Genomic DNA, 54,871 nt, shown 5'->3' with positions numbered 1-54,871 from the left:
ATGTCGACCTGATCTGCCTCGACCTGCCCGGGCACTTCTACGGCAAGCGCTACCCGATCGATGCGCTCGAGAAGGTCGCGTCGGGCTCGCTGCTGAAGCTGCCGCAGAACTGCGTGCTGCTCGGCACGCAAGGCGGCCTCTACAAGATCGGCGACTACTGCTTCAACGACGGCGACCCCGACGCGCCGCGCCGCCTGATCCCCGGCACGCTGAAGCCCGTGCGCTGGGAGCGGCAGCCGCTCGCGCAGATGCTGATCAGCTCCGACGGCACCGATGCGCCGATCGAGTTCGAGCCGCGCGAGGTGCTCGCGCGCGTGCTGCGACGCTTCGCGGCGCGCGGCATCCGGCCGGTCGTCGCGTTCGAGCTCGAGTTCTACCTGTTCGCCGCGCAGCTCGCGGAAGGGATGCCGCAGTACCCGCGCGATCGCCTGAGCGACGACCGCGACGATCAGCCGAACATGCATATCGAGCGCCTGTCGCGCTTCTCCGACGTGCTCCACGAGATGGTCGAGGCCGCGTGCGAACAGGGCGTCGATGCGACGGTGATCACCGCCGAGCTCGGGCCCGGCCAGTTCGAGATCAATTTCGGCCATACCGACGACGGGCTGCGCGCGGCCGACTGGTCGGCCCTGTTCTGCCGCAGCACGCGCGGCGTCGCGTTGCAGCACGGCTATCGCGCGAGCTTCATGGGCAAACCCTACCTGCATGCACCGGGCAGCGGGATGCACGTGCACGTGAGCCTGTACGACGACGCGGGGCGCAACCTGCTCGCGGCGGACGGGCAGCGCCCGCTGCGGCACGCGGTGGCCGGATGCCTCGCGCTGCTGCCGCATTGCATGCCCGTTTTTGCGCCGAATCACAACGCGTTCCGGCGCTATGGGTCGATGGTGAACGCGGCGAGCCGCGCAAGCTGGGGTTTCGAGGATCGCGATGCGTGCATCCGGATTCCCGAGTCGGATGCGCGCAACCTGCGGATCGAACACCGGCTCGCGAGCGCGGATGCGAATCCGTACCTGGTGCTCGCGGCGATTCTCGCCGGGATGGAGCACGGGCTCGATGCACGGATCGAACCGATCGCACCGCTCAATGAGGATCGCGGTAGCGGGATCGATTTTCCGAAGGAGATGCTGTCGGCCGTCGCGGCGATGCAGGATCATCCGGCCGTGCGTGAAGGGCTCGGCAGCGAGTTCGTCATGGTGTATTGCGAAAACAAGCGGCAGGAGGAGCTGGATTTCCGTAATGAAGTCAGCGCGCGGGAGTATCGGTGGTTCTTGTGATTGCCGCGCGCGTCGAAGAAGCAAATTAGGGAAGTGCGCGCCAATAGCGCACTTCCTCGATCGGCGTACCGTCGATCTCGAAGGTTTTGATGTCGTGTTCGGCGACGAAGCCTTCGCGTTCGTAGAATGCGCGTGCACGACGGTTTTCGACGAGTACCCAGAGCGATACCCATGCATGGCCCGCGTCGTGCAGCGATCGGCACGCATGGTCGACCAGCGCCGCGCCGATTCCTTGCCCGCAATACGACGGATGCAGATAGATCGCTTCGATTTCTCCCCATGCGCGATCCTTGTCGGTGTCGCGCGTCGGACCATAGGCGATCCAGCCCGCGGCGCCGTTGCCCGTGAATGCGAGCGCGACGCGCGGGCGGCCGGCGTCGAGCGCACATTGCCAGAAGGTCGTGCGTTTTTCGACCGACAAGCCGGCGAGGAATGGGGCCGGCATGATGTCCGTGTAGGTTGCCTGCCACGACGCGACGTGGATGTCGGCGATGGCTGCGGCATCGGCGGACGTGGCAGCGCGGATGTCGATCGTTGTCGTATTCGGTGTCATGCGTGCTCCGCCTGATTGCCGTGCCGTGCCGCGAAGCGCGTCGCGGCACGGCATCTTCAAAGCGCTTACTCGCCGAGCTTCGAGGCCACGCACCCCGTGCTTGTGCATTCACGCTCGCGTTCGCGCAGGAACGAAAGCCGCGACGCCGTCATGTCGGTCGCGCACTGGAGATCCACGAGGTAGCCGTTGTTGCGGGTTTCGCTGCACTGCGCGTCGCGCTGCTTCAGCCACGCGAGCTGGCCGGCCTTCAGCGTCGCCTGCTGATCGCCGCTCAGTTGCTTGCGCAGGCGGCCGTATTCGTCGTTGAGTTCGCGATCGGTCTGCGAGAACTGCGTGCTGCTGCAGTACACCTGGTCGAACGCGCTGTGCGGCTTCGCGCAGCCGGCCGCGTGCGCGGAGAACGGAATGGCAAGCGCGAGCAGCGCGCAGGATGCGAACAGATTCTTCATTTTCATTTTGATGCTCCTGACTGGGTGAAAACCGTTGAGCCCGATGGGCAATGCCGTCACTTCGGCGCCGTGCATGCGTCGATCCCGCCCGCGATCGCGGCGGACAGGCGCTGGATCGTCCCGCGTTGCGCGAGCCGCGCTTCTTCGTCGGGATTGACGATCACGCCGGCCTCGACGAGCACGGCCGGAATCGGCGCGGTGCGCAACACGACGAGATCGTCGAAGCGGTGGATGCCGAGTTGCGGGTCGATCAGCGGGCGATTCTCGCCGCGGATCGGCTGCGCGTGATACAGCGACGGCCGTTCGCCGGCCGCGACCAGCCGCTCGGCGATCGCCTTCGCGCAACGCAGGCTTTCCGCGTAGTGCGGATTGCGCTCCGACACGAACACCGAGAAGCCGCGGAATTCGCGCTGCCGGCCCGCGTCGATGAATTGCTGCTGCATCGAGTCGTGATGGATCGACACGAACAGGTTTGCGTCGGGCGCCTGCGTCGAACGCTGGTCGAGCGCGATCTCGCGGCCGTCGGCCGAGGTGCGCCGCACGCGGTCGCCGTGCGCGGCGAGCCTTTCCGCAACTGCGGCGGACAGATCGAGGTTGTACAGGTATTCGACACGGCCGCTCGCGCCGGTGGAACCAGGGTGAGCCGGCGTATGGCCGGTGTCGACGACGACGTAGCGCGCGGATGCGGGCTCGGTGCCTGCGGCGTCTGCCGCATGCAGCGCCAGCGGCGCGCCGAGCAGCGGGGCGCACGCGAGCACACGCGCGGCGGCACGCACGGACGGGCGAAGGCGTCGGATGGTTCGGTTCGTCATTGTTGTTGTCGAGGAGGGCATACGGCGCGTCGCACGGCGCGGCACCGTCGGCCTGCTCAATGCAGTCGGAATGTCGCGCGATTATAGCGGCTGGCGGCGGCGCCGCAATGACGAATGGCGGCCGTCAGGTGAGCACGCGCCGGGCGGCGAGCATGCCCCAGTACGACGCTTCCTCGAACAGCGACAGCCCGGACAGGTCCGCATGCGCGAACACGACGGGGCCGTCGGCATCGCGCAGCGCGAGCAGCCCCGGCCGGCTCAGGAAGCCGACGTCGGGCGTCGCCATCGCATGGCCGCGCACGGTGATCTCGAGTGCCGTCGCGTGTTTCCACAGCTCGCGCCCGTAGACAGCCTGCAGGTCGATCGCCGCCTGTTCGCGCAACGCGTCGGGCTTCGCCTGCGCGAGCCAGCGGCGCGTATCGTCCGGCGCTTGCGTGCTCAGCGCCTGATACGCGGAGAACACCGAGCGCGTCGGCGGCGACATCCGGATCAACTGGTGGGTGGACACGACATAACCGAGCCCTGCGCCGTCGTAGACGACGTTGTCCCACGCGAGCGGCACGCCCGCTTCTTCGGCCGGCATGCCGTCGAGCAGGAAGTTGGACACGAGCCACGGCGCGCGCGGCGGCAGGTCGCGCGCGGGCTCGAAGCCGTACGCGGAAAGCTGCGGAAACACGCGCGCCGCGACGAACAGCGGCATCGCGCACACGACGCGCCGCGCCTTCAGCGTGAACGTCGACAGCGCGCCGTCGTCGCCGATGCGCGCGCACAGCACGTCGACGCCGCCCGCGCGTTCGGTCGCGCGCACCGCGAAGCCGTCCCGCGACCATGCATTCGAGCCGGTGCGCGCGGTGATCGAATCGGCCAGCTTTGTCACCATCGTGTGCAGCCCGTCGGGCCAGGTCAGCACCGCGCCGTCGCTCGCGTCGCCTGCGTGGCCGCCGCGCGACGAGAAATAGTGCAGCCCCGCCCATGCGGACACGTGCTCGTATCCTGCGCCGTAGTCGTCGCGGCAGCAGTAGTTCAGGTACCAGTGCAGCGCCTTCGCGGTGTAGCCCTCGTCGAGCAGCCACTGGCGGAACGAGCGCCGATCGAGCGCGCGCCAGCGTGGGTCGCGCGACGATTCGGCGATCGGGATGCAGAACACCTTGCGGCCGTCTGCGCCGCGTGCGGCGCGCAGCCCGTCCGTGTATGCGAAGAAGCGTGCCTGCTGCGCGAGTTCGTCGGCGCCGAGGCCGGCCGTCGGCACGATGCCGTCCTGCCACTGCCCGGCGATGAAGAGCCGTTCGTCGGGCGCGTGCACGAGCGCGCGCTCGTCGTACACGGGGCGCGCGGAGAGCGGTGCGGATTCGATCACGCCGAGATCGGCGAGCATGTCGCGCAGATGCGCGGATTCGAGCGACGGCAGTGGCAGGTAGTGCGCGCCTTTCGGATAACCGAGATCGCCGAAGCGGCCGCCGGCCGCATTGCCGCCGAATTCGGGGCCCGCGAGCACCGCGAAGCGCTTGTGGCCCGCTCGTGCGAGCTGCCATGCGCACGACAGCCCCGCCGCGCCCGCGCCGAGGATCGCGACGTCGGTTTCGATCGTGCCGGACGGCGGCGGCAGCGCGCCATGGTCGCGCAGCGCATGGCCTTCGCGCATGCCGGGGTAGCCGATGCGCGGCGTTGTCTCGATCCAGCCGGTGCGGCCGCATGCGGCGAGCGACGCGGCCGCCGACGCGACGAGGAACGTGCGGCGGTCCATCAGCGCAGCACGTGCTTCCAGTCGTCGTCGAAGCGGCGCACGAGCGGCTGGTCGTTGAGTTCGTTCGGCGACATCGACAGCGCCGGCATGTCGGCCGGGAAGTGGAACATCTCGGCGGCCGTCTGCGCGTCGAGCCAGCGCGTCGGCACCGAGTAGTGCGTCGGCACCGTGAAGTCGCGGCGCTTGCCGGCGATCACGAAACCCCAGTCGCCGAACGACGGCACGTAGCAGTGGTACGGCCAGGTATTGAGCCCGGCTTCGTGCAGCGTCGCGATGATGGTCCAGTACGCGTGCGGCGCGAAATACGGCGACGTCGACTGGATCACCGCGTAGCCGTTCTCCGACAGGTGGCGCGCGAGCAGCCGGAACACCGGCACCGAATACAGGCGGCCGAGCCCGAAGTTGGTCGGATCGGGAAAGTCGACGACGATCGCGTCGTACACGTCGGCGTTCGATTCGAGCCAGCGCACCGCGTCGTCGTTGATCACGTGCACGCGCGGATTCTTCAGCGAGCCCTGGTTCAGCTTGACGAGCGGCGCGGACGTCGAGAACAGCTTCGTCATCGCGGGATCGAGATCGACGAGCGTGATCTGCTCGAGGTTGCGGTGCTTGAGCAGTTCGCGCACCGCGAGGCCGTCGCCGCCGCCGAGCACGAGCACGCGTTTCGCCCACGGCAGCGCGTCGATCGTCGGATGGATCAGCGCCTCGTGATAACGGTGCTCGTCGCGCGACGAGAACTGCAGGTTGCCGTTCAGGTACAGCCGCATGTCGTCGTGCCACTGCGTGAGCACGATGCGCTGGTACGGCGTCGTTTCCGAATAGATCGTCTCGTCGCCGTACACGCCGTGTTCGGCCCAGTGCGTGATGCGGTCCGACAGCGCGAAGCCGGCGACGAGCAGCCCGATCACGAGCGCCGCGCGCATCAGCTTGCCGCGCACGTTGCGGATCTCGTCGCGGAACAGGTGGGTCGTCCACAGTGCGACGAATGCGTTCAGGATCCCGAACAGGAAGCTCGTGCGCAGCAGGCCGAGACGCGGCGCGAGCACGAGCGGGAAGATCAGCGACACGGCGAGCGAGCCGAGATAGTCGAAGGTCAGCACTTCGCTGACGGTATGGCGGAACGCCTGGCGCCGCTGCTGGAACGCGCGCATAACGAGCGGGATCTCCATCCCGATCAGCATGCCGAGCGCAAGCACCAGCGCGTAGAGCGCCGCGCGGAACGGCGCGGCGAGCCATGCGAACACCGCGAACAGCAGTGCGGCCGACACGCCGCCGAGCAGGCCGACGAGCAGCTCGATGTCGACGAAGCGGTCGAGCACGTCGTCGTCCTCGACGAACTTCGCGAGCCACGAGCCGATCCCCATCGCGAACAGGTAGCAGCCGATCACCGACGAGAACTGCAGGATCGAATCGCCGAGCAGGTAGCTCGACAGCGCGCTGCTGATCAGTTCGTAGCCGAGCCCGCACGACGCGAGCACGAGGATCGACAGGACGAGCGCACGCTTATGCAGCATGGGATGTCCGTTGTGCAGCGGTCGTCAATGTGGATATACTGGCGCGGATTTTCGTGGGGCGGCCATCCGTCTGCCGGCCCCGCGTGGGCCGGCCGGCGACGGGGCGGTGAACCGAGCACAAAATCCGAGGGAAAGAATGAATAGTGCCTATCTCTATGCGGTTCATTTGCTGTCGGCGTTCGTGCTGCTTCTCGTGTTCGCGGCAGTGTACCTGAAGGTCACCCCGTTCGACGAACTGGCGCTGATCCGCGACGGCAACGCGGCCGCGACGCTGTCGTTCGGCGGCGCGCTGATCGGTTTCTGCCTGACGCTCGCGTCCAGCATCGCGCACAACTCGACGCTCGGCGAAGTCGTGATCTGGGCCGTCGGCGCGATGGTCGTGCAACTGATCACCTATGCGGCGCTGACGCGCCTGATACCCGGCATGAATCATGCAATCGAGGATCGCAATGTCGCGATGGGCGGCCTGATGGGCACCGCATCGCTCGTCGTCGGCATCATCAATGCCGCCTGCCTGACCTGACGCGCCACGCGTCCGAGGAGACCGACATGAGTCTGGGTTCATTCATCCGCAAGCAGTTCATCGACGTCCTGCAATGGACGGAAGACACCGACGGCGTGCTGGCATGGCGCTATCCGATGGAAGACCAGGAAATCCAGTACGGCGGCAAGCTGACCGTGCGCGAAACGCAGGTCGCGATTTTCGTGAACGAAGGCAAGATCGCCGACGTGTTCCAGCCGGGGCTGTATACGCTGGAAACGAACACGCTGCCGGTGCTCACGTACCTGAAGAACTGGGACAAATTCTTTCAGTCGCCTTTCAAGTCGGACGTCTATTTCTTCAGCACGCGGCTGCAGCTCGGCCGGCGCTGGGGCACCGCGCAGCCGGTGACGATCCGCGACCGCGAATTCGGTTTCGTGCAGGTGCGCGCATTCGGCATCTACTCGTACCGGATCGTCGACGCGGCTGCGTTCCACCGCGAGGTCAGCGGCACGCGCGCGCAGTACACGGTCGACGATCTCGAACAGCAACTGCGCAACCTGGTCGTGACCGCGATGAGCACGACGTTCGGCTCGGCCGACGTGCCGTTCGTCGACATGGCCGCGAACCAGTCGCTGCTGTCGCAGCGCATCGCCGACGCGCTGGTGCCGGTGTTTACGCGCTACGGTCTCGCGCTCGACGCGTTCGCGGTCGAGAGCGTGTCGCTGCCGGCCGAGCTGCAGAAGGCGCTCGACCTGCGGATCGGCGCGGGGATGGCCGGCGATCTTGCGCGCGCCACGCAATACCAGACCGCGCAGGCGATTCCGCTGGCCGCGCAGAACCCGGGCGGCATCGCCGGTATCGGCGCGGGGCTCGCCGCGGGCGCGGCGATCGGGCAGGCGATGGCCGGCCAGATCGCGGGCGCCGCGCAACCGGCGCCGGCTGCAGCACCCGCAGCACCAGCGCCCGCAGCGCCGGTGGCCGCGGCTCAGCCGGCCGCGCCGGCCGACGGCACCGATTACGTGCAGCGGCTCGAACAGTTGAAGGCGCTGTTCGACAAGGGCCTCGTGACCGAAGACGAATATTCGCGCGCGAAGGCCGAGATCCTCGCGAAGCTCACGCGGTAAGCGTCGCGCATGTTCAGCACTTCGTGCCCCCAGTGCGGCGCGCCGGTCGAGTTTCGCTCGGCGGCGGCGGTGATGGCCGTCTGCGCGTTCTGCCGCAGCACGCTGCTCAAGCGCGGCACCGACGTCGAACGCATCGGCGAGCTGGCCACGGTGCTCGACGATGCGTCGCCGATCCAGATCGGCACGGCCGGCCGCTACGGCAAGCGCACGTTCACGGTGCTCGGGCGCATCCAGATGACCTACGACGCCGGCGCGTGGAGCGAGTGGTATGTCGTGTTCGACGACGGCGCATTCGGCTGGTTGTCGGACGCGTCGGGCCAGTACGCGGTCACGGTGCGCGAGCCCGACGATGCGTCCGGCGGCGCGTGGCCCGCATTCGGCACGCTCGAATCGGGCATGCGGATCGACCACGGCGGCCGCGCGTATCTCGTGTCCGACGTGCGCACCGCGCACTGCACGGGCGGCGACGGCGAACTGCCGTTCCGCGTCGATGCCGGCTGGGAGGCGCGCGTCGTCGACCTGCGGACCGGCAACGCGTTCGCGACCTACGACTATTCCGACGCCGATTCGAACGGCGGGAGCCCGGCCGTCTATTCGGGCGAGGCGCTGGAATTCGATGCGCTCGCGTTCACGGGGCTGCGCGATATCGAGACCGATACGCGCGAGAAGCGCGGCGCGGAGATGGTGCCGTTCGCGTGCCCGAGCTGCGGTGCACCGTTGTCGTATGCGCCGAACGTGGCCGACTACGTCGTGTGCGGCAGTTGTCACGCGGGCGTGCAGTGCACGGTCGAGCAGCAGACCGTGTTCGCGGCGCAGCGCAAGCTCGAATCGGTGAAGGGCGCGCTGGAGCTCGGCGCGATCGGCACGTTCGACGGCGTGAAGTACACGGTGATCGGCATGATGCGATGCCGCGTGCCGGGCGACGAAGAGACGTGGGACGAATACCTGCTGCTGAATCCGAAGCGCGGCTTCCTGTGGCTCGTGCAAAGCGAAGGGCGCTGGGAGCGCGTGCAGGTGCTCGACCATTGGCCGACGATCGGCAGCGAATCCGACGTGCTCGACGGCGGCAAGACGTACCGGCTGCGTGAGGAATACGAATCGGAAGTCGTCTACGTGGTCGGTGCGTTCAACTGGCGCGTGCAGGTGGGCGATCGCACGTCGATCATCGACTACGGCTGGCAGAAGGACAAGCTGACGCGCGAGCGCAGCGCCGCGGAGATCGTGTGGTCGCGCGCGCGGCCGCTGTCGGGCAGCGCCCTCGCCGAACGCTTCGGCACGCCGGCGCTCGCAACGGCCGCGGCCGCAGCGGGCGCCACCGCGTCGACGGGCCTGTTCGGCGGCAAAAGCCCGCACAGTTTCGCGCCGCTGCCGTGGGTGTTCAGCGCGCTGCTCGTGATCTTCAACATGGGCACGCTGTTCTCGTTCAGCGGCCGTACCGTCTACGTGCTGGTCGGCCTGCTGGTGCTGTGGCTGCCTGAATGGCTGTGGAAGGGCTTCGCATCGGACGGGAGCAACTCGTGATCCGGTACATCCTCTACGGCATCTACGGCCTGATCGTCGTCACGCTGTTCAGTTGCGCATCGATCGGCGGCAGCGGTTCGGGCGGCGGCGGCTGGGGCAGCTCGTCGGCGCGCAGCGGCTACTCGTCGTACGGGTCGCACAAATGACCGCGCGCGACGGGATCGCGCCGCCGCGTGCGACGCTCGGCTCGCACGTGCTGGCCGACCTGGCCGGTATCGATGCGGCGCTGCTGCGCGACGCCGCACGGCTCGAAGCGATCATGACCGACGCGGCGCAACGGGCAGGCGCGCGCGTTATCGGCGCGCATTTCCATCATTTCGGCGGCGAGCATGGCGTGACGGGTGTCGTGCTGCTTGCCGAATCGCACATCACGATCCATACGTGGCCCGAGCATCGCTTCGCGGCCGTCGACGCATTCATGTGCGGCGCGGCGCGTGCGGCCGATGCGGTCGATGCGATTGCCGCCGCGCTCGGCACGCAGGCGCAGGTCCGGCAGCAGGTGGCGCGCGGTGCTGCATTGACATGAGCGAGCATCGCTCACCTGTTACCGACATGCGTAAAAGAACGGGAATCACCGCATTGCTCGGCGTTGCGTTCTTCACCGGCAACGTTGCCGCGGAGTTGCCGTCGAAGCCGCCCGGGCCCGTCGTGATGGTCCACTTCGACTACTACGAGAAGGACCGGGCGCGGCTTCATGCACTCGAACGCCGGCTGGATCGCGCGGCGAGGCAGGCAGGGGCGGGCGAACTTGGCGAGACCGAACTGCACCGCGACGGCAACGACGGTTATCTGTACCTGTATGGCACCAGCGCCGATCGCTTGTACGCAGTGGCGCGCCCGATCCTGAAATCGTCAGGATGGCTGAACGGTATGGAAGTCACGTTGCGCCGCGAATCGGGTGCGGAAACGTTCTCGATGGGCCGGGGCGGAGCACGCTAGCGTTCGAACCGGAACGTCGACACGCTGTGCAGCGTCGCGTCGTCGGTGCCGACGATGCCCTGCGTATTCGCGACGGCCGCGCGCTTGCCGTTGCTCAGCACGGCCCAGTAGCATTCGCCGCCGGCCGCGTGGAAGCCGGTTTCCGGATCGCTGATGCCGCACGTGATCGTCGCTCGCATGCCGCGCCAGCCGGTGCCGGAGAAACGTTCGACTTCCTGCGCGGTGCCGCGGCCGTATGTCGTCATCCACTTGCCGTCGTCCTGCTGCACGAAACCCGCTTCCTTCTCCGCGACCGGCTCCAGCGCGCCGTCGACGATCTCGAACGCGATGAAATAGGTGCTGTAGGTCATGTTGCGGCCGACGATCGCGACGCAGCGATCGCCACCGATTTCCGGGCACGGCTTCTTGACCTGCCGGTTCGCGAGGTACTCGAACGAGATGCCGAGCGCCGGGTCGCGATAGGTTTTCCAGCCCGCGTGCTTGACCTGCTTCAGCGCCGCGGTGCGGTCGCGGTAGGCGGTGGCGATGCAGGCGGCATCGGCGCACGCGTCGCGCTGTGCGAGCCACTCGCGTTGCGAGCGGATCACGGCCTGCTGGTCGGCGGCGATGCCGATCGCTTCGTAGTAGGCGCTCGACAGTGTGTTGTCGGCCGATACGAGTGCCTTGTCGCCGCAAATCAGGCGATCGGTGCGTGTCTTTGCACGCGTGCAGTCGATGCTGTCGGCGTGGGCCGACAGCGAGAGGCCGATGGCGGCCAGGGTGAGACAAAAGCGAATGCCGAACACGGACGTCTCCTCATCGGGTTGGAGCAGTGGCTGCTACGCAGCCGTCACGTAGTGCCGCGGCGCGCGCGATTCGAGAAGCTTCGAGCCCGCGCGCCGCACGATCGCGTCGCAATCAGCGATTGATTTGGTCCGCCGAGATCAGTTCGGCCACCAGCACCTGCGCCGGCCCCTGCAGGTAATACTCGTGTTCGAGCGGTTCCCGCAGCTTCATGAACGTTTCCGAACCGACCTGCATCGTCTCGCCCGCATGCATGCGCGCACCGCTTTCCAGCAGGTAGTGCATCACGTTGTTGAAGATGCCCGAATAGCGTTCGCCTTCGTGATGGCCTTCCGCGAGCGCCGCAAAATCGGGCAGGCCGAACACGTCGGCGCCATAGGTGCGCATCCACACGCCATCGACGCCTTCGACCTCGTATTTCACGAAGCCGCAGAAGAACAGGTTCAACGGAATCTCGCGCAGCACTTCGAGGCTCTCTGCGCCGAGTTCCTTTGCATCGAAGACGACTGCCGGCAGCGACGTGTGCGCGTGTTCGTTCAGCACCGCGAGGCCGTTCTGTTCGGCGAGCGCGCCGGCGACGGCCACCAGCGCGACATACTGGTCGAGCGGGTCCGCTTCATGTCCGGCGTAGTAGAGGATCACGTGGCTGCGGCTCGCGCGCACCCGCTGTTTCAGGTCCTGCCCGTAGTGGGCGGGCGCGACGCATGCTTCCAGCGCTTCGGACGGATAGGGCGCATCGAAGCCGACCAGCCGGACGACGTGGTTGTCCCAGCCGGCGAGCCCGAATACCTGCTCCAGCGTGGGCTCGGTTTCGACGCGCGCCTGCTTCATGCTCGGATGGTATGCACGCAGCGCGGCCGTCAGCGACGCGATATCGACCTGCAGCGGCCCGTCGAAGACGACAGTCACGCTCAGCGGATGCTCGATGTCGGATGCCGCGACCAGCGCGGCGGGGTTTTCGGGTTCTTCCTTGCGGCCAAAGAATCGGGATATCAGGCTCATTGGATTGTGTTTGTGTCGATGCCGTTTCAGGGAGGAGTGCCCTGTTCTCTCGGTCAGGGTTCGCCGTCAGGGTGACGGCCGCCCGTAGTTTCTCCGGGTTCGGCGAATCTGGCAAATGCCCGGCGACGCGGCCATGGCGCGTTCGAACGCATCAGGAGGAAGACGGCGCGGACACGCCGGACCGCGCCGCGGTGCGTATCAGCGCGGCAGCGCTTCCGCTTCGGCCCAGCGCTTGAACGAATCGAGACGCCGACGCGTCTGCACGAGATAGAACGCGCCGATCAGCGGTTCGAGCAGCCAGCGCAGCCAGGACGGCTGAGCGCGGAAGTTGTACGTGAACTTCACTTCGGTCGAACCCGGCGTGTGTTCGGTGAAGTTCCAGCTGCCGCTGAAGCGTTCGAGCACCTTCGGCCCTTCGACCATTTCGACCGCGGCGACCTGCGGCGGACGGTACGAGATATAGCGCGACACCATCGTCGCCCCCGACTGGCTGCGGCAGAACGCGTCGACGCCGACGTCGGCCGTCGTTTCGTCGAGCAGATAGGCGTCGCTGAGGAAGCTGTCCCACACGAGCCGCCGCGCGTAATCCTGCGACCACGTGAAGAGGCGTCTGCGATCGACGCCGACGGTTCGGCTGACTGAGATCCTCATGATGGCGGGCGCAATGGCGCTGATTGGGATGAAATCGAGTGTACCCCGCCAATACCGCGCATTTCTTCAGACTTGGTCAAGTCGAGCGTGTGCTCGATTGACGCACTCCGGGATTTCACCTAGGATTCATTCCAACCCTTCGGGAAAGACCCGAAGCGTTTCAATCTCTTGAGGGAGCCTCATGAGTACGCAACAGAACCGGCGCTTCGACGCGCTTGTTTTCATTGGTCGTTTCCAGCCTCCGCATCGTGGTCACCTGAACGTGCTGAAGTCGGCACTGAGCCGGGCCGAGCGCGTGTGCGTGCTGATCGGTTCGACCGACAAGCCCCGCACCATCAAGGATCCGTTCTCGTTCGACGAGCGCCGCCAGATGCTGGCTTCGCTGCTCGACGCGTCCGAGCGCGACCGCGTGACGATCGCGCCGTTGCAGGATTCGACGTACAACGACGGCGACTGGGTGCGCTGGGTGCAAGACGCCGTCGCGTCCGCGCTCGGCGATGTCGGGCAGCGCAAGGTCGGGCTGATCGGCCACGAGAAGGACGCCACGTCGTACTACCTGCGGATGTTCCCGCAATGGGAGCTCGTCGACGTCGATGCGACCGAAGACATTTCCGCCACCGAGATCCGCGACCAGTATTTCGCCGAACGCACCAACAGCTTCGTGCAGTGGGCCGTGCCGGAACCCGTGTTCGGCTGGCTCGAGCGTTTCCGCACGCAGCCGGAATTCGCGCAACTGAAGTCGGAAGCCGAATTCATCGCCGCGTATCGCAAGGCGTGGGCGGCCGCGCCGTATCCCGTCACGTTCGTGACGGTCGACGCGGTGGTCGTGCACTCGGGTCACATCCTGCTCGTGCGCCGCCGCAGCGAACCGGGCCGCGGCCTGTGGGCGCTGCCGGGCGGATTCGTGAACCAGGACGAGCGGCTCGACGCGGCGTGCATCCGCGAGCTGCGCGAGGAAACCGGCCTGAAGCTGCCGGAGCCCGTGCTGCGCGGCTCGATCAAGGATCGCCAGGTATTCGATCATCCGACCCGCTCGCTGCGCGGCCGCACGATCACGCACGCGTGCCTGTTCAACTTCCCGACCGGCGAGCTGCCGCGCGTGAAGGGCAGCGACGACGCCGACAAGGCGCGCTGGGTGCCGCTCAACGAATTCGCACCGATGCGCAACGTGATGTTCGAGGATCACTTCGACATCGCATATCACTTCCTGGGGAAGCTGTGACCCGCTGATTCCCCGCATTCCGGTCCGCCGCGACAGACGCGGCGGCACTTCAACGGCCTAGAGGAGCTCTAGCCATGCAAAACGATCTCGGCGGCTTTGCCGCGGTTCTCGCCAATCCGATCCTCAATACGGACTCGTACAAGGCTTCCCACTTCCTGCAATATCCGCCCGACGCGTCGGCGATGTTCTCGTACGTCGAATCGCGCGGCGGCCGCTACGACCGCACGCTGTTCTTCGGCCTGCAGATGCTGCTGAAGGAATATCTGTGCAAGCCGGTCACGCACGCGATGATCGACGATGCGCGCGATTTCTTCACGGTGCACGGCGAGCCGTTCAACGAAGCAGGGTGGCGCTACATCGTCGAACGCTACGACGGTTACCTGCCGGTGAAGATCCGCGCGGTGCCGGAGGGTTCGGTCGTGCCGGTGCACAACGTGCTGATGACCGTCGAATGCGACGATCCGCAGGTGTTCTGGCTCGCATCGTATCTCGAGACGATGCTGCTGCGCGTCTGGTATCCGGTCACGGTCGCGACGCGAAGCTGGCACCTGCGGCAGACGATCCGCCGTTTCCTCGAAAAGACCGACGACGACCTCGCGCAACTGCCGTTCAAGCTGCACGACTTCGGCGCGCGCGGCGTGTCGAGCGCGGAGTCGGCCGCGATCGGCGGCGCGGCGCACCTCGTGAACTTCATGGGCTCGGACACGGTGCTCGGCGTGCTGGCCGCGAACCGTTTCTATCGCGAGCCGATGGCGGCGTACTCGGTGCCGGCGGCCGAGCACAGCACGATCACGTCGTGGGGGAGAGAAGGCGAGGCCGATGCGTACCGGAACATGATCCGCCGCTTCGGGCTGCCCGGCGCGATCGTGTCGGTCGTGTCGGACTCCTACGATCTGTTCGCCGCGCTCGATCTGTGGGGCGGTGAACTGAGGCAGGCCGTGATCGATTCGGGCGCGACGCTCGTCGTGCGTCCCGATTCGGGCGACCCCGTCAAGATCGTGATGCAGACCGTGCGCGCGCTCGACGCGTCATTCGGCTCGACGTTGAACGGCAAGGGGCGGCGCGTGCTGAACCGCGTACGCGTGATCCAGGGCGATGGGGTCGACGAGCTGTCGATCGACGCGATTCTTTCCGCACTCGACGACGCGGGTTATGCGGCCGGCAATGTCGTGTTCGGCATGGGTGGCGCGCTGCTGCAGCAGGTGAACCGCGATACGCAGCGCTTTGCGATGAAGTGCTCGGCGATTCGGCGCGGCGGCGTGTGGCACGACGTCTGCAAGGATCCGGCCACCGATCAGGGCAAGCGCTCGAAGAAGGGGCGGCTCACGCTGCTGCGCAATCGCCGCACCGGCGAGTACCGGACGACGACGCTGCCCGTCGCATGGGACGATCGTGCGCTGGAAGGCGAATGGGACGAGGCGCTCGAGACGGTGTTCGATACCGGGCGGCTACTGGTCGATACGTCGTTTGCCGAGGTGCGGGCGAGGGCGCACGCGGGGGAGGTTTGAGGTAGGGGGCGGGGCATCCCGCCGCGCTGCGGCAGGCTTTCATCGTTCACCGGCCAGCACGCGTCCGCCGGCATCCGCCGGCAACCCGCCACGCTCCGCCGCCCGCACCGCCTCCATCGCCCGCGCCAGCGCGTCGAACACCGCCGGTCCCTTGCAGCGCGACACGTTGAAGCGCAGGTACGACGTCGCGCTGCGCGACACGCTGAACACGTTGCCGGGCGCCAGCACGACGTCGTGGTCCAGCGCGTGGCGCGCGACGCGCGCGGCGTCGAGCCCGTCGGGCAGTTGCGCCCACACGAACAGGCCGCCGCGCGGCTCCGTCCAGATTCCGAGCCCGGCGCGCGAGAGGCGCCGGATCGTTTCGCCCATCGCGTCCGCGAGGCGCGCGCGCAGGCTGTCGAGGTGACGCCGGTACGTGCCGTCGATAAGCAGCCGGTGCACGACGTTCGCGCCGATTTGCGCGTTGCCGAACGACGTCGCGAGCTTCAGGTCGACGAGCGCCTCGATCCATTCCGGGCGCGCGGCGACGTAGCCGCAGCGGATCGCGGCCGACAGCGTTTTCGAGAAGCTGCCGATCGACACGACGCGCGACAATCCGTCGAACGCCGCGAGGCGCGGCGCGGGCGTGCTTTCGAAATCCGCGAAGATGTCGTCCTCGACGATCAGCAGGCCGTGCTCGGCCGCGAGCGTCAGCAGCCGGTGTGCGACAGGCGGCGCGAGCGTCGCGCCGGTCGGGTTGTGCAGCGCCGCGTTGGTGATGTACAGGCGCGGCCGGTGCTCGGCGAGCACCTGCTCGAAGCGCGCGAGATCGGGCCCGTTCGGCGTGTACGGGACGCTGACGATCCGCGCGCGATGCGCGCGCAGCAGCGCCTGGAAGTTGAAGTAGCACGGATCGTCGAGCACGACGGTATCGCCCGGCTCCAGCAGCAGGCGGCACACGAGGTCGAGCGCATGCGTGCCGCCGTCGGTCAGCATGATCTGCGCGGGTTCCGCGTGGACGCCATGCTGCGCGAGCCGCCATGCGAGCTGCTGACGCAGCGCGGACAGGCCGAGCGGTGTCGCGTAGTCGGTCAGCGCGTCGGATTCGTCGCGCGACACGGCGCGCAGCGCGCGGCGCAAGCTCTCGTCCGGCAGCCACGACGACGGCAGCCAGCCGCAGCCAGGCTTCACCGTCGTCGGCGCCGCCTCGAGCGATTGGCGCGACAGCCACAGCGGATCGAGTTCGCGGTCGAGGCGCGGGCCGAGATCGGCGAGCGCGAGCGGCGGCGCGTGGCCCGACACGTAGAAGCCCGAGCCGCGCCGCGCGACGAGCACACCTTCGCTCGCGAGCCGCTCGTATGCATCGACGACCGTCGATTTCGACACGCCGAGCGCGTCGGCCATCAACCGGATCGACGGCACGCGCGCGCCGGGCATCAGCGCGCGGCTCGCGATCCGTGCGCGCAACGTATCCATCACGGTTTCGACGCGCGTGCGCGACGGCGCGGGCGGAACGGGAATCGGGGCGGAATGGCTCATGGCGAAATGAACTGTACGGTCGGTTGTCCAGTACAGTTTGTCCGGATTGTATTGGGGTGTAGCTTACGCGCTTTTCGCGGGCGGCGGATCATCGGTCATCCACCTTTCCCCGTTCAGGATTCCCCGTGCAAAAGACGACCGACGGATGGCTCAGCGGCCTGCTGGGCGTGATCATCTTCAGTGGCTCGCTGCCTGCGACGCGTGTCGCGGTGCAGGGGCTCGACCCGCTGTTCCTCACGTTCGCGCGCGCGACGATCGCCGGCGCGCTCGGCCTGCTGCTGCTCGTCGTGCTGAAGCAGAAGCGGCCGTCGCGGGCCGAGGCCGTGTCGCTGGCGATCGTCGCGCTCGGGGTCGTGGTTGGTTTCCCGTTGCTGACGGCGCTCGCGCTGAAGCATGTGACGTCCGCGCATGCGATCGTGTTCGTCGGGCTGCTGCCGCTCGCGACCGCGCTGTTCGGCGTGTGGCGCGGCGGCGAACGGCCGCGGTTGCCGTTCTGGATCTTCTCGATCGTCGGCAGCGGCGCGGTGGCCGCGTTTGCGCTGCGCAACGGCGGCCAGGCGTCGGTGGTCGGCGATGCGCTGATGCTGGCCGCGATCGTCGCGTGCGGGCTCGGCTACGCGGAAGGCGCGCGCCTGTCGCGCGATCTCGGCGGCTGGCAGGTGATCTCGTGGGCGCTCGTGCTGTCGCTGCCGCTGATGTTGCCGCTCACGTGGCTTACGTGGCCTGCGTCGTTCGACGGCGTCGATGCCGCCGCGCTGTGGGGGCTCGCGTACGTGTCGCTGTTCAGCATGCTGATCGGCTTCGTGTTCTGGTATCGCGGGCTCGCGCTCGGCGGGATCGCGGGCGTCGGTCAGTTGCAGCTGCTGCAGCCGTTCTTCGGCTTCCTGCTGGCCGCCGGGCTGCTGCACGAGACGGTGCCGCCGGCGATGGTCGTCGTGACGGTCGTCGTGGTCGGCTGCGTGGCCGGCGCGAAGTACTTCTCGAAAATGGCGCCGGTGCAGCGCGCGGGGTGACGCGCGTTCCGTTCCGTTCCGCTCCGTGCCGTCGAGCGACGGCACGGAGCGGCGTGCTTACGCGACGTGCGCTACGCCATACTGCGAAGACAGGTACCGGCGGATATCGGCCGGCGAATCGATGAAGCGCCGGCCGTTGTGCTCGCGAATCGCGAGTGCGCCGTCCTTCGGCGCGTGTCCGTCGCCGAGCACGAGCACGGGCGCCGACTGGTTGTCCGCGCCGATCAGCGCGACGATCGGCTGGCGCGGCCGCGGCGCGTCGATGTATTCGACGTCGACGGCGTCGCGAAGCTGCGGGTAGAAGCTCAGCAACCCTTCGACGGAAACGGAATCGCCACAGTAGAACGGACCTTCGGAGTCCTTGAAAAAACCGGGGCGAAGAATGAACAGCGTGTCTTTCATGGTTGTCTCGCTATGTGAGAGGGACGAACGTTGAAGAAAACGTGATGCGGGGCAGCGTGTACTACGTCGCCGGATTTCAGGCTTCCGCGAGCGCGACGGCGCGCATTCTCGCGAAACCGGCAGCGAGGTCGGCGATCATGTCGTCGGGGTGCTCGAGCCCCGCGTGAATCCGCAGCAGCGGGCCGGCCGCCGCCCATTGCGTGGCGGTGCGATGGCGCGACGGATTGGACGGGACGATCAGGCTTTCGAAGCCGCCCCAGCTATACCCCATGCCGAAGCACGTCATTCCGTCGAGCAGCGCGCGCACCGCATCGTCGGGCTGCGGATGCAGCACGATGCCGAACAGCCCGCACGCGCCGGTGAAGTCGCGCTGCCACAGCGCATGGCCGGGGTCGCCGGGCCGCGCCGGATACAGGATTTGCGCGACCTCCGGCTGTTTCGCGAGCCATTCGGTCAGCGCATGCGCGTTGCGCTGGTGCCGCTCGAGCCGGACCGACAGCGTTCGCAAGCCGCGCAGCGCGAGGTACGCGTCGTCGCCGCTGACGGTCATCCCGAGTTGCCGGTAGAAGCGCGTGACCTTCGGCGCGAGCGCCTCGGTCGTCAGGATCGCCCCCATCAGCACGTCGGAGTGTCCGGCAATGTATTTCGTGGCGGCATGAATCGACACGTCGACGCCATGCGAAAACGACCGGAAATTCAGTGGCGTGCCCCACGTGTTGTCGAGCAGTACGACCGCGCCGTGCCGGTGTGCGACGCGGCTGATTGCCGGGATGTCCTGCACTTCGAAGGTCAGCGAACCCGGCGATTCGGCAAATACCGCGCGCGTGTTCGGCCGCATCAGCGACGCGATGTCGGCGCCGATGGCCGGATCGTAGTACGTCGTCTCGATGCCGAGGCGCGCGAGCGTCTCGTCGCAGAACGAGCGGGTCGGGTCGTACACGGAATCGGCCATCAGCAGATGGTCGCCGGGGTTCAACACCGCGAGCAGCGCGGTCGTGATCGCGCTGAGGCCGCTCGGCGTCAGCAGCGCGGCGTGCGCGCCTTCGAGGCGCGCGAGCGCTTTCTCGAGCGCGCGCGTGGTCGGGCTGCCGTGGCGTCCGTAGGCGAGCGGCGTGCCGCGCACCGCGTCGAGCGCGTCGGTGTCGTGAAAGAGCAGCGTCGACTGGCGGTACACGGGCGGGTTCACGGGCGAACCGGGCTGGCCGTGCGAGCGGCCTTCGTGGGCGAGTACGGTGTCGGTCGAATGCAGGTGGTTCAAGATATCGTCCTTTGAGGGGCAATCAATCAGTCGATCGAAGCGATGCGAGGCAGTCGCCGCGCGGTCAATGCAGGATCTTGTCGAGGAAGTCGCGCGCGCGTTCGGAGCGCGGCGCGGCGAAGAACCTGTCGCTGGCCGCGTCCTCGACCACCGCGCCCTGGTCCATGAAGATCACGCGATGCGCGACCTTCCGCGCGAAGCCCATTTCATGCGTGACGCATACCATCGTCATCCCGTCGCGCGCGAGCTCGACCATCACGTCGAGCACTTCGTTGATCATCTCGGGGTCGAGCGCCGAGGTCGGTTCGTCGAACAGCATCGCGACCGGGTTCATCGACAGCGCGCGCGCGATCGCGACGCGCTGCTGCTGCCCGCCGGACAACTGCCCCGGATACTTGTGCGCGTGCGCCTTCAGGCCGACGCGATCGAGCAGCTTCATGCCGTTCTCGACGGCCTCGTCCTTGCGGCGGCCGAGCACCTTGATCTGCGCGAGCGTGAGGTTCTCGGTGATCGACAGGTGCGGAAACAGCTCGAAGTGCTGGAACACCATGCCGACGCGGGCGCGCAATTGCGCGAGTTTCGCGCCGGGATCGCCGAGCCGCGTGCCGTCGACGGTGATGCTGCCTTTCTGGAACGGCTCGAGACCGTTGATCGTCTTGATCAGTGTCGACTTGCCGGAGCCCGACGGCCCGCACACGACGACCACTTCGCCTTTCGAGACCGCCGCGCTGCATGCCGAGAGGACCTGATGCTTGCCATACCATTTCGATACGTTGTCGAGCGTAATCATGTTCTGTCCGTCGTTGATGTTCGGGATGAAGGTCCGGCACGCGCTCAATGCGTGGACGGCAGCGCAAGGCGGGTCTCGACGCGGCCCTGAAGCCGCGTGAGCAGCGTGCTCAGCACCCAGTAGATCGCGGCGGCGGCGAGATAGAGCGGCAGCGGCTGGAACGTCGCGGCAATCACTTCCTGCGTCGAGCGCAGCAATTCGGTGACGGTGATCACCGAGACCAGCGACGTGTCCTTGATCAGGCTGATCAGCGTATTGCCGAGGCTCGGCACCGCGAGGCGCAGTGCTTGCGGGCAGACGATGTAGCGCAGCGTCTGCACGTGCGTAAGGCCGAGGCTGTGCGCGGCCGCCCATTGCCCGCGGCCGATGCCGAGGATCGCGCCGCGCATGCTCTCCGACAGATAGGCGCCCGCGTTGAGCGTCAGCGTGAAGATGCCGGCCGTCGTCGGATCGAGCGTGATGCCGAGATCGGGCAGCCCGTAGTAGACGACGAACATCTGCACGAGCAGCGGCGTGCCGCGCATCAGGCTCACATAACCCTGCGCAAGCGCTGCCGCGAGCCGGTTGCTGCCGATGCGCATGATCGCGATCACGAGCCCGACGACGAGGCCGAGCGCCATCGACGCCACCGCGAACTTCAGCGTGAGCGCGGCGCCCTTGACCATCACGGGCAGCGTATGAACGACCAGATCGAGTGCTTCCATCACGTGTCTCCTGATTGTGTGCCGGACGGCCCGCGCGTTCGTGCGCACGGGCTCGGGGCGGGCTGCGTTATTGCGTCACCGGCTTGGTCGTGTCCGTGCCGAACCACTGCATCGAGATCTTCTTCAGCGTGCCGTCCTGCTGCAGCGACGCGACCGCATCGTCGATCGCCTTCGCGAACTTCGGATTGCCCTTGCGGAACGGGATGCCCATCCGGTCCTCGCCACCCGCGAGCACGGAGCCGGGGCGCAGCGGCAGGTGCGAGTTCTTGATCAGGTAGCTCAGCATCAGGCGATCGTTGACCGCCGCGTCGATACGGCCCGCCGCGAGGTCGCGCAGGTTTTCCGGCGTACCCGGATACACCTGCAGGTCGATCGCGGGCACGGTCTTGACGAGGTCGACGTAGTTGCTGCCCATCGTCACGCCGACCTTCTTGCCCTTCAGTTCGTCGAGCGACTTGAACGCGCGCATGTCGTTCTGCCGTTGCAGCAGTTGCGCGGACGAATACACGTACGGTGCGCTGAAGTCGAGCGCCTGCTGGCGTGACGGCGTGATCGCGACCTGGTTGACGATCACGTCGAACTTGCCGGCCTGCAGGCCGGCGAGAATCCCGCTCCATTCGGTCGTGACGAATTGCGGCTTCACGCCGAGGCGTGCGGCGACGGCCTTCGCGACGTCGACGTCGAAGCCTTCGAGCTGGCCGTCGGCGTTGCGGTAGTCGAACGGCGGGTAGGTGCCTTCCAGCGCGATCTTCAGGACTCCGGCCTGCTTGACGGTGTCGAGCAGGTCCGCCGCGTGCGACGTCGTGGCCGCGATGCAGAGGAGGGCGGCGGCGATGCCTTGCTTGAGCGTCGGGGTGAAGTGCTTCATGGTTGTCTCCTTGGTTGTTGTCGAAAATTCAGGGTGTGCGAAGCCGCGGCGACGGGCGGCGTCGCCGTGAGCGGGAAAGCGGTGGAGCGAGTGGCGGCGCGTGTCGTTTGCCGCCGTGCGCGATGTCGTGCGTTACGGCATGCGTGCGCGCGCGGTGGTCGATCGGCGCGAATGCGGATGGAGGCGCGAGAAGTGCGAGCGGTCGCAGAGTGATGCGTGAGCGGGCCGCGCGGCATACGTGTCGAACGTGTTCCGGTGCGCGGCGAAGAGTTCAAGCATGTTGTTCATGATTGCCCGTGCGGCTTTGCGAGAGTGGTGGACCGGGTGCATCGACGATGCGCATCCGGTGACGCGAATGCTGAGCGACTGAGGGCAATCTTAGGTTTGTCAAAAAGGAAAGTGTTTCCAAAGATGCACGCACTTTCTACGCGCCGTGGAATGTTTTTCTCTGCGTGCGAAAGGTGGCGCAAGCGATCTGCTGCGGTTGCGCATGATGCGAAGCATCAGGTGCTACGGTGCGATCGTGCGGTTGCTCCGGGCCGCGACCGGGTGAACCGGCGGCACGCCGAAAAGCAAAACGGCCAGGCTTGCCGGTAGCGGCAAGCCTGGCCGTTGGCCTTCGTCACGCCGAAAGCGCGTTACTCGAACGTCTCGAGCGCGAGCAGTTCGCCGATCGTTTGCCGGCGGCGGATCAGCCGCGGCGTGCCGCGATCGACGAGCACTTCCGGCGCGAGCGGCCGGCTGTTGTAGTTCGAGGACATCGACGCGCCGTATGCGCCCGCGTCGTGCAGGAACAGCAGGTCGCCGATCTGCGGCTGCGCCAGCTTGCGGTGCGTGACCACGCCGCCCGCGTCCTGCGTGAACACGTCGCCCGATTCGCACAGCGGCCCCGCGATCGCGAGGTCGACGAGCGGCCGGCCGGCGGGCAGCGCGCCGTCGTGCGTGTGCACGGATACCGCGTGGTAGCTGCCGTACATCGACGGGCGCATCAGGTCGTTGAAGCCCGCGTCGATCAGCACGAAATCGTGCTTCGGCCGGCGGTTGACGGCCTGCACTTCGGTGACGAGCGTGCCGGCTTCGGCGACGAGGAAGCGGCCCGGTTCGATCTCGATGCGCACCGGGTGGCCGAGATGCCGTTCGATCCGCTTGCGCGCGGCATCCCACTGGCTGAAGTAGTGACCGACGTCGACACGCGGCTCGCCGTCGCGATACGGAATCGACAGGCCGCCGCCGGCCGAGATCGCGTCGATGTCGTGGCCGAGCGATGTGACGAGATCGACCATCGCATCGCACACCTGCGACAGGTGGCCGTAGTCGACGCCCGAGCCGATGTGCATGTGGATGCCGACGAGCTTGAGCCCATACTGGCGCACGATCTCGATCGCGCGCGGCACGTCGTCGATCCAGATGCCGTGCTTGCTTTGCGGGCCGCCGGTGTTGGTCTTGTTGCTGTGGCCGTGCCCGAAACCGGGGTTGACGCGCAGCCACACGCGGTGGCCCGGCGCGTGCTCGCCGATGCGCGCGAGCATGTCGAGCGAACCCGCATTCACGGTCACGCCGTGCTTCAGCACGGCCGCGAGCGTCGGGCGGTCGATCAGGTCGGCCGTGAACACGACGCCTTCCGGCTCGCCGGCCGGACTGAACCCGGCCGCGAGGCTGCGCTCGATCTCGCCGAGCGACACGGCATCGACGCACGCGCCTTCGTCGCGCATCAGCTTCAGGATATGGACGTTCGAATTCGCCTTCTGCGCGTAGCGGATCACGTCGAACTGGCGTAGTTGGGCGATGCGGTCGCGGATGACGTCGGCGTCGTACACCCACAGCGGGGTGCCGTATTGCTGCGCGAGCGTCGCGAGCTGGCGGGAATCGAGGGACATGGCGGATGAATCGGGTCGAATGAACGGATAGCGTGAATGATGCGCCTGTTCAGCTATACAGTAAAATGCCTGTTATTCGACATTCGATTCATTCCTGATATAGCTGATCATGCTCACGCACCGCCATATCGAGGTCTTTCGCGCGCTGATGGTCACCGGCAGCACGACGCGCGCGGCCGAGATGCTCTATACGTCGCAGCCGACCATCAGCCGCGAGCTCGCGCGGATGGAGCAGGTCGTCGGCTTCGCGCTGTTCGAGCGCGCGCACGGCCGGCTGCGGCCGACGATGGCCGCGCTCGCGCTGTTCGACGAAGTGCGGCTTGCCTATGTGGGGCTCGAACGCGTTGCGGCGACGGCCTCGCGCCTGCGCGAGTTTCGCGACGGCCAGCTTTCGGTGATCGCGCTGCCGGCGTTCTCGCACGCGATCCTGCCCGGCGCATGCCGGCGCTTTCACGCGGCCCACGCGGGCGTCAGCGTGTCGGTCGCGACGCAGGAGTCGCCGGTGCTCGAGGAGTGGCTGACCGCTCAGCGGTACGACCTCGGGCTGACCGAGCACGACGTCGCGCCGGCCGGCACGCTGCTGACGCCGCTGCTCGAAGTAGACGAAGTATGCGTGCTGCCCGACGGCCATCCGCTGCTCGCGCAGGATGCGATCGACCTGCTGGATCTCGCCGATCGCCCGTTCGTGAGCCTGTCGCTGAACGATCCGTACCGCATCCTGATCGACGAGGCATTTGCGCAGCTCGGCGTCGCGCCGCGCTCGGTGGTCGACACACCGTCGGCCGTGTCGGTGTGCGCGTTCGTGCGGCAGGGGCTCGGCGCCGCGATCGTCAATCCGCTGACCGCGCTCGATTTCGTCGGGCGCGACCTGCACGTGCGGCCGCTCACGCGGTCGTTCCCGTACAGGGTCAGCATGATCGTGCCCGAGCACCGGCCGAAGAACCTGCTCGTCGATGCGTTTGCCGACGCGCTGCGCGGCGAGGCGAAGGCGATCCGGCGCCGGCTGGCCGCGCACCTCGGCTAGCGGCGTCGTATGATGGCCGCTTCGCCGCCTTCGTCCTTGGAACCCTGTCATGACCGCCGCTTCGCCTTCCATCGAACAACCGACCCTCACCGGCGAGTGCATCGAACTGCGGCCGCTCGAAGCATCCGACCGGCAGGCGCTGCTCGATGCCGCCGCGGACGGCCAGTTGTGGAATCTGAAGGTAACGGTCGTGCCGAGTGCGGAGACGATCGACGCGTACATCGACACGGCATTGCAGGGGCGCACGGCCGGCACCGTGATGCCGTTTGCGATCGTCGATCGCGCGTCGGGCCGCGTGATCGGCAGCACGCGTTTCTGGAAGATCGATCGCAAGAATCGCAAGCTCGAGATCGGCCATTCATGGCTGGGCGAATCGGCGCAGCGCACGCGCGCGAATACCGAGGCGAAGTGGCTGCTATTGAGCTATGCGTTCGACACGCTGCACTGCGTGCGCGTGCAGTTCACGACCGACGAGCTGAACGAGAAATCGCGCGCGGCGATTCTGCGGCTCGGCGCTAAGCAGGAAGGGATCGTGCGTCACGAACGGATCATGCCGGACGGCCGCAAGCGCAATTCGGTGCGCTTCAGCATCATCGACGAAGAATGGCCGGACGTGCGTGAGCGGTTGATGGCGAAGCTCGCGACGTAACGCATGACGCGTGACGCGTGGCGTGCGGCGCGCGTATTCGCGGGTCGGCTGGTCAGACGCGCATCGCGCAGCCGGCAGGGGAGGCGGCTGCGCGACGACAGGGGAAGCGGTGCGCCGCGCACGAGGCGCGGCGCTGCATCGTTACTGCGCCGACGCGAGGTGGTGACGCTCCGCGAGTTTCTGCGCGTCCGCGTAGTGCTTCTGCAGGATCGGCAGCGCCTGGCGTGCGACTTCCTTCAGCTTCGTGTCGCGGCCCTCGGCGATTTCTGCCTGGAAGGCCGAGATCGCCTTCTGCTCGCCGGCGAGCGCGACCTGCTCGATATACGCCTTGTCGAACTCGGCACCGCGCAGGCTCTTGATGCTGTTCAGCACGGTCGTGTCAGGGTCGTTGGCCGGCACGTCGACGCCGCGCGGGCTTGCGGCGCGCATCGCCTGGATGATCTTTTCATCTTCGGTCGACACGCGTTGCGCGAAGGCCTTCACCTGGCTGTCCGACGTGCGCGAATCGGCGATGCGTGCCGCGTCGTGCTGCGTCGACACGGTTTTCGTGCCGTCCGTGATGAAGGCCTGGTCGGCTTCGTGGATGCGCGGCGCGGCAGCGGCCGGCGCGGCGGGTGCCGCGGGCGCCGGTTGCGCGGTTTGTGCGGTCGCGGTCACGGCGACGAGAAGCAGGCCGGCGGCAGACAAGGCAAGGCGCGAGATGTGGGGAAAGCGGTTCATGGGACCTCCTTTCGATCGGGGCTCTGGTTAAAAAACGGATGACGTGATCCGTAGCTGTGCGAGAGACCGGGCGCGCCCGGGCCGGATTCGACCGCCGCTCTGCCGCGGCGCCGGTCGAACTGTTTCCCGGCCCGACTGATTCTAGGAGAGCGGTCGGGTAGCAGGTGCAACCGTGCTGTGGTTTGTGTAACGGTTGGTAAGACGAAACGATGGGCAGGTGCGCGTACCGGTACTGCGTACCTGTTGCATGCGCGGCGGCGGCAATTTTTGCGCGTGTGCGTCGTGCGGGATGCATGTGTGCGTGTCATCTGCATTTCATCGTCGTGCGGTTGTTGCAGTGTCGTGCGCGTCGAGCGACGTGCGGATTCGAGCGTGCAACGCGCTCGAAAGCGTCACACGCGATCGAGCAGTGCGTCGAGGCGCGGCAGCAACGGCGTCGCGCAATGCGCCTGCAATGCGTCGGGTGCGGTGTAGCCCCACGCGACACCCTGGAATGCGATGCGCGCGCGTCGTGCGGCGTCGGCATCGCGGATTTCGTCGCCGACGTACAGCACTTCGTCGGCGCGCACGCCGGCCTCGCGAACGAGCGCGCGCAGGCGACGTGCCTTGCCGAACAGCGGAATGCCGCACGCGAAGGTGTCGACGTGGCCGCTGGCGCGCGGGCCGAGCCGGTCGCGGACGATGTCCTCGCTGTTCGACGTCGCGATCGCGATGCGGATGCCGCGCGCGGCGAGCGCGTCGAACGTGTCGTCGACGCCCGGGAACAGCATCACTTGCGCGACGCGCGGCCGCATCAGGCGGCGCATGTCGATCGTCACGCGCGGCACTTTCCACATCGGCACGTCGAGCGCGCGGATGATGTCGCGCGCCGACATGCCGCGCAGTGCCGGGCGCAACTCGGGCGTGGCATCGCGAAAGCCGTGCAGGCGCGACGCTTCCGACAGCGCGGCGAGAAAACTGTCGAGCGAATCGGCGAGCGTGCCGTCGAAGTCGAAGGCGATGAGGCGGTAGGGCATGTGGCGATGTGGCGGATTGATCGAGCGGGCTACATCATCCACCGAAATGCGTGCGCGGGTAAGCGGGCGAATGCGGCGAGCTTTCGCGGTGGGCCGATATCCGGCGGCGAGCACCGGCATTTCGCCCGATACGCGCGCGTTGCCGTCCGGCGCGAGTCGAAGCGGGCGGCGGGCGCGGGGCGGGGCTACTCGTAGTGGTAGCGACAAGACACGATGGCGATCTGGAGGTCGTCAGCCTCGTAGACCAGGCGGTTCGTGTCGTCGATACGGCGCGACCAGAAGCCGGAGAGATTGGCCTTCGGCGGTTCGGGTTTGCCGATGCCTTCGAACGGTGTTCGCTGGGCTTCGCGAATGAGCTGGTTGATGCGCTTGAGCGTCTTGCGATCCTGCCCTTGCCAATAGAGATAGTCGTTCCACGCGTCGGAAGTAACGAGCACGCGGCGTACGCTCATTCGTCATCCTCGGCGAGCTTGTGTTCTTTCGCCTTGCCCTTGCGCAGTTGCGCGATCGAACGTTCGAGATGGGCGACGTTGGCTGGCGAGCGCAGCAAGTGAACCGTCTCCATCAGGCTGTCGTAGTAATCCTGCGACATGATGACGGCGTTCGGTGCATCGCGGCGCGTGATGAGCGTCACGTCCGCATCGTCGACAACCTGGTCGATGACGGTCTTCAGATTGCCGCGGGCATCCGAAAAATGAATCGTGCGCATGATTTGCCTCACTTGTACATATAACTGTACAAGTATGGCGCGATTGATAAATATGTACGGGTTGCTGTACAAGTTGCCAGGTGAGTGTATGTGGTTGCGCGCCACCATCCGGCAAGAGGACTCGCCTGCCGTGCAGCAGCGGCGTGGTAGTGCCGCTTGTAGCCCGCCGCACAGCGCGGTATCGTCGATGCTCCGCCTTCCGCCCCCCACCGGAGAACAGACGTGCCCGCAGCCACCCCCGCCACGCTGAGATTTTCCACCGACAAGCGCGAACTCGACATCGACGCGATCTTCGACTTCCTGCATCGCGATGCGTACTGGTCGCAGGGCATTCCGCGCGACGTGGTCGAGCGTGCGATCGAGGGTTCGCTGTGCTTCGGTGCGTATGTCGGCGACCGGCTCGTCGGGTTCGCGCGGCTCGTCACCGATCACGCGACGTTCGCGTACCTGTGCGACGTGTTCGTGCTGCCGGCCGAACGCGGCAACGGCTACGGCCGCGCGTTGATCGATCATGTGTTCGCGCAGGAGATGGTGCAGCGCCTGCGCCGCATCATGCTCGTGACGACGGACGCGCACGAACTGTACCGGCCGGTCGGCTTCGGGCCGTCCGCGAATCCCGAGCGGCTGATGGAGATCCGCCGCCCCGACATCTACGCGAAACGCTGACGCGCGGCGCAGCGCATACAATATGCGCTTTCCGTTTTTGCCGAAGAGAAGCACATCATGACCGAACAGGAAGCCGAACAGCTCGCGACGCATCGCCATTACAAGGGCGGTTTGTACCGTTACATCGGCGTCGCCCGCCATTCCGAAACCGAGGAATCGGTGGTCGTGTACGAGCATCTGTGGCCGCATGCGCGCGGGCTGTGGGTGCGGCCGGAAGCGATGTTCAACGGCAACCTCGAAGACGGCACGCCGCGTTTTCGCAAGCTGCGCGACTGAACTCGAGCGGGCGGCACTGGAGCCGGCGTCTAGCCGGCGCCGCCCGGCTTCTCGTGCGATGCGTGTTGCCGCAGCGCCATCGCGAAGAAGCGCCGGATTTCATCCATCAGTTCCGCGCGGGCCGACGCGAAATCGATTGCGCACCGGTTTTCGTGTGCGTAGCGCCGGCGCCAGTCGTCGGCCGCATGCCGCGCTTCGCGTGCACGCAGATCGTCGAGTTCGGGCGTGCGCAGCGCGTGATCGGCGATCAGCGTCACGCCGTCGCGGCTGACCTCCAGCACGCCGCCTGCGACGAGGAGGCGGCGGTGCTCGCCGGTCGGCGCATCGACGAGCGTCACGACGCCGGGCCGGATCCGCGTGAGCAGCGGCGCGTGGTGCGGGTAGATCCCCAGTTCCCCGCTTTCCCCCGGGACGACGACGAAATGCGCGTCGCCGGCATACAGCACCGCTTCCACGCTCAGGATGTCGAGCCTCATCGATGTCGTCATGCGCGCCCCCTTCAGACCGCCGCCGCGCCGGCGACGATTTCGCACAGCTCGGTGGTGATCTGCGCCTGTCGCGTCTTCTGGTACAGGTGCCGCAGTTCGCGCAGCACGCGATCGGCGTTGTCCGTCGCGGTCTGCATGCTGAACATCCGCGCGCATTGCTCGCACGCGTAATTCTCGACGACGGCCTGATAGAGCGTTGCCTCGACGTAGCGCAGCAGCAACGTGTCCACGACCGGTTTGGGCGCGGGCTCGTAAAGATAGTCGGATGCCTCCGCGGCAACGGCCGGCGCGCGGGTGTCGAGCGCCGCGATCGGCAGCATCGCATCGATGCGCGGCTCGTACGCGAGCGGGCTCGTCAGCCGGTTGTAGGCGATGTGCACTTCGTCGAGCTCGCCGTTGACGAACGCGGTCAGCGGCACGAGCAGCGCGCCGAGCAACTGGTCGAAGTGCGGCTCGGCGGCCAGGCCGCTCGCACGCGCCGCGATGGTCGCGCCGTGGCGCATCAGCGGCGCGATGCCGCGCGCGCCGATCACGCTCAGTTCGCAACTGACGCCGGCCTGGTCCCAGCGTTCGAGCGCATCCACGCATGCGACGAGCAGCCGCGCATTGAGCGGGCCGCACAGCCCGCGATCGGTGCTGACGACGATCAGGCCGATGCGGCGCACGGGATCGCGTCGCGCCATCAGCGCCGACACGTGGTCGGGCCGGTCGCGCAGCACGCGTTCGGCCATCGCCCCGATGCGCGCCGCATACGGGCGGAACTCGCGCGCGCGCCGCTGCGCGCTCGCCATCTTGGTGCGCGCCATCATTTCCATCGCCTTGGTGATCGTGCGCGTGGACGACGTACTGGCGATCTTCGAGCGGATTTCGCGTATGTGCATGGCAGAGTGGGCGTCGCGGCCATCCGAATGTCATCGTGTGGATTCATGCTATCGGGACTTCACCTGAAACGATTGACGAGCGTCAAACGATTTCGCCCGGTCCCGCACCAGAATCCGTTCACGTGATCCTCGCGAAGGGGTATTCGATGACCGATTTCCGCCAGCACCAGAAGTACGACGCGCTGATTGCACGTTGCCGCGCATTACGCCCGGTGACGGTCGCGGTCGCGCATCCTTGCGACGAGGTATCGCTGCACGCGGCCGTCGCCGCCGCTCGGGCCGGCATCGTCGTGCCCGTGCTGGTCGGCCCGGTGGCGCGCATCACGGCGCTTGCCGCGACGCTCGGCGTCGACCTGTCCGGCTATCGGCTCGTCGATGCGCCGCACAGCCACGCGTCGGCCGCGCGCGCCGTCGAGCTGGTGCGCTTGGGCGACGCGCAGGCGCTGATGAAAGGCAGCCTGCATACCGACGAGTTGCTGGAGGAAGTGGTGCGCGCCGATGCGGGGCTGCGCACCGGGCGGCGCCTGAGCCACGTGTTCATCATGGACGTGCCGACTTACCGCAAGCCGTTGTTCATTACCGACGCGGCGGTCAATATCCGTCCGACGCTCGAGCAGAAGGCCGACATCGCGCAGAACGCGATCGATCTCGCGCACGCGCTCGGCATCGCCCGGCCGAAGGTCGCGATCCTGTCGGCGATCGAGACGGTCAGCTCGAAGCTGCCGTCGACGCTCGACGCGGCCGCGCTGTGCAAGATGGCCGAGCGCGGCCAGATCACCGGCGCGCTGCTCGACGGGCCGCTCGCGCTCGACAACGCGATCAGCCCCGAAGCCGCGCGGCTCAAGCATCTCGGTTCCGCGGTCGCGGGCGATGCGGACATCCTCCTCGCGCCCGACCTCGAGGCGGGCAACATGCTCGCGAAGGAGCTGACGTTCCTGGCGAACGCCGATGCGGCCGGCATCGTGCTTGGCGCGCGCGTGCCGGTGATCCTGACGAGTCGCGCCGACAGCGAACGCACGCGCCTCGCGAGCTGCGCGGTCGCGGCGCTCGTCGCGGAGGCGGCGCGTGCCACGGTGGCATCCGTAGCTGCGCCGGCCGTTGCGGCCGACTCACACTGACGGGGCCGCGATGCGACATCCGGTGCTGGTACTCAATGCCGGCTCATCGAGCCTCAAGTTCTCGGTCTACGACACGCGCGAGGATCGTTCGCTCGACGCGGGCTTGCACGGGCAGGTCGAGAACCTGCATGGCACCCCGCATCTGTTCGTGGCCGACGCGCACGGCGCGACGCTCGCCGACAGCCCCGTCGCGCGACCGGGGCACCAAGGCGCGATCGAAGCGCTGCACGCGTGGTTCGCGGCGCACGTCGGGCGGGAGGCCGCGTTCGACGGCGTCGGGCACCGGGTCGTGCACGGCGGCCCGTATTTCACCGCGCCGGTGCGGATCGACGCGCGCGTGCTCGATGCAATAGCGTCGCTTTCGCCGCTCGCGCCGCTGCACCAGCCGCATCACGTCGACGCGATTCGCGCGGTCGCCGCGGTCGCGCCGAACCTGCCGCAGGTCGCGTGTTTCGACACGGCGTTCCATTCGACGGTGCCGGCGCTCGAACGGGAGTTCGCGTTGCCGCGCGCGCTGACCGAGCACGGGATCGTGCGCTACGGTTTCCATGGGCTGTCCTACGAATACATCGCGACGGCGCTCGCGGGGCTCGATCCATCGTGGGCGCAGCGCCGGACCGTCGTCGCGCACCTCGGCAACGGCGCGAGCCTGTGCGCGCTCGCGAACGGCCGCAGCGTGGCGACGACGATGGGGTTCACGGCCGTGGACGGGCTGCCGATGGGCACGCGCACGGGCGCGCTGGACCCGGGCGTGATCCTTTACCTGCAGCGTCACGAGGGCCGCTCGCTCGACGAGGTCGAGCATCTGATCTACGAGGAATCGGGCTTGCTCGGCGTGTCGGGCATGTCGAGCGACATGCGCACGCTGCTCGCGAGCGACGCACCGTCGGCCGTGCACGCGGTCGAGCTGTTCGCCTATCGCGCGGCCCGCGAACTCGCTGCGCTGGCCGGCGTGCTCGGCGGTCTCGACTCGCTCGTGTTCACGGCGGGCATCGGCGAGCACGCGCCGCGCGTGCGTGAACGGATCTGCAGCCGCGCGGCGTGGCTCGGCATCGCGCTCGACGACGCTGCGAACGCCGCCGGACTGCCGGTGATATCGAGCGACGCGTCGCGCGTGACGGTGCGCGTGATCCCGACCGACGAGAACCTGATGATCGCGCGGCACACGCGCCGCGTGCTGGACGACGCGATCCCTTCCACGCCGTATCCGACCCGGTGAAACCTTCGATGAAAGCGAGCGACACGTCTTCCCCCGCCGTCAGCGCCCCCGCGCTGCCGATGTTCTGGCCGATGGCCGCCGCCACGGCGATGTTCGCGGCCGGCTCCGAGATCGCCGCGCGCAATCTCCGTTTCCTCGCGGAAGAGGAGAAGCTGCATTTCGAAGTGCATCCGGCGCTGGCATCGACGAACCGGCCGTTGCTGGAACTGCGGACGATGACGTTTCGCGATTATTCGGCCGCGCCGGCGCACCGGCTGCCGACGATTGTCGATGCGCCGTACGCGGGGCACAGCGCGATGATCGCCGACTACCAGCCGGGGCAGAGCCTGATGCAGACGCTGCGCGAGCACGGCGTGACGCGCCTGTACCTGACCGACTGGCGCTCGGCCACCGAGGACATGAAGGATCTCGAGATCGACCAGTATCTGGCCGAGCTGAACGTGTGCGTCGACGAGCTCGGCGGCCGCGTGAATCTCGTCGGGCTGTGCCAGGGCGGCTGGATGTCCGCGATGTATGCGGCGCGTTTCCCGCACAAGGTCGCGAGCCTCGTGCTGGCGGGCTCGCCGATCGACACCGACGCGGGCGACGGCCCGATCAGGCGGATGGTGCACATGTATCCGACGTCGTTCTACGAGGAGCTCGTTGCGATGGGTGGCGGCCTGATGCGCGGGCGCTTCATGCTGCGCGGCTGGAAGAACATGCATCCCGACCAGCACTATCTTGCCGAGCACGTCGACCTGTACGAGCATCTCGACGATCCCGAATACCTGCGCAAGCGCGAGGTGTTCGCGAACTGGTATGAAAGCCCGATCGACCTGCCGGGACGCTGGTACCTGCAGGCGATCGTGCAGATCTTCAAGGAGAACCGGCTCGCGAAGGGCACGTTCGTCGCGCTCGGGCGCACGCTCGACCTGAAGGACGTCGCGTGCCCGGCCTATCTGCTCGCCGGCGAGGCCGACGACATCACGACGCCGGAGCAGGTGTTCGGCGCGCGCGACCGGCTCGGGACGCCCGCGTCGCGGATCGAGAGCCGGCTCGTGCCGGGCGGCCATATCGGGCTGTTCATGGGGTCGCGCACGCTGAAGACGGTGTGGCCGGACATCGCGCGCTGGATCGCGGCGCAGCGCTAGGCCGGCGCGGATCGACACGGGGGGCGGCATGACGTTGCGACACAAGCGGGGGCTCGTCGTCGGCATCGCGAACGAGCAGAGCATCGCGTGGGGATGCGCGCGTGCGTTTTGCCGGGCGGGGGCCACGCTCGCGGTGACCTGGCAGTCGGAGAAGACCTTGCCGCACGTCGAGCCGCTGTTCGCGCAACTCGACGCGCCGATCCGGATGCCGCTCGACGTCGGGCGGCCCGACCAGATGGCGGCGGTGTTCGACGCGATCTCGGAGCAATGGGGCACGATCGACTTCGTGCTGCATTCGGTCGCGTATGCGCCGAAGGCCGATCTCCAAGGCCGCGTGGTCGACAGTTCGCCGGAAGGCTTCTCGTTGGCGATGGATACCTCGTGCCATTCGTTCATCCGGATGGCGAGGCTCGCCGAGCCGCTGATGACGCGAGGCGGGAGCCTGATGGCGATGAGCTATCTCGGCGCGGAGCAGGTCGTCGCGAACTACGGGGTGATGGGGCCGGTCAAGGCCGCGCTCGAATCGAGCGTGCGGTACCTGGCCGCCGAACTCGGCGGCACGGGCATTCGCGTCAACGCGATTTCGCCGGGCGCGCTGCCGACGCGCGCGGCGTCGGGCCTGCCGGACTTCGACCGGCTGCTCGACGACACCGCGCGCCGGGCGCCGCTGCATCACGTGCTGGACATCGACGACGTCGGCGCATTCTGCGCGTTCCTTGCGAGCGACGGCGCACGGGCGATCACGGGCGGCACGCACTATATCGACGCAGGCATGCACATGCTCGGCTAGCGCGCCGGCGGCATGCGGCGTCAGGTTTGCGCGAATGCCTGCACGAGGGCCGGCGGCCCATGCCTGACCGTGACTTCAGGCGTGCCGTGCCATGCCGCGAGCTTCTTCACGGCCTTCGCGACGTCGGCCGCGAGCCCCGTGCCGAACCGCACGTCCGGCTCGACATGCACGGCCTTCAGTTCGAACGTGCCGAGCGTGCGATGCGCTTTCGCGTCGACGCGGCCGACCAGCCGGCCGCGATGCAGCACGGGCAGGCAGAAATAGCCATAGCGCCGCTTGTGCTCGGGCGTATAGCACTCGATCGTGTAGTCGAAACCGAACAGCGTCGATGCGCGCCGCCGGTCCCATACGACGGGATCGAACGGCGACAACAGCGTCGTGACCGTCGAGCGCAGCGTGTCGGCCGCGGCGGCCGGCAGCAATGCGTCGAGCGAGCGATGCACGTAGGCCGGCTCGTTCCAGTCGTCGATCTGCACCGGAATCAGGTCGCCCGCATCCGCGAGCCGCTCCAGCTCCGCGCGGTACGAACGGCGCGGCAACCGGTAGTAGTCGGCCACCCAGTCCGCGCGCACGACGCCGAGCGCGCGGCACGTGTAGTCGAGCAGCGTGGGCAGCACGGCGTCGCGCGGCGGCAGGTCGCGCATGTCGTCCCAGCCGGGCAGCACGCGCTCGCGCACGTCGTACACGCGCTGGAAATTGCGGCGCTCCGACACCATCAGGTCGCCCGTCGTGAACAGCACTTCGAGGTGACGCTTCTCGGGCTTGCGGTCCCACCAGCCGTTGCCTTTCGCGCCGTCCTCGCGAACGAAGTCCGCCGATCGCACCGGGCCTTCGTCGCGAATCCGCGCGAGCAGCCGCTCGATCTCATCTCGATTCCGCGCGTGCCACTCGGCCGCATATTTCCAGCCCATCCCCGACGGATCGAGCATCTTGTACCGCATCAGGCCGAACTGCTCGACCGGCAGGAAGCACGCTTCGTGCGACCAGTATTCGAACAGGCGGGCTTCGGCGAGATGCTCGTCGAGCCACTGCGGCGAGAAATCGCCGAGACGGCTGAACAGCACGAGATACGGGCTGCGCGCGACGACGTGGATGGTGTCGATCTGCAACTGCGCCATCCGGCGGATCGTGTCGAGCACGTCGGCCTTGGTCGCCTTGCGGCGGGGCGGCGTCAGCAGGCCCTGTGCGGCGAGATGCAGCGCGCGGGCGGCGGCGGGCGAGAGCGTAAGCATCGGAATGGCGGTGGTGGTGGCGGTCGGCGATCACTTTAGCGCGAAAGCGGCGCGCGCGTGCGACACGCCGATGCAACGCATCTGACAATGCTTGACAGATGCGTTTCGCAAGTTTCCCTATAGTGCAGAGCACGGCGCGACGACAAGTGCGCGCAACGATTTCGCTTCCGACGCACATACGTCCATGGCACGCAGGAAGCGAATCCGGGATTCTCAACCCCCATCGGGAGACCCGGAGCCCTGAGCGGACATCCATGCGGCTGAGCACCGGCCCCGTGTGGATGTCCGCTGATTTTTTTGTCTTGCCGGTTTTTCGCAGGCTGCCGCGCGACGTGCGATGCCGCAGCGCGCGGGACAGGCCGTTGTGTCTTGTCGCGCCGTCACGCGGCGAACCGAAGTGCTTCCCGCTTATTGCCGCTTGCCGCGCGCGACTTCGTCGCCGGCGCCGGGCGGCAGCCGCCGCGTGATCGGAATCGATGCGAACGAGCACAGCCCGACCACGACGAACGCCGGCCAGAAATCCGACCACACCATCGTCTGGTGGCCCTGCAGCCAGTGCGACACGTGCAGCACGATGCCTGCCACCGTCACGCCGAGCCCGAGCGACATCTGCTGCACGACGCTGCCGAGGCTCGTCGCGCGGCCCGCGTCGCGCGGCGAGATGTCCGCGTAGATCATCGAGTTCAGGCTCGTGAACTGCAGCGCGGGGAAGATGCCGCCGACGAGCACGATCAGCCAGATCGCCCAGGTCGCCATGCCGGGATGGAACACGCCATAGGCGGCGATCGCGAGCCCCGCGAATGCCGCGTTGTAGATCAGCACCGTGCGAAAGCCGAAGCGGCGCAGCGTATGCGTGGCCGTCGAGCGGCTGACCGCGCCGCCGAGCGCGGACGCGCACGTGATGAGCCCCGAATGGAACGCGCTCATGCCGAGCCCTTCCTGCAGCGCGAGCGGCAGCAGGAACGGCACCGCGCCGAGGCCGATGCGGAACAGCGACCCGCCGACGACGCTCGCATGGTAGGTCGGGATCTTCAGGAAGCTGAGGTCGAGCACCGGCCGCTCCTTGCGGCGCGCGTACGGCACGTAGAGCGCGAGCAGCGCGATGCCCGCCACGCACATGACGATCGCGTTCGAGCGTGAGGTGAGCGAGCCGTCGAGCAGCGTGAGGCCCATCAGCAGCGACGCGGCGCCGCTTGCCGACAGCAGGAAGCCGAACCAGTCGAGCGGGCCCGGATCGGGCTCGTGCGTGTTCGCGATGTGCTTGCTCGCGAGATAGATCCCGTAGATGCCGATCGGCACGTTGATGAAGAAGATCATCCGCCAGTGCAGGTAGGTCGTGATGAAGCCGCCGACGAGCGGCCCGACCGTAGGCCCGAACAGCGCGGGAATCGCGAGGTAGTTCATCGCGCGCACGAGATCCGAGCGCGGCACCGCGCGGAAGATGATGATGCGGCCGACGGGCACCATCATCGCGCCGCCGACGCCTTGTATGAAGCGCGCGAACGTGAGCACGCCGAGGGAATTGGAGGCCGCGCACATCAGCGAGCCGACGACGAAGATGCCGATCGCGGTGCGGAAGACGGAGCGTGCGCCGAAGCGGTCGGCGAGCCAGCCGCAGATCGGGATGAACACGCCGAGCCCGACCACGTAGGCCGTGATCGCGATGTTCAGCGTGACGGGGTTGTGCCCGAAGTCCCTCGCCATCGCGGGCAGCGCGGTGACGATGATGTTCGCGTCGACGCTTTCCATGAACAACGCACAGGCAACGATGAGCGGTGCTAGAAAGACGGGCGACATGGGCTGGGCGCGCGGTAAAGACGCCATTATGCCCACAATGTGGTCGTTGCGTCACGTGCGACACCGGTTGTTCCGCATGTTGCAACAGTCGTTCCTGTTCCCGCGCGCGAAAGAAGAGACGACTGCGGCGCATGACACGACACATGACATCGCTCCGTCGCAGCGACCGCGAAACTTGCGTGCGGTGCGCGTTTCATGCGACAGTCGGACCCACTCGCAACACAACACGACGCGCATCGATCGACGGCCATCGAGACGAGCGCGCGCGCGAACGAGACCTCGTGCCGAGCCACTCACCATCGAAAGGAGGGGACACGCCATGACGTCACGTCGTGCCGCATCGATTGCATCTCGCTTTTCACGTCGCTTCTCGCGTCATCATGCGCCGCGTCTCGCACCGCCCGCGCCGCGTCTTCGCTGGGCCGCCGCACTGGCCGTTGCATATCTCGCCGTCGCCGGCTGCGCCGCTCAGGCCGACAATGCGAACCAGGCCGCCGCTCAGTCGGCCAGCCAGGCGGTCGCGCTTGCCGGCCCCGCGTCGGGCACGCTGCCGCCGCCGCCGAGCCAGCTCTACGGCGACCTGTTCGTCGCGGTGCAGACCGCACAGATCTATCCCGACCAGAAGACCTTCGTCGACGCGACGCCCGATACCGATCCCGCGACGATCGTGCAGTTGTATCAGCAACAGAAATCGCAGCCGGGCTTCTCGCTGAAGGCGTTCGTCGGCCAGCACTTCACGCCGCCCCCGGAAGGTGGCGTGACGCCGCCGCCGAACCAGACGCTGCGCCAGCACATCGACTGGCTGTGGCCGGAGCTCACGCGCACGAGCGTCACGGTGCCGCAGTACAGTTCGCTGATTCCGCTGCCGAAGCCGTACGTCGTGCCGGGCGGCCGCTTCCGCGAAGGCTACTACTGGGATACCTATTTCACGATGCTCGGGCTGCAGGTGTCGGGGCGCGAGGATCTCGTCGACGACATGCTCGACAACTTCGCGCATCTGATCGACACGATCGGACACATCCCGAACGGCAACCGCACGTACTACGTGAGCCGCTCGCAGCCGCCGTTCTTCGCGTACATGGTCACGCTCGCCGCGCAGGCCGAAGGTGACAAGGTCTACCAGAAATACCTGCCCCAACTGCGCAAGGAGCATGCGTACTGGATGCAGGGCGAAACCACGACGCCGCGCGGGCAGGCCGCGCGCAACGTGGTCGCGATGCCCGACGGCGCGGTGCTGAACCGCTACTGGGATGCGAGGGACACGCCGCGCGACGAGTCGTATCTCGAGGACGTGACGACCGCGAAGTCGGCGCCCGGCCGTCCGGCGAACGACGTGTACCGCGACCTGCGCGCGGGCGCGGAAAGCGGCTGGGACTACAGCTCGCGCTGGTTCGGCGACGGCAAGACGCTCGCGACGATCCGCACGACGTCGATCGTGCCGGTCGACCTGAACAGCCTGATGTTCCACCTCGAGACGACGATCGTGAAGGGCTGCACGGTGACGCGCGACGTCGCGTGCGTGACCGACTTCGCGGGGCGCGCGGCGCGGCGCGCGGCCGCGATCAACCACTATTTGTGGAACCGTCGCGGCTATTACGGCGATTACGACTGGCAGTTGCGCAAGCCGCGCGACGGCGTGACGGCGGCCGCGCTGTATCCGCTGTTCGCGGGCGTCGCATGGCCCGAGCGTGCGAAGGCGACCGCGCGCGAGGTGCGCAAGACGCTGCTGAAACCGGGCGGCCTCGCGACGACCACCGAGAATACCGGCCAGCAGTGGGACGCGCCGAACGGCTGGGCGCCGCTGCAGTGGATCGCGATCGACGGACTGCGTCGTTACGGCGAACCGGCGCTTGCGAAGGACATCGGCACGCGTTTCCTGTCCGACGTGAAGCATGTGTATGCAACCGAAGGCAAGCTCGTCGAGAAGTACGTGGTCGAAGGCGCGGGCACGGGCGGCGGCGGTGGCGGTGAATATCCGTTGCAGGACGGCTTCGGCTGGACCAACGGCGTCACGCTGAAACTGCTCGGGCTGTACGGCGAGTGACGCACGGCGCCTGCGGCGGGTTCGGCGCGCTGCAGGCGAGCGCACGGGACGGACTGTCGCGCAAGCGGCCGTCCGGCCCGTTTTCGTTTCCGCTTTCGTATGCGGCTTGCGTCAGAACGTGATCGTCGTGCGCACGCCGACCACCGTTTCGTCGCCGATGCGCGCACCCGCCGCGTTCGGGTTCGGGATGCCGCCGCCCGGACGGAAGAAGTGCTGCAGGTCGGCCTGCAGTTGCCACCACGGCGCGACCTGGTACTGGTAGGTCGCCTCGACGACGGTTTCTGCGCGGCGCACCGGATAACCGGGCGTCGTGTAGGTGCCGGTGTCGCCGTCCAGGCCGCGCGCATGCGAGCCGATCTTCGCGTAACCCACCGCGATGCCCGCGACGTCGTTGTCGCGCCCCTTGAACGGCGCCTTCAGCGTCACGCCTGCATTGGCGGCGAAATCGACGATATTGCGATCGCCCGGCGCGCCCATCACGCGCGCGAACACGCCGACCGAGCGCGGGCTGTCGTCCGACGGCCGCCAGACCATCTGATCCGCGACCGCATAGAACCCGTAGTTGCCGCGATGCGTGGCGGGAATGCCGTTGCTCGCCGGATTCGCGAGCGACAGGCCGTCGGTGCCGTAGCGCGGATCGTTCGCATGCTGCGACTGATACCAGAAGCCGAGCTTGTAGGTGCCCGGCAGGCCGGCCGGTTGCGGCGCCTTCGGGTCGGCCGGCGGCGCGTTCAGCGCGTACTGCACTTCGCCGATCACGAACGCGCCGCTGCGCAGGTTGAAGTTGGTGCCGTGTGCGTTCAGCACCTGAGCGTCACCGTCGGTGCGGCCGGCCGGATTGCCGTCGAATACGCCCACCATCGCGGTCCATGCGTCGGCCGGCTTCACGCGCAGCCGCACGCCGAGCGACGACAGCGGATACGCGGGGCCGCCGGACGGCAGGTCGGTGGACGGCAGCACCGGCCAGCCGAACGTGGCGTTCATGAACGTCGCCGCGTTCTGGCTCACCATGAACTCCTGGTCGACGCTCTGCTGGCCGACCTTCACGTCGACCTTGCCGTCGAGCAACGACTGCTGGTACCAGAGCTCCCACAGGCGCGTGGTCGAATTCGCCTCGATGCCGGTCGCGGTCTGCAGCGTCTGCAGGTAGCGCTGCGTGGCGTTGGTGCCGTGGATCTGTAGCGCCGACACGTTGAACGTGCCGCCCGGCAGGCCGATCGCCTTGCCGGTGTCGACGTTGAAGCCGAACTGCGTGAGCCCCTGGTAGGCGCCGCCGCGCTTCGTGCCGCCGGACGTGTTGTACAGGTACTCGCTGGTTTCCTGCAGGCTCAGCGTGACGCCGTGATCGCCGAGCAGGTCGCGCAGGCCGCCCATGTTGCCGAACAGGTTCGAGCGCTCCCACAGGCCGGTGGGGGCGGGCGCGGCCGCATCGGCGGCCTGTTGCGCGGGCGCGGCGGCGTCGCTCGCGCCGGCCGCCGGTTCGGCCGCGGCCGGAGGCGCCGATTGCGCGAACGCGGGCGCGGCGGCGAGCGACAGCAGCAGCGCGGCGAGCGCATTGACGTGCGGCTTGCGCAGAACGGGTTCGAGATGGTTCTTCATGCGGATTCCGTTGGCGATTTGATTAGTTAGACTGAAGAAAAGAATACGTGATGCGGGAAGCGTGGCGAGGCGGTCGCGCGGCGGCACATGGCGCGTGGCGCCCCCGCGCGTCGAGGGCTTACGGCAGCCAGCCGCCGACGCGCCACACTTGCGCGAAGCCGAGGCGCGAGGCAGCCGAGCATAGCAGCGCGGCGAGCGCGACCGCGGCCGCCATCGCGGCGACCAGTACGCAGTCGAGCGGGCGCGGTGCCGCCGGCATGTGGGCGAGTGCCGCACCGCGCCAGTTGGCGAGCGCGTGGGCGAGCGGCGAGAGGCCGGCAACGAACGAGCGGTCGCACGCGACGTGCACGATGCGCTTGAGTCTGACCGCGAACGATTGAAAGAACATGACGCTGCCTCCGTCCGGTCCGGCGGATGCCGGACGACATGATCGAGCGCGGGTGCATGACGCGGCCTGCGATCGGAGGTTGGAACATAACGGAGCGTGCGACTGACGAACCGGCGATGACCGGCCCGGGAGGAAGCGCGCTAACCCGGCGAATGCGAGCTAGCGGCGAAAGACATGCGTCTGGCTGCTATCTCGCGATGGCTTGGCCGGCCTGGACCGGCATCGAACTGCAACTAGAGCATGTGTCCACGGAGGGACTCCCTTGATGAATTGGGGCGGATTGTAGTCGCGACTTTTGCTGCGGTGCAAGCAAAAAACGCAGAAAAGACGATGCGTGTGGCGTGCGAGTCGCGCCGGCACGCGCTCGGCAAGCAGAGGGCGCTGCGGGGCGCCCGCCGTTGTTCGCAAGCATCGACGCGTGACCGCTTCGTGAGGTGTTGAAAGGTTTCGTCACGTCATTTCAAGGGCAAATCTTTCAGCGTCGCAAGGCGGGAGATTTATTTCGGGAAATGGGGTTTGGAGGGGTTGACTTCACTTTCGGGCGGTTCATAGAATTCGGCATCTTCATTCTTGGGGCCGCCGCCTTGGACGCCTGCAGTAGTCGATCTTCGAACGAAATTCCCGCCTGAGCGACCGACGTCCGCGCCTCATCGAAGCCGCCGTTTGTCCCCCGGGCAAACGGTGCGCGCAGCAGTATTCCGCAGCAACTCCCTACGTGCACCCTGATTCGCGCCGGTTAGCGTGATGCGTTTTCGCATGCGTTGTCCGGTTTCACCGCCGCCTGGCAGGCGGCCGCGTTCGCGCACGCCTCGTTCAGGCCCGCGAATGCCGGCCCGCACGCCGGACGGCGGTCAACCGTGTTCCCCGGAACACCGCACAGGAGCCGCCGTGAACGACAGTGACAGTTGTCCCATATGCCCGTTGCACGCACCGACCCATTTGAACCCGGGTCGCAGGGACACTCCGGCCGACTAGCCTGACACGTTGTTCAGGCCCCGGACTGGCCCCGCGCCCACCACGCGGCCGGCACGCCTGCCGTCGCCGCACGGAGCCAGACCATGAACTTCGGCCTTCTGCTGTCGAACTTTCCGCACGTCACGGAATCGCGCAATCACTACGACACGATGCTGACGCTCGACGCCCGTCCGCGGGTGTTGTCCCGCCTGTTGAACCAGTTGAAATCGTTGATCCGCTGAAGCAGCGCCGAGCGCGCCTCGGCATGCGCACGCGCGGCTGCCATCGAGCGGCCGCCCCGCGCGCATTCCAAGGTCACACGCTTATCGAATAACCATTAGTCGTACGGAACGAATCATGTCCACGCCATCCAACGTCTCTCCACCGATCGTCGCGGAACGCAGCGCCGTGCTCGACGAAGCCCATGTCGGCGACATCCGCGGCGCGCTCGGCACGATCGCGCATCACGACACCGCCGCGCGCGGCACATGGTGGGCGCGGCTGCGCACGCTGCTCGCGATCATCGGCCCGGGCCTCATCGTGATGGTCGGCGACAACGACGCAGGCGCATTCGGCACCTACACGCAGGCCGGCCAGAACTACGGCACGACGCTGCTGTGGACGCTGCTGCTGCTCGTGCCCGTGCTGTACGTGAACCAGGAAATGGTGCTGCGCCTCGGCGCGGTCACGGGCGTCGGCCACGCACGCCTGATCTTCGAGCGCTTCGGCAAGTTCTGGGGCGCGTTCAGCGTGATCGACCTGTTCCTGCTCAATGCGCTGACGATCGTCACCGAGTTCATCGGCATTACGTTCGTGCTCGATTTCTTCGGATTGCCGAAGGTGGCCGGCGTGTGCGTGGCCGCCGCGCTGACGATGGCCGCGGTGAGCACCGGCGATTTCAGGCGCTTCGAGCGGTTTGCGATCGGGCTGTGCGTGCTGAGCCTGCTGCTGGTGCCGGTGCTCGTGTCGATCCACCCGCCCGTCGCACAGATGACGCGCGATTTCCTCGTGCCGAACTGGCCCGCGCACGCGAAGCTGTCGGACGTGATGCTGCTCGTGATCGGCATCGTCGGCACGACCGTCGCGCCGTGGCAGCTGTTCTTCCAGCAGAGCTACGTGATCGACAAGCGCATCACGCCGCGCTTCATGAAGTATGAAAAGGTCGACCTGTGGATCGGCATCGCATTCGTGCTGGTCGGCGCGGTCGCGATGATCGGCTTCAGCGCCGCGCTGTTCGGCGGGCATCCGGAAGCCGGCAACTTCACCGACGCGGGCGGCATCATCGCGGGCCTCGAGAAGTATGCGGGCCGCACGGGCGCGACGCTGTTCGCGGTGGCGCTGCTCGACGCGTGCATCATCGGCGCGGCGGCCGTGTCGCTGTCGACCGCATATGCGATCGGCGACGTGTTCAAGATCCGCCATTCGCTGCATCGCGGCGTATCCGACGCGAAGGGCTTCTATCTCGTGTACTTCGGCATCGTCGCGGCCGCGGCCACGCTCGTGCTGATCCCGGGCAGCCCGCTCGGCCTGCTGACCGAAGCCGTGCAGACGCTCGCGGGCGTGCTGCTGCCGAGCGCGACGGTGTTCCTCCTCGTGCTGTGCAACGACCGCCAGGTGCTTGGGCCCTGGGTCAACTCGACGAAGCTCAACGTGTTCACGGGCGCGGTGATCTGGGTGCTCGTGCTGCTGTCGATCATCCTGACCGCGTCGGTGATGTATCCCGACATCAGCGGCGAAGCGATCGTCGACGTGCTGGTGGGCGGCACTGTGCTCGCGATTGCCGGCTATCTCGCGACGGTGCTGATCCGCCGCAACAAGCGCGTCGTCGAGCCGGGCGTCGATCGCTCGCTGCGCGACACGTGGCGCATGCCGCCGCTCGACACGCTCGAGCCGCAGAACATGACGCTCGCAACGCGGATCTGGATGGCCGTGCTGCGCGGTTATCTGGTGATCGCGGTTGGTCTCGTGATCGTCAAGGTCGTGCAGATGACGCTGCTGAAGTAACGCGGATCGTCTGCCAGGAAGCGGCGCCGGACCCGGCACCGCGCCGCAACCCGACCATGCCGGCCCGCGAGGCCGGCATGTTCGTTTACACGTTCGCTTTGCGCAAGCGTCGCATCGCCGTCAGATCAGCTCGAGCTTCGACGTCAGGTAGGTGAGCTGGATCCGGTTCGCGACGCCGAAGCGCTTGCGCAGTTTGCGCAGGTGATAGTCGACGTTGTGCGCGCTGGTGTCGAGGCGCCGGCCGATCTCCTTGTCGGATGCGCCTTCGGCGATGCCGAGCAGCAGTTCCTGCTCGAACGGCGTGAGCCCGTTGACCGTACGCTCCCGCGACGTCGCGATCAGCTGCGGCGACGCGAACTTGTGCACCGACAGCCCGATCGACAGCGCCTGCTCGATCGTCGCCGGCGTGATCCATTCGCGCGTGCGGCGCGGCGCGGTGAAGCTCATGAACGCATGCAGCCGCGTGCCGGGCACGGCCATCGAATACATGATGCCGCTGCACATCCCGTCGTCCTGCATCGTCTGCAGGAAACCGTCGAGCGCGGCCGGCGTCACGCACGGGCCGGTGTCGCGCTCGCGGTGTTCGCGGCGCAACTGCTGCAGGTCCCACACGATCGGCATGTTGCATACGCGCGCGCCGAGCGTGCGCGGATCGACGTCGTGATGGTTGTGCCGCACGTAGTCGCCGCGATAGGTGGCCGGCGTGAACGCTTCATGCAGGTAGAGACTTTCGACACGCTCGCGCGCGAATTCGAGCGCGAAGTACGCGAACGTCGAGAAGCCTGTCAGGTGCAGCAGGCTCGTGACGATCCGGTTGCGCTCGGCCGTGCTCTGCGCATGTGTGAGCGTATCGGCGACGCCGAGCGTCGGCGCGTGCGGCTGCGCGACTTCGCCGCGCTTGGCGTCGTCGCACCAGACGACCTGCACGGTACGCTCCCGCAGCGCGTCCGCGCATGCGCTCAGCCCGCGCGACGGGCGGGAAAAGGTTGGGGCGACCGCTTCTTCATGCAATGCAATATCGGACATGAGCCATCCCTCGGAATCGACGCGCATCGCCTGGCGGCGGCCGTAACCTGTACGGCATTCGCGGCGGTGCGATCGAGCTTAGTTTTTGATATGCGCCGATCGTCATCCCTGACGAAACGCGGGGGCATTGTACAAAAAATGCCGGTGTGGGCGTAATATGCCGTAATACTAATTGCGGCGAAAGGTTCATATTCGCACGCATATAACGTCGACCAGAAAATCATAAAGAAAAGACCAGATCGTGACGGGGCGCAGTTTCACATATTGGGAAAGGGCGGGCTCCTCATGACACATGCTGACGGCGCACCACGCGTCGAGTGGTTTTCACAAGCCGATATAGCGGCGGCGGCCGCTTATTCGAACGAATATCAGGCAATCGATCGCGATATTTTTACCGGTATTCAAATTTCGCCCGGTAAAACCGACCTTGCTCCGACCGATTTCGCGCAATGCCATGCGCGATTGCGGCAAATCGGTTTCAGTACGCTCGGTTACGGCGCCTATGAAATGATCGGGCGCCGTATCCTGTGCGCGCATCTGCTGCGCGACCTCGCGCCGGCGACGTTCATGCAGCCGTTTATCGAAGGGATGCTGTACGAGAGCGACCCGCGGTTCGCGCAGGTGCGGCAGAGCGGCTTTCCGGTCGCGTGGCGGCTCGACGAGATCGAGTCGGCCGCGCAGGGCAGCGGCGACCGCAAGGTGCTGGCGCTCGCCGGCCATCTGCGCGCGCACGCGATGAACAGCGGCGTGATCTTCAGCCTGTCGGCGCCGCGCCTGGACCTGCGCGTCGCGGTGAACGTGACGTCCGAGACGCACGGCACCGAATGGATCGACGATCGCGTGATCGGCGGCGCGCTGGCCGTGAGCCTCGCCGTGCATCGCGTCGCGCTGCCGTTCCTGGAGGCGCGCATCGCGCGCATGCGCGGCTTCGCGCTCGGCGACGAGCAGCAGCAGGTGCTCGACCGCCTCGTGCACGGGCTGTCCGACCAGGAGATCGCGAGCGCGCTGCGCACGTCGCTGCACAAGGTCGGCCACCACATCCGTTCGCTGGAAAAACTCTTCAACGTGCAGAACCGCGCGCAGCTCGCGTACCTCGCCGCACGGCGTCTTCTGCCCTGACCTGACGCACGCGCGGGCGGCCCGCCGCGCGATGGAAGCGGTTCCGGCGATGCGTGCCCGAACGTGTCGCCGGGTTTCGTAGTCCGATCCGATCGCCTCCGGGAAACGCGCTTTCGCGCTACGAGGTGCATCCCTTTTTCCATCGGTTCGCGTCGCTACACTCGTCCCATTCAACGGTCCGTGCGGCACGGGGCAGGGTTGCCCGTGCCAGCCGGCGATAACGACGACAGGACACCGGCACGATGGCAGAACCGAAGGCGCTCCCCCGCGACTGGCAGCGGTTGTTTTCCGCTGGCCGCGGCGTGTCCGGACGGCGTCTCGGGGGCGCGTCGCCGCGCGCCGACCTGTTCATCGCGGTGTTCATCGTCGCGGTCGTCGCGCTGTTCATCCTGCCGCTGCCGCAGGCGGCGCTCGACGGGATGATCTCGCTGAATCTCGCCGTGAGCGTGGTGCTGCTGACGGTATCGACCTACGTGCCGTCGGCGGTCAGCTTCTCGTCGTTTCCCGCGCTGCTGCTGTTCACGACGCTGTTCCGGCTCGCGCTGAACATCGCGTCGTGCAAGCTGATCCTGCTGCACGCGAACGCCGGCCACGTGATCGACGCGTTCGGGCGGCTCGTCGTCGGCAACAACGTCGTGGTGGGCGGCGTGGTGTTCCTCGTGATCGCCGTCGTGCAGTTCATCGTGATCGCGAAAGGGTCGGAGCGGGTGGCCGAAGTCGGCGCGCGCTTCTCGCTCGACGCGATGCCGGGCAAGCAGATGAGCATCGACGCGGACCTGCGCGCCGGCATCATCAGCGCGGACGAAGCGCGCGAGCGCCGCGAGAAGCTCGAGCAGGAATCGCAGATGCACGGCGCGATGGACGGCGCGATGAAGTTCGTGAAGGGCGACGCGATCGCGGGTCTCGTGATCGCGTTCATCAACATCGTCGCGGGGATCGCGGTCGGCACGCTGATGCACGGGATGGATATCGGCGCGGCGCTGCAACGCTACGCGATCCTGACGGTCGGCGACGGAATGGCGTCGCAGATTCCGTCGCTGCTCGTGTCGATCGCGGCCGGCATCGTGACGACGCGCGTCGCGACACGCGATGCGCGGCAGCGCCAGCTTGGCGAACAGCTCGGCGAGCAACTGGGCGCGCATCCGCGTGCGCTGCTGATCGCGGCGCTGGTGCTGGCCGGCTTCCTCGTCGTGCCGGGCTTTCCGAAATGGTCGTTCGCGCTGATCGCGATCGGCCTCGGCGCGTTCGCGTTCTCGCAGATCAGGCACAAGACGACCGCGCCGAGCTTCAACCTGATTCAGATCGCGGGGCGCGTCGGCACGGCCGACGACGGCCAGCCCGCGAAGGTGTCGCATGCGGCGGGCGTTACATCGCTGATCGCGGTATCGCTGTCCGACGACCTGCGCACGAGCCTGAACCTCGCGCAACTGCAGGCCGCGCTGTCGAGCGCGAAGGCGCGCGTCGACGCGGACATCGGCACGGTGTTCCCGCGCATCACGCTGAACGACGACGAGGGTGCGGCGGCCGGCACGTACCGGATCTACCTGCAGGACGTGCTCGCCGCGCACGGCGCGCTGAAGCCGGGCTGGCTGCTGTGGGACGGCGTCGCGCCGCTGCCCGAGCGCGCGGAGCGCCAGCCGGCCGAGGCGTTCGGCCCGTTCGCGACCGCGTTGTGGATCAAGCCCGACGGCGCCGCGCCGGACGGCAAGTGGCTGTCGAGCGAAAGCGCGCTCGCCGCGCACGTCGAGCAGATCGTGCGCCAGCATGCGGACGAATTGCTGGGCATTCAGGAGACGCAGGCGCTCGTGCATCTCGTGCGCCGCGAACACCCCGAACTCGTGGGCGAGCTGACGCGGCTCGTGCCGCTGCAGCGCGTGACCGAAGTGCTGCGCCGGCTGCTCGCCGAACAGGTGCCGATCCGCAACCTGCGCGTGATTTTCGAGAGCCTGATCACGTGGGCGCCGAACGAACCCGACGACGTGATCGCGCTGGTCGAGCTCGTGCGCGTCGACCTGCGCCGGATGATTACCGACCGTCATGCGGGCACGACGCGCCAGCTGCGGGTCGTGCTGTTCGAGCAGAACCTGCAGGAGCGGATCGAGAGCGCGGTGATGCGCACGAAGCAGGGCAACTTCCTCGCGCTGTCGAGCGCGATCAAGCAGGACATCGGCGAGCAGGTGCGCGCGATCGTGCAGGCCGCGCAGGCGGCCGGCCCCGGCGGCCACGGCAACGCGCAGGGCGCGGCGCGGCTCGCGGTGATGGTCGCGCTCGGCGCGCGTCGTTACGTGAAGACGATCCTGCAACCGATGTTGCCCGAGTTGGCGGTGTTGTCGTACCAGGAGGTCGAGGAGGACGTGCAACTGCACACGATCGGCTGGGTGAAGAACCCGCCGGACGACGGCACGGTCGGTGCGGGCGCCGACGTGCGCGTGCCGGGAGCCGTGCAATGACGAGCTCGACGATCCTCGACCTGACGCGCCAGGCGCTGATGCTCGTGCTGCTGCTGTCGCTGCCGATCGTGCTGATCGCCACCGTCACGGGCCTCATCGTCGCGATCCTGCAGGCCGTCACGCAGGTGCAGGACGCCAACATCGGCATCGCGGTGCGGTTGATCGCCGTGATGGTCGCACTCGTGCTGCTGTCGGGCTGGCTCGGCGGCGAAGTGCTGCGCTTCGCGCAGCAGGCGCTCGAACGCATGTTCGTTTCTTCCACAGGAGTCCTTTGATGCGTCGACGCGTCGCCTCGATCCGGTTTCAACCGCGCAGCCTGCAACGGGCCGCGCTTGCCATGTGCGCGACCGCGCTGCTCACGGCGTCGCTGTGCATGGCGCCCGTGCAGCCGGCCCGCGCCGCGGACCTGCGCTGGCGCAACAAGCCGTTCACGATCGTCGCGAACGGCAAGAAGATCGGCGACTTCATTCGCGAACTCGCATCGTCGCAGGGCGTGACGGCGGTAGTCGACCCGAAGGTCGACGGCGTGATCAGCGGCCGCTTCTCGGGTACGCCGCAGCAGACGCTCGATACGATCTGCTCGACCTACGGGCTCACGTGGTACTACGACGGCTCGTTCCTGTACGTCGATCCGGCCGACCAGTCGCAGACGCAGATGATCCCGATCCCGCCGAATGCATCCGGCGAAATCGGCCGCGCGCTGCAGGCGATGCAGATTCCCGACAAGCGCTACACGCTCGTGATCAACGATCGCGCGAACAGCGTGTACGTGGCCGGCCCGCGCCGCTACGTCGAGCTCGTGCGGCAGGCGGTCGGCTCGGTCGGCGATCCGTCGGCGAACGGCGCGCATGCGGACATCCGTGCATTCCGGCTGAAGTACGGCTGGGCGTCGGATTTCACGATCAACCGCTCGGGCAAGGAAGTGACCGTGCCGGGCGTCGCGACGATTCTGAGCCGGCTGTTCGGCAAGGGCGGCGGCACGAACGCGCTGCCGTCGAGCACGTCGCTCGGGCAGGCCGCGCGCCAGGTGAAGCTCGGCTCGGGGCTGACGATCGCGGTGCCGCGCCTCGATTTCCCCGATATCTCCGGCGGCCCGCGTTCGGGCGGTTATGCCGGCGACGGCAGCGCGACCAGCGGGTTCTCGCCGTTCGCGAACGCCGGCGGCGGCGACGCGCTGCCGCAGATCGTCGCCGATCCGGCGATCAACGCGGTGATCGTGCGCGACCTGCCGGAGAACATGTATCGCTACCAGTCGCTGATCAACCAGCTCGACGAGCGGCCGCGCATCGTCGAGATCAACGTGACGATCATCGACATCAACGAGGATTCGCTCGACAGCCTCGGGATCGACTGGCGCCTGCACACGACGCACGGCGACGTGCAGATCGGCAACGGCGCGAATCCGCTGAACGGCAACACGCAGTTCAACGGCTCCGGCAATCCGCCGCTGACGTTCGGCGTCGGCACGTCGGAAACCGGGCAGACGGGCACTTTCCTGCCGACCGGCATCGCGCTGACCGCATCGATCGGCGGCTCGCTGCGCAACTACCTGCTCACGCGCGTGAACGCGCTCGCGCAGAAGGGGCAGGCGCAGTTGCGTTCGAAACCGAAGGTGCTCGCGCTCGACAACACCGAGGCGATCCTCGAGAACCTCACGCAGTTCTACGTGCAGGTGCAGGGCTACCAGGATTCGTCGCTGTACAGCGTGACGACCGGCACGAGCATCAAGGTGACGCCGATGATCGTCGACGAGGCGATCCGCAACGCGGCCGCCGTATCCGGCAATCCGCAGAGCGTGATGATGTCGATCGACATCCAGGACGGCAACGTCGTGCAGGGGCAGGCCGTGTCGAACATTCCGGTGATCCAGCAGCGCAACATCGTCACCAAGTCGATGATCGACGAAGGCAAGAGCCTGCTGATCGCCGGTTTCAACGACGACGAGGTGAAGCTGAACAAAAGCGGCGTGCCCTGGCTGTCCGACATTCCGTTGATCGGCAACCTGTTCAAGTACACCGACAAGTCGGGCAACCACATGGAGCGGTTCTACCTGCTGACGCCGCGCGTGGTGACGACCGCGTCGATGTACGCGCCGGACGGCTCGCCCGTGAACCCGGGCGCCGACGGGCCGGCGAATCAGGAAGGCATGTCGATGTATCGGCCGCCGGACAACGACGTCGCGGTGCCGCTGACGCCGAAGCCGTTGCCCGGCACGAAGTTCGGCCCGCCCGCACTGCCGCCGCCGAAAGACGCGGCGTCGCAGCCGGCGGCGACGACCGCAGGAGCCACCCCCCATGTCGACGACCATCATTGATCCGCACGGCGACGGCGCATTGCCCGGCGGCGCGGGAGGCGCGGGGGCAGGCGCGGCCGCGCTCGCGTCGCCGTGGAACCTGTGCTTCCTGAGCGGGCCGATGTACGGCCGCACGATGTCGCTCGCGCGCGGCGCGAACTGGGTCGGCACCGCGGCCGATTGCGAAGTGATCCTGCCCGATCGCGAGATCGGTGCGAAACAGGTGTGCCTGCAGGTCGGCGCGCTCGCGGTGACCGTACAGAACCACGGCGGCGACGCCGGTGCGCCGGTGCTGTTCAACGACGAACCGCTCGGCGCGGGCCGCCGCTCGATGACGCCGCACGACGTCGTGACGGTCGGCTCGATCCGGCTCGGCATCGCGCGGCACGCGCAGGCGAGCGTCGCGGTGCCCGACGAAACCGACGCGCCGGACGCCGCGCGCGAGGCCGCGTGGCTCGGCTGGCTCACGGGCGGGCTGCGCCGCCTCGGCAGCCGACGGCTCGTGATCGCGCTGGTCGCGCTGTGGATCGGCGTGCTGCTCGGCGCGCTCGGCTACGGCTTCGTCGCGTGGTCGGGGCGCCTGCCTTGGCAGCACGAATCGGTGCTCGCGCGCACGCACCGGCTGCAGCAACTGCTGCACGCGTATCCGGAGCTGGCCGTCGCGCCGCGCGATGACGGCGTGATCGTGTCCGGCTACGTGAGCGACCCGGCCGCGCGAGAACGCGTCGCGCAGATCGTCGCGGGCGTCGACAACGCGGCGCTCGGCAACATCTACGTGGTCAGCGATCTGGTGGCGACCGCGCAGACCTATTTCAGCGATACGGCGCTGACGGTCGCGTATCTCGGCCGCGGCCGGATCGAGCTGACGGGCGCGGCCGCGCGCGCGCAGATCGAGCCGCGCATCCGCAACTACATGAAGGACGCGCGCCCGGCGCTCGAAGTGGTCGATCACGTGCGCGATGCCGATCCGGCCGCGCCGCGCACGACGACGACGCTCGGCGGGATGGCCGGCATTCCGGAGATCACGACCGTGTTCGCCGGCGACGGCGACCAGCGCTATATCGAGACGGTCGACGGCAGCCGCTATTTCGAGGGCGCGCGGCTGAAGGACGGGCCGACCGTCGTGTCGATCGGCGCGGACGAAGTGGTGTTCGAACGCAACGGCCAGCGCATCACGATGCCGCTCGGCGGCGCGTCGGCGAACGCGCCCGAGCAGGCGCCGGCGCCGCCCGTGGCGGCGCTCGCGAGCGGTGCGGCGGCCGGAGTCGCGCAGCCGGTGCCGGGGCCGACGCTGTTGCCGGACGCACCGCAAGCGGGTGCCAAGGCGGCCGGTGCATCGACGAAGGAGGCGGCGCACTAGCGCCGCGACAGGTCATGCGCATCGCTCGACAGGCGGTGCGCGCATTACGCGGGGCGTCGCATCGGTGCGGCGGCTCACGTTGCTGGCGGGGCATGGGGCTGCCGCCGGAAGGTGAATGAAGTTCACGTTAAGGAGCGAAACATGGGTACCCAGGCCGCAGGTGGTGCAACCAACACGAACCAGGTCCAGCAGCAGGCGGACGACCTGACCAAGACGCAGCTCGAACTGACGAAGATCAACTTCCAGGTCCAGCAGTCGACCGCGACGTTCGAAACCAGCAACGCAGTGACCGCGCAGGAGGGGACGGCGAACGCCCAGGTCGCGCAACACCTGAGCTCGGCCGGCCGCGCATGACGCCGGCCACCGGCCGCGCCGCGCGACGGCGCGCGCCGGGTTTGCCCGCGAAGGGCGCCCGGCCGCGGATGCGCGCGTGCCGGCCGGCTTGTTCCGGGCGGGCCCGACCGATCCGGTCCGGCGCCTGCCAGCCAAGGAGGGCATGGATATGTCAGTGACAGGCGTTGGCGCGGCGGCGCCGGGCGCGGCCGCGCTCGCGGGTGCCGCGCAGCAAACGGGCTCGGCGTCCGATCCGGCGCAGGTGCGCCAGTTCGATGCGTTGATGCAGCCGGGCGCATCGCCGGCTGCGGCGTCTTCGTCGGGCGTCGCGATGTCGCGCGCGCCGGCGGATGCGTCGCCGGCCGTGCAGATGACGCCCGCGCAGGCGAACCAGTCGTCGCTCGTCGAGCGGTTGCGGACCTACGGCAACGATCTCGACACGCGGTACGCGAACATCGACAAGCATCGCAGCGAAATGCTGACGTCGATGGCGGACAGCCGCAGCGATCCGATGATGACGATGGTGAAGGCGATGGATTTCCAGTGGACGGCGACCACCACGATTTCGGAATACCAGTTGAGCCTGTCGGTCGCGCAGGCGGCGAACGGCTTCACGCACACCGTGCTGAAGACGCAGGAGTGAAAGCGTGCGTGCAGGTTGAATTCGACCTCACGCACCCTGAAGCGGACAAACGATGACGACGATCGATTCGACGCCGCGCGCGCATGCGTGGCGCAGCCGGGCGGCGCGCGCGCTGCTCGCGGGGCTGCTCGTGCTGTTGGCCGGGTGCCAGAAGGAGCTGTACTCGGGCCTGTCGGAGCGCGATGCGAACCAGATGGTCGCGGTGCTCGGCGACGCGGGCATCAGCGCGTCGAAAGATAACGACGCGCGCGACACGTCGGACCGCAACGCATGGCTCGTGAGCGTCGCGGACGGCGACATGCAGTCTGCGCTCACGGTGCTGCAGGCGAACGGGCTGCCGAAGCCGAGTTATGCGAGCCTCGGCGAGCTGTTCCAGAAGCAGGGCCTCGTGTCGACGCCGGCCGAGGAGCGCGTGCGCTATCTGTACGGCGTGTCGCAGGACCTGTCGCGCACGCTGCAGGACATCGAGGGCGTGGTCGTCGCGCGCGTGCAGGTCGTGATTCCGGAGAACGACCCGCTCGCGGACAAGATCAAGCCGTCGTCGGCGGCCGTGTACATCCGCTACCGGCCGGGCGTCGACCTGCGCGCGATGGCGCCGATGGTCAAGGATCTCGTCGCGCACAGCATCGAAGGGTTGCAGTACGACAACGTGTCGCTGTTCCTGCAGCCGGCCGCCGCGCAAGCGACGCGCGTGGACGGGATCGGCAGCGCCGTGACCGACATCGTGCGGCTGCGCTCGCCGCTCGGCTGGCTCGTGTTCGCGCTGATCCTGCTGACCAGCGCGGTGATCGCGCTGTCGGCCGCGCGGCGCGGGATGTTCGGCGCGCGGCTTGCCGGCCTGCTCGGCGCGCCGCGCGGCGCCAATGGCGGGAACGGAGGGGCCGGGCATCCGGCGTCCGCGCAGCCGGCCGGCGGCGGGCTGCGCACGCC

General features: G+C 67.6%; 55 protein-coding genes (1 of these 55 cut by a window edge). 29 read left to right on the top strand and 26 right to left on the bottom strand.

Going from position 1 to position 54,871, the window contains the following annotated elements; all coding sequences use genetic code 11:
* Window positions 1-1,277, top strand: partial view of a glutamine synthetase family protein gene (locus tag OEJ37_RS10150; RefSeq protein WP_263344188.1) — the 3' portion only. The gene continues 70 nt to the left of window position 1, outside the view; only the last 1,277 of its 1,347 coding nucleotides appear in the window; its start codon lies beyond the left edge, outside the window; it ends in the stop codon at window positions 1,275-1,277.
* Between the two features lie 25 nt (window positions 1,278-1,302).
* On the opposite strand, the gene OEJ37_RS10145 is transcribed toward OEJ37_RS10150, so the two are convergent.
* From OEJ37_RS10145 to OEJ37_RS10125, 5 genes are all read right to left on the bottom strand, one after another.
* The gene (locus OEJ37_RS10145; protein ID WP_175918382.1) at window positions 1,303-1,830 is read right to left on the bottom strand and encodes a GNAT family N-acetyltransferase; all 528 of its coding nucleotides are present in this window, start codon (window positions 1,828-1,830) and stop codon (window positions 1,303-1,305) included.
* Window positions 1,831-1,895: 65 nt separating this feature from the next.
* Window positions 1,896-2,285, bottom strand: a complete 390-nt coding sequence (locus OEJ37_RS10140) for a lysozyme inhibitor LprI family protein (protein WP_263344187.1) — start codon at window positions 2,283-2,285, stop codon at window positions 1,896-1,898.
* A 50-nt stretch (window positions 2,286-2,335) separates the two neighbouring features.
* On the bottom strand, window positions 2,336-3,091 hold the full coding sequence (locus OEJ37_RS10135; protein WP_174419348.1) for an N-acetylmuramoyl-L-alanine amidase: 756 nt from the start codon (window positions 3,089-3,091) through the stop codon (window positions 2,336-2,338).
* A gap of 124 nt (window positions 3,092-3,215) precedes the next feature.
* Window positions 3,216-4,835, bottom strand: coding sequence for an NAD(P)-binding protein (locus OEJ37_RS10130; RefSeq protein WP_263344186.1), 1,620 nt, complete (start codon window positions 4,833-4,835; stop codon window positions 3,216-3,218).
* Entirely contained in the window at window positions 4,835-6,349 is a 1,515-nt protein-coding gene (locus tag OEJ37_RS10125) for a polyamine aminopropyltransferase (protein ID WP_175918378.1), read from the bottom strand. The genes OEJ37_RS10130 and OEJ37_RS10125 overlap by 1 nt, the downstream gene beginning before the upstream one ends.
* 136 nt (window positions 6,350-6,485) lie before the next feature.
* Between OEJ37_RS10125 and OEJ37_RS10120 the strand changes: the two genes are divergently transcribed.
* The 6 genes from OEJ37_RS10120 to OEJ37_RS10095 are packed head-to-tail and all read left to right on the top strand — an operon-like array spanning window position 6,486 to window position 10,417.
* Window positions 6,486-6,872: a DUF350 domain-containing protein gene (locus OEJ37_RS10120; protein WP_174419351.1), complete on the top strand. Its 387-nt coding sequence runs from the start codon at window positions 6,486-6,488 to the stop codon at window positions 6,870-6,872.
* Between the two features lie 26 nt (window positions 6,873-6,898).
* Complete coding sequence (locus tag OEJ37_RS10115; RefSeq protein ID WP_175918377.1) at window positions 6,899-7,957, top strand: SPFH domain-containing protein; 1,059 nt, start codon at window positions 6,899-6,901, stop codon at window positions 7,955-7,957.
* Window positions 7,958-7,966: 9 nt separating this feature from the next.
* The gene (locus OEJ37_RS10110; RefSeq protein ID WP_263344185.1) at window positions 7,967-9,478 is read left to right on the top strand and encodes a DUF4178 domain-containing protein; all 1,512 of its coding nucleotides are present in this window, start codon (window positions 7,967-7,969) and stop codon (window positions 9,476-9,478) included.
* Window positions 9,475-9,624, top strand: a complete 150-nt coding sequence (locus tag OEJ37_RS10105) for a hypothetical protein (RefSeq protein WP_155630549.1) — start codon at window positions 9,475-9,477, stop codon at window positions 9,622-9,624. Before OEJ37_RS10110 ends, OEJ37_RS10105 begins: the two co-directional genes overlap by 4 nt.
* The gene (gene speD / locus OEJ37_RS10100) at window positions 9,621-10,004 is read left to right on the top strand and encodes an adenosylmethionine decarboxylase (protein WP_263344184.1); all 384 of its coding nucleotides are present in this window, start codon (window positions 9,621-9,623) and stop codon (window positions 10,002-10,004) included. Before OEJ37_RS10105 ends, speD begins: the two co-directional genes overlap by 4 nt.
* Entirely contained in the window at window positions 10,001-10,417 is a 417-nt protein-coding gene (locus tag OEJ37_RS10095; protein ID WP_263344183.1) for a hypothetical protein, read from the top strand. Before speD ends, OEJ37_RS10095 begins: the two co-directional genes overlap by 4 nt.
* On the opposite strand, the gene OEJ37_RS10090 is transcribed toward OEJ37_RS10095, so the two are convergent.
* The 3 genes from OEJ37_RS10090 to OEJ37_RS10080 all read right to left on the bottom strand — a co-directional run bounded on the left by OEJ37_RS10090 (window position 10,414) and on the right by OEJ37_RS10080 (window position 12,853).
* Entirely contained in the window at window positions 10,414-11,202 is a 789-nt protein-coding gene (locus tag OEJ37_RS10090) for a lysozyme inhibitor LprI family protein (RefSeq protein ID WP_263344182.1), read from the bottom strand. The genes OEJ37_RS10095 and OEJ37_RS10090 overlap by 4 nt on opposite strands.
* A gap of 112 nt (window positions 11,203-11,314) precedes the next feature.
* On the bottom strand, window positions 11,315-12,202 hold the full coding sequence (locus OEJ37_RS10085; protein ID WP_263344181.1) for a DUF4261 domain-containing protein: 888 nt from the start codon (window positions 12,200-12,202) through the stop codon (window positions 11,315-11,317).
* Window positions 12,203-12,400: 198 nt separating this feature from the next.
* Window positions 12,401-12,853, bottom strand: coding sequence for a type II toxin-antitoxin system RatA family toxin (locus tag OEJ37_RS10080; protein WP_174419358.1), 453 nt, complete (start codon window positions 12,851-12,853; stop codon window positions 12,401-12,403).
* A 181-nt stretch (window positions 12,854-13,034) separates the two neighbouring features.
* Between OEJ37_RS10080 and OEJ37_RS10075 the strand changes: the two genes are divergently transcribed.
* Window positions 13,035-14,075, top strand: coding sequence for a bifunctional nicotinamide-nucleotide adenylyltransferase/Nudix hydroxylase (locus OEJ37_RS10075; protein WP_263344180.1), 1,041 nt, complete (start codon window positions 13,035-13,037; stop codon window positions 14,073-14,075).
* Between the two features lie 74 nt (window positions 14,076-14,149).
* Complete coding sequence (locus tag OEJ37_RS10070; RefSeq protein ID WP_263344179.1) at window positions 14,150-15,583, top strand: nicotinate phosphoribosyltransferase; 1,434 nt, start codon at window positions 14,150-14,152, stop codon at window positions 15,581-15,583.
* A 39-nt stretch (window positions 15,584-15,622) separates the two neighbouring features.
* Here OEJ37_RS10070 and OEJ37_RS10065 read toward each other — a convergent pair whose 3' ends face one another.
* The gene (locus tag OEJ37_RS10065; RefSeq protein WP_174419361.1) at window positions 15,623-17,101 is read right to left on the bottom strand and encodes a PLP-dependent aminotransferase family protein; all 1,479 of its coding nucleotides are present in this window, start codon (window positions 17,099-17,101) and stop codon (window positions 15,623-15,625) included.
* Window positions 17,102-17,226: 125 nt separating this feature from the next.
* On the opposite strand from OEJ37_RS10065, the gene OEJ37_RS10060 reads away from it, so the two are divergent.
* The gene (locus OEJ37_RS10060; RefSeq protein WP_034180541.1) at window positions 17,227-18,114 is read left to right on the top strand and encodes a DMT family transporter; all 888 of its coding nucleotides are present in this window, start codon (window positions 17,227-17,229) and stop codon (window positions 18,112-18,114) included.
* Window positions 18,115-18,171: 57 nt separating this feature from the next.
* Here OEJ37_RS10060 and OEJ37_RS10055 read toward each other — a convergent pair whose 3' ends face one another.
* From OEJ37_RS10055 to lysA, 6 genes are all read right to left on the bottom strand, one after another.
* Window positions 18,172-18,516: a DUF3088 domain-containing protein gene (locus tag OEJ37_RS10055; RefSeq protein ID WP_175918369.1), complete on the bottom strand. Its 345-nt coding sequence runs from the start codon at window positions 18,514-18,516 to the stop codon at window positions 18,172-18,174.
* 76 nt (window positions 18,517-18,592) lie between these two features.
* Window positions 18,593-19,774 (bottom strand): cystathionine beta-lyase, encoded by a 1,182-nt coding sequence (metC, locus tag OEJ37_RS10050; protein WP_175918368.1) that lies wholly within the window; start codon window positions 19,772-19,774, stop codon window positions 18,593-18,595.
* Between the two features lie 64 nt (window positions 19,775-19,838).
* The gene (locus OEJ37_RS10045; RefSeq protein WP_034180538.1) at window positions 19,839-20,564 is read right to left on the bottom strand and encodes an amino acid ABC transporter ATP-binding protein; all 726 of its coding nucleotides are present in this window, start codon (window positions 20,562-20,564) and stop codon (window positions 19,839-19,841) included.
* Between the two features lie 44 nt (window positions 20,565-20,608).
* Window positions 20,609-21,268 carry an amino acid ABC transporter permease gene (locus tag OEJ37_RS10040; protein ID WP_175918367.1) on the bottom strand — a complete coding sequence of 220 codons (660 nt, stop codon included), beginning with the start codon at window positions 21,266-21,268 and terminating at the stop codon, window positions 20,609-20,611.
* Window positions 21,269-21,335: 67 nt separating this feature from the next.
* On the bottom strand, window positions 21,336-22,136 hold the full coding sequence (locus tag OEJ37_RS10035) for a transporter substrate-binding domain-containing protein (protein WP_263344178.1): 801 nt from the start codon (window positions 22,134-22,136) through the stop codon (window positions 21,336-21,338).
* A gap of 638 nt (window positions 22,137-22,774) precedes the next feature.
* A complete protein-coding gene (lysA, locus tag OEJ37_RS10030) occupies window positions 22,775-24,013 on the bottom strand; it encodes a diaminopimelate decarboxylase (protein WP_175918366.1) in 1,239 nt (412 codons plus the stop codon).
* A 109-nt stretch (window positions 24,014-24,122) separates the two neighbouring features.
* Between lysA and OEJ37_RS10025 the strand changes: the two genes are divergently transcribed.
* Together OEJ37_RS10025 and OEJ37_RS10020 are read left to right on the top strand one after the other, a co-directional pair.
* Window positions 24,123-25,037, top strand: a complete 915-nt coding sequence (locus OEJ37_RS10025; RefSeq protein ID WP_263344177.1) for a LysR family transcriptional regulator — start codon at window positions 24,123-24,125, stop codon at window positions 25,035-25,037.
* Window positions 25,038-25,086: 49 nt separating this feature from the next.
* Window positions 25,087-25,686 carry a GNAT family N-acetyltransferase gene (locus OEJ37_RS10020; RefSeq protein WP_263344176.1) on the top strand — a complete coding sequence of 200 codons (600 nt, stop codon included), beginning with the start codon at window positions 25,087-25,089 and terminating at the stop codon, window positions 25,684-25,686.
* Between the two features lie 141 nt (window positions 25,687-25,827).
* On the opposite strand, the gene OEJ37_RS10015 is transcribed toward OEJ37_RS10020, so the two are convergent.
* The 4 genes from OEJ37_RS10015 to OEJ37_RS10000 form a co-directional block, all read right to left on the bottom strand.
* Entirely contained in the window at window positions 25,828-26,406 is a 579-nt protein-coding gene (locus tag OEJ37_RS10015; protein ID WP_174419371.1) for a DUF4142 domain-containing protein, read from the bottom strand.
* 392 nt (window positions 26,407-26,798) lie between these two features.
* Window positions 26,799-27,422, bottom strand: a complete 624-nt coding sequence (locus OEJ37_RS10010) for an HAD hydrolase-like protein (protein WP_263344175.1) — start codon at window positions 27,420-27,422, stop codon at window positions 26,799-26,801.
* A gap of 185 nt (window positions 27,423-27,607) precedes the next feature.
* Entirely contained in the window at window positions 27,608-27,874 is a 267-nt protein-coding gene (locus OEJ37_RS10005; RefSeq protein WP_263344174.1) for a Txe/YoeB family addiction module toxin, read from the bottom strand.
* Window positions 27,871-28,131, bottom strand: coding sequence for a type II toxin-antitoxin system Phd/YefM family antitoxin (locus tag OEJ37_RS10000; RefSeq protein WP_011547275.1), 261 nt, complete (start codon window positions 28,129-28,131; stop codon window positions 27,871-27,873). The genes OEJ37_RS10005 and OEJ37_RS10000 overlap by 4 nt, the downstream gene beginning before the upstream one ends.
* Before the next feature lie 222 nt (window positions 28,132-28,353).
* Between OEJ37_RS10000 and OEJ37_RS09995 the strand changes: the two genes are divergently transcribed.
* Together OEJ37_RS09995 and OEJ37_RS09990 are read left to right on the top strand one after the other, a co-directional pair.
* On the top strand, window positions 28,354-28,797 hold the full coding sequence (locus OEJ37_RS09995; RefSeq protein WP_048245578.1) for a GNAT family N-acetyltransferase: 444 nt from the start codon (window positions 28,354-28,356) through the stop codon (window positions 28,795-28,797).
* A gap of 57 nt (window positions 28,798-28,854) precedes the next feature.
* Complete coding sequence (locus OEJ37_RS09990) at window positions 28,855-29,073, top strand: DUF1653 domain-containing protein (RefSeq protein WP_006480837.1); 219 nt, start codon at window positions 28,855-28,857, stop codon at window positions 29,071-29,073.
* 29 nt (window positions 29,074-29,102) lie between these two features.
* On the opposite strand, the gene atpC is transcribed toward OEJ37_RS09990, so the two are convergent.
* Together atpC and atpG are read right to left on the bottom strand one after the other, a co-directional pair.
* Complete coding sequence (atpC, locus tag OEJ37_RS09985; RefSeq protein ID WP_263344173.1) at window positions 29,103-29,561, bottom strand: ATP synthase F1 subunit epsilon; 459 nt, start codon at window positions 29,559-29,561, stop codon at window positions 29,103-29,105.
* 11 nt (window positions 29,562-29,572) lie between these two features.
* Window positions 29,573-30,442 (bottom strand): ATP synthase F1 subunit gamma, encoded by an 870-nt coding sequence (gene atpG, locus OEJ37_RS09980; RefSeq protein ID WP_263344172.1) that lies wholly within the window; start codon window positions 30,440-30,442, stop codon window positions 29,573-29,575.
* A 146-nt stretch (window positions 30,443-30,588) separates the two neighbouring features.
* Between atpG and OEJ37_RS09975 the strand changes: the two genes are divergently transcribed.
* From OEJ37_RS09975 to fabI, 4 genes are read left to right on the top strand one after another with little or no spacing between them, the layout of a single operon-like run.
* Complete coding sequence (locus OEJ37_RS09975; RefSeq protein WP_263344171.1) at window positions 30,589-31,560, top strand: phosphate acetyltransferase; 972 nt, start codon at window positions 30,589-30,591, stop codon at window positions 31,558-31,560.
* A gap of 10 nt (window positions 31,561-31,570) precedes the next feature.
* On the top strand, window positions 31,571-32,779 hold the full coding sequence (locus tag OEJ37_RS09970; protein ID WP_263344170.1) for an acetate/propionate family kinase: 1,209 nt from the start codon (window positions 31,571-31,573) through the stop codon (window positions 32,777-32,779).
* 8 nt (window positions 32,780-32,787) lie between these two features.
* Complete coding sequence (locus OEJ37_RS09965; protein ID WP_263344169.1) at window positions 32,788-33,909, top strand: alpha/beta fold hydrolase; 1,122 nt, start codon at window positions 32,788-32,790, stop codon at window positions 33,907-33,909.
* A gap of 28 nt (window positions 33,910-33,937) precedes the next feature.
* The gene (fabI, locus tag OEJ37_RS09960; protein WP_175918358.1) at window positions 33,938-34,699 is read left to right on the top strand and encodes an enoyl-ACP reductase FabI; all 762 of its coding nucleotides are present in this window, start codon (window positions 33,938-33,940) and stop codon (window positions 34,697-34,699) included.
* 20 nt (window positions 34,700-34,719) lie between these two features.
* Here the strand turns inward: fabI and OEJ37_RS09955 are convergent, their stop codons facing one another.
* Window positions 34,720-35,931: a winged helix-turn-helix domain-containing protein gene (locus OEJ37_RS09955; protein WP_263344168.1), complete on the bottom strand. Its 1,212-nt coding sequence runs from the start codon at window positions 35,929-35,931 to the stop codon at window positions 34,720-34,722.
* A gap of 408 nt (window positions 35,932-36,339) precedes the next feature.
* A complete protein-coding gene (locus OEJ37_RS09950; protein ID WP_174419380.1) occupies window positions 36,340-37,728 on the bottom strand; it encodes an MFS transporter in 1,389 nt (462 codons plus the stop codon).
* Window positions 37,729-38,047: 319 nt separating this feature from the next.
* On the opposite strand from OEJ37_RS09950, the gene treA reads away from it, so the two are divergent.
* The gene (gene treA / locus OEJ37_RS09945) at window positions 38,048-39,772 is read left to right on the top strand and encodes an alpha,alpha-trehalase TreA (protein WP_174419381.1); all 1,725 of its coding nucleotides are present in this window, start codon (window positions 38,048-38,050) and stop codon (window positions 39,770-39,772) included.
* A 111-nt stretch (window positions 39,773-39,883) separates the two neighbouring features.
* On the opposite strand, the gene OEJ37_RS09940 is transcribed toward treA, so the two are convergent.
* Both OEJ37_RS09940 and OEJ37_RS09935 read right to left on the bottom strand, forming a co-directional pair.
* Complete coding sequence (locus OEJ37_RS09940) at window positions 39,884-41,371, bottom strand: carbohydrate porin (RefSeq protein ID WP_263344167.1); 1,488 nt, start codon at window positions 41,369-41,371, stop codon at window positions 39,884-39,886.
* Between the two features lie 118 nt (window positions 41,372-41,489).
* Window positions 41,490-41,759 (bottom strand): hypothetical protein, encoded by a 270-nt coding sequence (locus tag OEJ37_RS09935; protein ID WP_175918354.1) that lies wholly within the window; start codon window positions 41,757-41,759, stop codon window positions 41,490-41,492.
* 1,058 nt (window positions 41,760-42,817) lie between these two features.
* On the opposite strand from OEJ37_RS09935, the gene OEJ37_RS09930 reads away from it, so the two are divergent.
* Complete coding sequence (locus tag OEJ37_RS09930) at window positions 42,818-42,955, top strand: hypothetical protein (protein WP_174419384.1); 138 nt, start codon at window positions 42,818-42,820, stop codon at window positions 42,953-42,955.
* A gap of 115 nt (window positions 42,956-43,070) precedes the next feature.
* Complete coding sequence (locus OEJ37_RS09925) at window positions 43,071-44,717, top strand: Nramp family divalent metal transporter (protein ID WP_152856897.1); 1,647 nt, start codon at window positions 43,071-43,073, stop codon at window positions 44,715-44,717.
* Window positions 44,718-44,837: 120 nt separating this feature from the next.
* On the opposite strand, the gene OEJ37_RS09920 is transcribed toward OEJ37_RS09925, so the two are convergent.
* On the bottom strand, window positions 44,838-45,743 hold the full coding sequence (locus OEJ37_RS09920) for a helix-turn-helix transcriptional regulator (RefSeq protein ID WP_174419385.1): 906 nt from the start codon (window positions 45,741-45,743) through the stop codon (window positions 44,838-44,840).
* Between the two features lie 285 nt (window positions 45,744-46,028).
* Here OEJ37_RS09920 and OEJ37_RS09915 point away from each other — a divergent pair, with 285 nt between their 5' ends.
* The 8 genes from OEJ37_RS09915 to sctJ all read left to right on the top strand — a co-directional run.
* A complete protein-coding gene (locus tag OEJ37_RS09915; RefSeq protein WP_174419386.1) occupies window positions 46,029-46,862 on the top strand; it encodes a helix-turn-helix transcriptional regulator in 834 nt (277 codons plus the stop codon).
* 242 nt (window positions 46,863-47,104) lie between these two features.
* The gene (sctV, locus tag OEJ37_RS09910) at window positions 47,105-49,312 is read left to right on the top strand and encodes a type III secretion system export apparatus subunit SctV (protein ID WP_175947737.1); all 2,208 of its coding nucleotides are present in this window, start codon (window positions 47,105-47,107) and stop codon (window positions 49,310-49,312) included.
* Window positions 49,309-49,587, top strand: a complete 279-nt coding sequence (gene sctS, locus OEJ37_RS09905; protein ID WP_152856901.1) for a type III secretion system export apparatus subunit SctS — start codon at window positions 49,309-49,311, stop codon at window positions 49,585-49,587. The genes sctV and sctS overlap by 4 nt, the downstream gene beginning before the upstream one ends.
* Window positions 49,587-51,626, top strand: coding sequence for a type III secretion system outer membrane ring subunit SctC (gene sctC, locus OEJ37_RS09900; protein WP_263344166.1), 2,040 nt, complete (start codon window positions 49,587-49,589; stop codon window positions 51,624-51,626). Before sctS ends, sctC begins: the two co-directional genes overlap by 1 nt.
* Complete coding sequence (gene sctD / locus OEJ37_RS09895; RefSeq protein ID WP_263344165.1) at window positions 51,607-52,965, top strand: type III secretion system inner membrane ring subunit SctD; 1,359 nt, start codon at window positions 51,607-51,609, stop codon at window positions 52,963-52,965. Before sctC ends, sctD begins: the two co-directional genes overlap by 20 nt.
* 141 nt (window positions 52,966-53,106) lie before the next feature.
* Window positions 53,107-53,319, top strand: coding sequence for a hypothetical protein (locus tag OEJ37_RS09890; RefSeq protein WP_034180511.1), 213 nt, complete (start codon window positions 53,107-53,109; stop codon window positions 53,317-53,319).
* 148 nt (window positions 53,320-53,467) lie between these two features.
* Window positions 53,468-53,941 carry a hypothetical protein gene (locus OEJ37_RS09885; protein ID WP_174419390.1) on the top strand — a complete coding sequence of 158 codons (474 nt, stop codon included), beginning with the start codon at window positions 53,468-53,470 and terminating at the stop codon, window positions 53,939-53,941.
* A gap of 52 nt (window positions 53,942-53,993) precedes the next feature.
* Window positions 53,994-54,871, top strand: an 878-nt coding sequence (sctJ, locus tag OEJ37_RS09880; protein ID WP_263344164.1) for a type III secretion system inner membrane ring lipoprotein SctJ, incomplete at its 3' end; no start/stop codon positions are given.

Source organism: Burkholderia sp. BKH01, from assembly GCF_025685725.1.
GTDB classification, from domain to species: Bacteria; Pseudomonadota; Gammaproteobacteria; order Burkholderiales; family Burkholderiaceae; genus Burkholderia; species Burkholderia pyrrocinia_C.
The sequence above is the reverse complement of the archived record's forward strand: the minus strand, read 5'-3'. Positions and strand labels throughout refer to the sequence as shown.

What these genes read in the sequence shown, in the direction of transcription:
- OEJ37_RS09935 (WP_175918354.1), bottom strand. Translation starts at nt 41,759, where the DNA reads ATGTTCTTTCAATCGTTCGCGGTCAGACTCAAGCGCATCGTGCACGTC.
- OEJ37_RS09915 (WP_174419386.1), top strand. Translation starts at nt 46,029, where the DNA reads ATGACACATGCTGACGGCGCACCACGCGTCGAGTGGTTTTCACAAGCC.
- OEJ37_RS09930 (WP_174419384.1), top strand. Translation starts at nt 42,818, where the DNA reads ATGAACTTCGGCCTTCTGCTGTCGAACTTTCCGCACGTCACGGAATCG.
- OEJ37_RS10140 (WP_263344187.1), bottom strand. Translation starts at nt 2,285, where the DNA reads ATGAAAATGAAGAATCTGTTCGCATCCTGCGCGCTGCTCGCGCTTGCC.
- OEJ37_RS10070 (WP_263344179.1), top strand. Translation starts at nt 14,150, where the DNA reads ATGCAAAACGATCTCGGCGGCTTTGCCGCGGTTCTCGCCAATCCGATC.
- OEJ37_RS10125 (WP_175918378.1), bottom strand. Translation starts at nt 6,349, where the DNA reads ATGCTGCATAAGCGTGCGCTCGTCCTGTCGATCCTCGTGCTCGCGTCG.
- OEJ37_RS09975 (WP_263344171.1), top strand. Translation starts at nt 30,589, where the DNA reads ATGACCGATTTCCGCCAGCACCAGAAGTACGACGCGCTGATTGCACGT.
- fabI (WP_175918358.1), top strand. Translation starts at nt 33,938, where the DNA reads ATGACGTTGCGACACAAGCGGGGGCTCGTCGTCGGCATCGCGAACGAG.
- atpG (WP_263344172.1), bottom strand. Translation starts at nt 30,442, where the DNA reads ATGCACATACGCGAAATCCGCTCGAAGATCGCCAGTACGTCGTCCACG.
- OEJ37_RS10055 (WP_175918369.1), bottom strand. Translation starts at nt 18,516, where the DNA reads ATGAAAGACACGCTGTTCATTCTTCGCCCCGGTTTTTTCAAGGACTCC.
- OEJ37_RS10095 (WP_263344183.1), top strand. Translation starts at nt 10,001, where the DNA reads ATGAGCGAGCATCGCTCACCTGTTACCGACATGCGTAAAAGAACGGGA.
- OEJ37_RS09890 (WP_034180511.1), top strand. Translation starts at nt 53,107, where the DNA reads ATGGGTACCCAGGCCGCAGGTGGTGCAACCAACACGAACCAGGTCCAG.
- sctC (WP_263344166.1), top strand. Translation starts at nt 49,587, where the DNA reads ATGCGTCGACGCGTCGCCTCGATCCGGTTTCAACCGCGCAGCCTGCAA.
- lysA (WP_175918366.1), bottom strand. Translation starts at nt 24,013, where the DNA reads ATGTCCCTCGATTCCCGCCAGCTCGCGACGCTCGCGCAGCAATACGGC.
- OEJ37_RS10020 (WP_263344176.1), top strand. Translation starts at nt 25,087, where the DNA reads ATGACCGCCGCTTCGCCTTCCATCGAACAACCGACCCTCACCGGCGAG.
- sctV (WP_175947737.1), top strand. Translation starts at nt 47,105, where the DNA reads ATGGCAGAACCGAAGGCGCTCCCCCGCGACTGGCAGCGGTTGTTTTCC.
- sctD (WP_263344165.1), top strand. Translation starts at nt 51,607, where the DNA reads ATGTCGACGACCATCATTGATCCGCACGGCGACGGCGCATTGCCCGGC.
- OEJ37_RS10115 (WP_175918377.1), top strand. Translation starts at nt 6,899, where the DNA reads ATGAGTCTGGGTTCATTCATCCGCAAGCAGTTCATCGACGTCCTGCAA.
- OEJ37_RS10025 (WP_263344177.1), top strand. Translation starts at nt 24,123, where the DNA reads ATGCTCACGCACCGCCATATCGAGGTCTTTCGCGCGCTGATGGTCACC.
- OEJ37_RS09885 (WP_174419390.1), top strand. Translation starts at nt 53,468, where the DNA reads ATGTCAGTGACAGGCGTTGGCGCGGCGGCGCCGGGCGCGGCCGCGCTC.
- OEJ37_RS09990 (WP_006480837.1), top strand. Translation starts at nt 28,855, where the DNA reads ATGACCGAACAGGAAGCCGAACAGCTCGCGACGCATCGCCATTACAAG.
- OEJ37_RS10145 (WP_175918382.1), bottom strand. Translation starts at nt 1,830, where the DNA reads ATGACACCGAATACGACAACGATCGACATCCGCGCTGCCACGTCCGCC.
- OEJ37_RS10015 (WP_174419371.1), bottom strand. Translation starts at nt 26,406, where the DNA reads ATGAACCGCTTTCCCCACATCTCGCGCCTTGCCTTGTCTGCCGCCGGC.
- OEJ37_RS09970 (WP_263344170.1), top strand. Translation starts at nt 31,571, where the DNA reads ATGCGACATCCGGTGCTGGTACTCAATGCCGGCTCATCGAGCCTCAAG.
- atpC (WP_263344173.1), bottom strand. Translation starts at nt 29,561, where the DNA reads ATGACGACATCGATGAGGCTCGACATCCTGAGCGTGGAAGCGGTGCTG.
- OEJ37_RS09920 (WP_174419385.1), bottom strand. Translation starts at nt 45,743, where the DNA reads ATGTCCGATATTGCATTGCATGAAGAAGCGGTCGCCCCAACCTTTTCC.
- OEJ37_RS09950 (WP_174419380.1), bottom strand. Translation starts at nt 37,728, where the DNA reads ATGTCGCCCGTCTTTCTAGCACCGCTCATCGTTGCCTGTGCGTTGTTC.
- OEJ37_RS10005 (WP_263344174.1), bottom strand. Translation starts at nt 27,874, where the DNA reads ATGAGCGTACGCCGCGTGCTCGTTACTTCCGACGCGTGGAACGACTAT.
- sctS (WP_152856901.1), top strand. Translation starts at nt 49,309, where the DNA reads ATGACGAGCTCGACGATCCTCGACCTGACGCGCCAGGCGCTGATGCTC.
- OEJ37_RS10110 (WP_263344185.1), top strand. Translation starts at nt 7,967, where the DNA reads ATGTTCAGCACTTCGTGCCCCCAGTGCGGCGCGCCGGTCGAGTTTCGC.
- OEJ37_RS09940 (WP_263344167.1), bottom strand. Translation starts at nt 41,371, where the DNA reads ATGAAGAACCATCTCGAACCCGTTCTGCGCAAGCCGCACGTCAATGCG.
- OEJ37_RS09925 (WP_152856897.1), top strand. Translation starts at nt 43,071, where the DNA reads ATGTCCACGCCATCCAACGTCTCTCCACCGATCGTCGCGGAACGCAGC.
- OEJ37_RS10035 (WP_263344178.1), bottom strand. Translation starts at nt 22,136, where the DNA reads ATGAAGCACTTCACCCCGACGCTCAAGCAAGGCATCGCCGCCGCCCTC.
- speD (WP_263344184.1), top strand. Translation starts at nt 9,621, where the DNA reads ATGACCGCGCGCGACGGGATCGCGCCGCCGCGTGCGACGCTCGGCTCG.
- OEJ37_RS10085 (WP_263344181.1), bottom strand. Translation starts at nt 12,202, where the DNA reads ATGAGCCTGATATCCCGATTCTTTGGCCGCAAGGAAGAACCCGAAAAC.
- OEJ37_RS10010 (WP_263344175.1), bottom strand. Translation starts at nt 27,422, where the DNA reads ATGCCCTACCGCCTCATCGCCTTCGACTTCGACGGCACGCTCGCCGAT.
- OEJ37_RS10075 (WP_263344180.1), top strand. Translation starts at nt 13,035, where the DNA reads ATGAGTACGCAACAGAACCGGCGCTTCGACGCGCTTGTTTTCATTGGT.
- OEJ37_RS10080 (WP_174419358.1), bottom strand. Translation starts at nt 12,853, where the DNA reads ATGAGGATCTCAGTCAGCCGAACCGTCGGCGTCGATCGCAGACGCCTC.
- treA (WP_174419381.1), top strand. Translation starts at nt 38,048, where the DNA reads ATGACGTCACGTCGTGCCGCATCGATTGCATCTCGCTTTTCACGTCGC.
- OEJ37_RS09955 (WP_263344168.1), bottom strand. Translation starts at nt 35,931, where the DNA reads ATGCTTACGCTCTCGCCCGCCGCCGCCCGCGCGCTGCATCTCGCCGCA.
- OEJ37_RS10000 (WP_011547275.1), bottom strand. Translation starts at nt 28,131, where the DNA reads ATGCGCACGATTCATTTTTCGGATGCCCGCGGCAATCTGAAGACCGTC.
- OEJ37_RS10045 (WP_034180538.1), bottom strand. Translation starts at nt 20,564, where the DNA reads ATGATTACGCTCGACAACGTATCGAAATGGTATGGCAAGCATCAGGTC.
- OEJ37_RS10065 (WP_174419361.1), bottom strand. Translation starts at nt 17,101, where the DNA reads ATGAGCCATTCCGCCCCGATTCCCGTTCCGCCCGCGCCGTCGCGCACG.
- OEJ37_RS10130 (WP_263344186.1), bottom strand. Translation starts at nt 4,835, where the DNA reads ATGGACCGCCGCACGTTCCTCGTCGCGTCGGCGGCCGCGTCGCTCGCC.
- OEJ37_RS10135 (WP_174419348.1), bottom strand. Translation starts at nt 3,091, where the DNA reads ATGACGAACCGAACCATCCGACGCCTTCGCCCGTCCGTGCGTGCCGCC.
- OEJ37_RS10040 (WP_175918367.1), bottom strand. Translation starts at nt 21,268, where the DNA reads ATGGAAGCACTCGATCTGGTCGTTCATACGCTGCCCGTGATGGTCAAG.
- OEJ37_RS09965 (WP_263344169.1), top strand. Translation starts at nt 32,788, where the DNA reads ATGAAAGCGAGCGACACGTCTTCCCCCGCCGTCAGCGCCCCCGCGCTG.
- OEJ37_RS10120 (WP_174419351.1), top strand. Translation starts at nt 6,486, where the DNA reads ATGAATAGTGCCTATCTCTATGCGGTTCATTTGCTGTCGGCGTTCGTG.